General features: G+C 61.6%; 54 protein-coding genes (2 of these 54 cut by a window edge). 17 read left to right on the top strand and 37 right to left on the bottom strand.

Annotated features, from left to right (window positions below):
• The 4 genes from AB8841_RS27180 to AB8841_RS27195 form a co-directional block, all read right to left on the bottom strand.
• Positions 1–262, bottom strand: partial view of a TRAP transporter small permease subunit gene (locus AB8841_RS27180; RefSeq protein WP_370438847.1) — the 5' end (the start) only. 338 nt of this gene lie to the left of the window's left edge; only the first 262 of its 600 coding nucleotides appear in the window; the start codon lies at positions 260–262; the stop codon falls past the left edge of the window.
• 124 nt (positions 263–386) lie between these two features.
• A complete protein-coding gene (locus tag AB8841_RS27185) occupies positions 387–1,436 on the bottom strand; it encodes a TRAP transporter substrate-binding protein (protein WP_370438848.1) in 1,050 nt (349 codons plus the stop codon).
• 231 nt (positions 1,437–1,667) lie between these two features.
• Positions 1,668–2,582 carry a LysR family transcriptional regulator gene (locus AB8841_RS27190; RefSeq protein WP_370438849.1) on the bottom strand — a complete coding sequence of 305 codons (915 nt, stop codon included), beginning with the start codon at positions 2,580–2,582 and terminating at the stop codon, positions 1,668–1,670.
• 130 nt (positions 2,583–2,712) lie between these two features.
• The gene (locus tag AB8841_RS27195) at positions 2,713–3,519 is read right to left on the bottom strand and encodes a hypothetical protein (RefSeq protein ID WP_370438850.1); all 807 of its coding nucleotides are present in this window, start codon (positions 3,517–3,519) and stop codon (positions 2,713–2,715) included.
• Positions 3,520–4,136: 617 nt separating this feature from the next.
• Here AB8841_RS27195 and AB8841_RS27200 point away from each other — a divergent pair.
• The gene (locus AB8841_RS27200) at positions 4,137–5,501 is read left to right on the top strand and encodes an NAD(P)/FAD-dependent oxidoreductase (RefSeq protein ID WP_370438851.1); all 1,365 of its coding nucleotides are present in this window, start codon (positions 4,137–4,139) and stop codon (positions 5,499–5,501) included.
• On the opposite strand, the gene AB8841_RS27205 is transcribed toward AB8841_RS27200, so the two are convergent.
• Positions 5,502–5,783, bottom strand: coding sequence for a hypothetical protein (locus tag AB8841_RS27205; RefSeq protein ID WP_370438852.1), 282 nt, complete (start codon positions 5,781–5,783; stop codon positions 5,502–5,504).
• A 552-nt stretch (positions 5,784–6,335) separates the two neighbouring features.
• On the opposite strand from AB8841_RS27205, the gene AB8841_RS27210 reads away from it, so the two are divergent.
• Positions 6,336–6,638, top strand: a complete 303-nt coding sequence (locus AB8841_RS27210) for a hypothetical protein (protein WP_370438853.1) — start codon at positions 6,336–6,338, stop codon at positions 6,636–6,638.
• A gap of 189 nt (positions 6,639–6,827) precedes the next feature.
• On the opposite strand, the gene AB8841_RS27215 is transcribed toward AB8841_RS27210, so the two are convergent.
• The 4 genes from AB8841_RS27215 to AB8841_RS27230 form a co-directional block, all read right to left on the bottom strand.
• Positions 6,828–8,345, bottom strand: coding sequence for a diguanylate cyclase (locus tag AB8841_RS27215; protein WP_370438854.1), 1,518 nt, complete (start codon positions 8,343–8,345; stop codon positions 6,828–6,830).
• 293 nt (positions 8,346–8,638) lie between these two features.
• Positions 8,639–9,007, bottom strand: coding sequence for a hypothetical protein (locus AB8841_RS27220; RefSeq protein WP_370438855.1), 369 nt, complete (start codon positions 9,005–9,007; stop codon positions 8,639–8,641).
• Between the two features lie 133 nt (positions 9,008–9,140).
• The gene (locus AB8841_RS27225) at positions 9,141–9,428 is read right to left on the bottom strand and encodes a hypothetical protein (RefSeq protein WP_370438856.1); all 288 of its coding nucleotides are present in this window, start codon (positions 9,426–9,428) and stop codon (positions 9,141–9,143) included.
• Positions 9,429–9,587: 159 nt separating this feature from the next.
• A complete protein-coding gene (locus AB8841_RS27230) occupies positions 9,588–9,986 on the bottom strand; it encodes a hypothetical protein (protein ID WP_370438857.1) in 399 nt (132 codons plus the stop codon).
• Between the two features lie 429 nt (positions 9,987–10,415).
• Between AB8841_RS27230 and AB8841_RS27235 the strand changes: the two genes are divergently transcribed.
• Positions 10,416–10,724, top strand: a complete 309-nt coding sequence (locus AB8841_RS27235; RefSeq protein ID WP_370438858.1) for a hypothetical protein — start codon at positions 10,416–10,418, stop codon at positions 10,722–10,724.
• 151 nt (positions 10,725–10,875) lie between these two features.
• Here the strand turns inward: AB8841_RS27235 and AB8841_RS27240 are convergent, their stop codons facing one another.
• The 5 genes from AB8841_RS27240 to AB8841_RS27260 form a co-directional block, all read right to left on the bottom strand.
• Entirely contained in the window at positions 10,876–11,190 is a 315-nt protein-coding gene (locus tag AB8841_RS27240) for a hypothetical protein (protein ID WP_370438859.1), read from the bottom strand.
• 137 nt (positions 11,191–11,327) lie between these two features.
• Positions 11,328–11,756: a hypothetical protein gene (locus tag AB8841_RS27245; RefSeq protein ID WP_370438860.1), complete on the bottom strand. Its 429-nt coding sequence runs from the start codon at positions 11,754–11,756 to the stop codon at positions 11,328–11,330.
• Between the two features lie 339 nt (positions 11,757–12,095).
• Positions 12,096–12,926: an ABC transporter permease gene (locus AB8841_RS27250; protein ID WP_370438861.1), complete on the bottom strand. Its 831-nt coding sequence runs from the start codon at positions 12,924–12,926 to the stop codon at positions 12,096–12,098.
• Positions 12,883–13,704, bottom strand: coding sequence for an ABC transporter ATP-binding protein (locus tag AB8841_RS27255; protein WP_370438862.1), 822 nt, complete (start codon positions 13,702–13,704; stop codon positions 12,883–12,885). The genes AB8841_RS27250 and AB8841_RS27255 overlap by 44 nt, the downstream gene beginning before the upstream one ends.
• Positions 13,705–14,139: 435 nt before the next feature.
• On the bottom strand, positions 14,140–15,624 hold the full coding sequence (locus AB8841_RS27260) for a glycosyl transferase family protein (RefSeq protein WP_370438863.1): 1,485 nt from the start codon (positions 15,622–15,624) through the stop codon (positions 14,140–14,142).
• A 368-nt stretch (positions 15,625–15,992) separates the two neighbouring features.
• Between AB8841_RS27260 and AB8841_RS27265 the strand changes: the two genes are divergently transcribed.
• The 6 genes from AB8841_RS27265 (at position 15,993) to AB8841_RS27290 (ending at position 22,601) form a co-directional block, all read left to right on the top strand.
• Complete coding sequence (locus AB8841_RS27265) at positions 15,993–18,020, top strand: TonB-dependent receptor domain-containing protein (protein ID WP_370439388.1); 2,028 nt, start codon at positions 15,993–15,995, stop codon at positions 18,018–18,020.
• A gap of 60 nt (positions 18,021–18,080) precedes the next feature.
• On the top strand, positions 18,081–18,842 hold the full coding sequence (locus AB8841_RS27270) for a siderophore-interacting protein (protein ID WP_370438864.1): 762 nt from the start codon (positions 18,081–18,083) through the stop codon (positions 18,840–18,842).
• Positions 18,843–18,888: 46 nt separating this feature from the next.
• Positions 18,889–19,824, top strand: coding sequence for a siderophore ABC transporter substrate-binding protein (locus tag AB8841_RS27275; RefSeq protein ID WP_370438865.1), 936 nt, complete (start codon positions 18,889–18,891; stop codon positions 19,822–19,824).
• A gap of 107 nt (positions 19,825–19,931) precedes the next feature.
• Complete coding sequence (locus AB8841_RS27280; protein ID WP_370438866.1) at positions 19,932–20,894, top strand: ABC transporter permease; 963 nt, start codon at positions 19,932–19,934, stop codon at positions 20,892–20,894.
• 40 nt (positions 20,895–20,934) lie between these two features.
• Complete coding sequence (locus AB8841_RS27285; RefSeq protein ID WP_370439389.1) at positions 20,935–21,846, top strand: iron chelate uptake ABC transporter family permease subunit; 912 nt, start codon at positions 20,935–20,937, stop codon at positions 21,844–21,846.
• A complete protein-coding gene (locus tag AB8841_RS27290; protein ID WP_370438867.1) occupies positions 21,843–22,601 on the top strand; it encodes an ABC transporter ATP-binding protein in 759 nt (252 codons plus the stop codon). Before AB8841_RS27285 ends, AB8841_RS27290 begins: the two co-directional genes overlap by 4 nt.
• Positions 22,602–22,688: 87 nt before the next feature.
• On the opposite strand, the gene AB8841_RS27295 is transcribed toward AB8841_RS27290, so the two are convergent.
• The 3 genes from AB8841_RS27295 to AB8841_RS27305 all read right to left on the bottom strand — a co-directional run bounded on the left by AB8841_RS27295 (position 22,689) and on the right by AB8841_RS27305 (position 26,059).
• Entirely contained in the window at positions 22,689–23,765 is a 1,077-nt protein-coding gene (locus AB8841_RS27295; RefSeq protein ID WP_370438868.1) for a tartrate dehydrogenase, read from the bottom strand.
• A gap of 64 nt (positions 23,766–23,829) precedes the next feature.
• Complete coding sequence (locus AB8841_RS27300) at positions 23,830–24,912, bottom strand: tartrate dehydrogenase (protein ID WP_370438869.1); 1,083 nt, start codon at positions 24,910–24,912, stop codon at positions 23,830–23,832.
• A 109-nt stretch (positions 24,913–25,021) separates the two neighbouring features.
• Positions 25,022–26,059: a PdxA family protein gene (locus AB8841_RS27305; protein WP_370438870.1), complete on the bottom strand. Its 1,038-nt coding sequence runs from the start codon at positions 26,057–26,059 to the stop codon at positions 25,022–25,024.
• Between the two features lie 183 nt (positions 26,060–26,242).
• On the opposite strand from AB8841_RS27305, the gene AB8841_RS27310 reads away from it, so the two are divergent.
• Together AB8841_RS27310 and AB8841_RS27315 are read left to right on the top strand one after the other, a co-directional pair.
• Entirely contained in the window at positions 26,243–27,226 is a 984-nt protein-coding gene (locus AB8841_RS27310) for an alpha/beta fold hydrolase (RefSeq protein WP_370438871.1), read from the top strand.
• The gene (locus AB8841_RS27315; RefSeq protein ID WP_370439390.1) at positions 27,226–28,797 is read left to right on the top strand and encodes a rhodanese-like domain-containing protein; all 1,572 of its coding nucleotides are present in this window, start codon (positions 27,226–27,228) and stop codon (positions 28,795–28,797) included. The genes AB8841_RS27310 and AB8841_RS27315 overlap by 1 nt, the downstream gene beginning before the upstream one ends.
• A gap of 126 nt (positions 28,798–28,923) precedes the next feature.
• On the opposite strand, the gene AB8841_RS27320 is transcribed toward AB8841_RS27315, so the two are convergent.
• Positions 28,924–30,018, bottom strand: a complete 1,095-nt coding sequence (locus AB8841_RS27320; RefSeq protein WP_370438872.1) for an isocitrate/isopropylmalate dehydrogenase family protein — start codon at positions 30,016–30,018, stop codon at positions 28,924–28,926.
• A 157-nt stretch (positions 30,019–30,175) separates the two neighbouring features.
• Positions 30,176–31,594, bottom strand: coding sequence for an MmgE/PrpD family protein (locus tag AB8841_RS27325; protein WP_370438873.1), 1,419 nt, complete (start codon positions 31,592–31,594; stop codon positions 30,176–30,178).
• 145 nt (positions 31,595–31,739) lie between these two features.
• On the opposite strand from AB8841_RS27325, the gene AB8841_RS27330 reads away from it, so the two are divergent.
• The gene (locus AB8841_RS27330) at positions 31,740–32,429 is read left to right on the top strand and encodes an FCD domain-containing protein (protein ID WP_370438874.1); all 690 of its coding nucleotides are present in this window, start codon (positions 31,740–31,742) and stop codon (positions 32,427–32,429) included.
• Positions 32,430–32,569: 140 nt separating this feature from the next.
• Here the strand turns inward: AB8841_RS27330 and AB8841_RS27335 are convergent, their stop codons facing one another.
• From AB8841_RS27335 to AB8841_RS27355, 5 genes are all read right to left on the bottom strand, one after another.
• Complete coding sequence (locus AB8841_RS27335; RefSeq protein WP_370438875.1) at positions 32,570–34,291, bottom strand: ABC transporter permease; 1,722 nt, start codon at positions 34,289–34,291, stop codon at positions 32,570–32,572.
• A 46-nt stretch (positions 34,292–34,337) separates the two neighbouring features.
• On the bottom strand, positions 34,338–35,396 hold the full coding sequence (locus tag AB8841_RS27340; RefSeq protein WP_370438876.1) for an ABC transporter substrate-binding protein: 1,059 nt from the start codon (positions 35,394–35,396) through the stop codon (positions 34,338–34,340).
• Between the two features lie 12 nt (positions 35,397–35,408).
• Positions 35,409–36,473, bottom strand: coding sequence for an ABC transporter ATP-binding protein (locus AB8841_RS27345; protein WP_370438877.1), 1,065 nt, complete (start codon positions 36,471–36,473; stop codon positions 35,409–35,411).
• Positions 36,474–36,721: 248 nt separating this feature from the next.
• Complete coding sequence (locus AB8841_RS27350; protein ID WP_370438878.1) at positions 36,722–37,081, bottom strand: GntR family transcriptional regulator; 360 nt, start codon at positions 37,079–37,081, stop codon at positions 36,722–36,724.
• The gene (locus AB8841_RS27355) at positions 37,078–37,395 is read right to left on the bottom strand and encodes a GntR family transcriptional regulator (protein WP_370438879.1); all 318 of its coding nucleotides are present in this window, start codon (positions 37,393–37,395) and stop codon (positions 37,078–37,080) included. The genes AB8841_RS27350 and AB8841_RS27355 overlap by 4 nt, the downstream gene beginning before the upstream one ends.
• Positions 37,396–37,560: 165 nt before the next feature.
• Here AB8841_RS27355 and AB8841_RS27360 point away from each other — a divergent pair, with 165 nt between their 5' ends.
• The gene (locus AB8841_RS27360; RefSeq protein WP_370438880.1) at positions 37,561–38,913 is read left to right on the top strand and encodes an MmgE/PrpD family protein; all 1,353 of its coding nucleotides are present in this window, start codon (positions 37,561–37,563) and stop codon (positions 38,911–38,913) included.
• A 101-nt stretch (positions 38,914–39,014) separates the two neighbouring features.
• Here the strand turns inward: AB8841_RS27360 and AB8841_RS27365 are convergent, their stop codons facing one another.
• The 7 genes from AB8841_RS27365 to AB8841_RS27395 all read right to left on the bottom strand — a co-directional run bounded on the left by AB8841_RS27365 (position 39,015) and on the right by AB8841_RS27395 (position 47,184).
• Positions 39,015–40,406: an MmgE/PrpD family protein gene (locus tag AB8841_RS27365; protein ID WP_370438881.1), complete on the bottom strand. Its 1,392-nt coding sequence runs from the start codon at positions 40,404–40,406 to the stop codon at positions 39,015–39,017.
• 75 nt (positions 40,407–40,481) lie between these two features.
• Positions 40,482–41,996, bottom strand: a complete 1,515-nt coding sequence (locus tag AB8841_RS27370) for a tripartite tricarboxylate transporter permease (RefSeq protein ID WP_370438882.1) — start codon at positions 41,994–41,996, stop codon at positions 40,482–40,484.
• Between the two features lie 58 nt (positions 41,997–42,054).
• Positions 42,055–42,540 carry a tripartite tricarboxylate transporter TctB family protein gene (locus tag AB8841_RS27375; protein WP_370438883.1) on the bottom strand — a complete coding sequence of 162 codons (486 nt, stop codon included), beginning with the start codon at positions 42,538–42,540 and terminating at the stop codon, positions 42,055–42,057.
• Positions 42,541–42,579: 39 nt separating this feature from the next.
• Positions 42,580–43,545 carry a Bug family tripartite tricarboxylate transporter substrate binding protein gene (locus AB8841_RS27380; RefSeq protein WP_370438884.1) on the bottom strand — a complete coding sequence of 322 codons (966 nt, stop codon included), beginning with the start codon at positions 43,543–43,545 and terminating at the stop codon, positions 42,580–42,582.
• A 154-nt stretch (positions 43,546–43,699) separates the two neighbouring features.
• Positions 43,700–44,458, bottom strand: coding sequence for an SDR family NAD(P)-dependent oxidoreductase (locus AB8841_RS27385; RefSeq protein WP_370438885.1), 759 nt, complete (start codon positions 44,456–44,458; stop codon positions 43,700–43,702).
• Positions 44,459–44,719: 261 nt separating this feature from the next.
• Complete coding sequence (locus AB8841_RS27390) at positions 44,720–45,808, bottom strand: AbrB family transcriptional regulator (RefSeq protein WP_370438886.1); 1,089 nt, start codon at positions 45,806–45,808, stop codon at positions 44,720–44,722.
• On the bottom strand, positions 45,805–47,184 hold the full coding sequence (locus tag AB8841_RS27395; RefSeq protein ID WP_370438887.1) for an MmgE/PrpD family protein: 1,380 nt from the start codon (positions 47,182–47,184) through the stop codon (positions 45,805–45,807). The genes AB8841_RS27390 and AB8841_RS27395 overlap by 4 nt, the downstream gene beginning before the upstream one ends.
• A gap of 253 nt (positions 47,185–47,437) precedes the next feature.
• On the opposite strand from AB8841_RS27395, the gene AB8841_RS27400 reads away from it, so the two are divergent.
• On the top strand, positions 47,438–48,814 hold the full coding sequence (locus AB8841_RS27400; RefSeq protein WP_370438888.1) for an MmgE/PrpD family protein: 1,377 nt from the start codon (positions 47,438–47,440) through the stop codon (positions 48,812–48,814).
• Between the two features lie 228 nt (positions 48,815–49,042).
• Here the strand turns inward: AB8841_RS27400 and tcuB are convergent, their stop codons facing one another.
• The 3 genes from tcuB to AB8841_RS27415 form a co-directional block, all read right to left on the bottom strand.
• The gene (gene tcuB / locus AB8841_RS27405; protein WP_370438889.1) at positions 49,043–50,200 is read right to left on the bottom strand and encodes a tricarballylate utilization 4Fe-4S protein TcuB; all 1,158 of its coding nucleotides are present in this window, start codon (positions 50,198–50,200) and stop codon (positions 49,043–49,045) included.
• A complete protein-coding gene (tcuA, locus tag AB8841_RS27410) occupies positions 50,187–51,575 on the bottom strand; it encodes an FAD-dependent tricarballylate dehydrogenase TcuA (RefSeq protein WP_370439391.1) in 1,389 nt (462 codons plus the stop codon). The genes tcuB and tcuA overlap by 14 nt, the downstream gene beginning before the upstream one ends.
• 234 nt (positions 51,576–51,809) lie before the next feature.
• Positions 51,810–51,983: a hypothetical protein gene (locus AB8841_RS27415; RefSeq protein WP_370438890.1), complete on the bottom strand. Its 174-nt coding sequence runs from the start codon at positions 51,981–51,983 to the stop codon at positions 51,810–51,812.
• Between AB8841_RS27415 and AB8841_RS27420 the strand changes: the two genes are divergently transcribed.
• Entirely contained in the window at positions 51,982–52,662 is a 681-nt protein-coding gene (locus AB8841_RS27420) for a GntR family transcriptional regulator (RefSeq protein WP_370438891.1), read from the top strand. The genes AB8841_RS27415 and AB8841_RS27420 overlap by 2 nt on opposite strands.
• A 36-nt stretch (positions 52,663–52,698) precedes the next feature.
• On the opposite strand, the gene AB8841_RS27425 is transcribed toward AB8841_RS27420, so the two are convergent.
• Positions 52,699–54,321, bottom strand: coding sequence for an ABC-F family ATP-binding cassette domain-containing protein (locus tag AB8841_RS27425; protein ID WP_370438892.1), 1,623 nt, complete (start codon positions 54,319–54,321; stop codon positions 52,699–52,701).
• 298 nt (positions 54,322–54,619) lie between these two features.
• Between AB8841_RS27425 and AB8841_RS27430 the strand changes: the two genes are divergently transcribed.
• On the top strand, positions 54,620–56,251 hold the full coding sequence (locus AB8841_RS27430) for an alpha-D-glucose phosphate-specific phosphoglucomutase (protein ID WP_370438893.1): 1,632 nt from the start codon (positions 54,620–54,622) through the stop codon (positions 56,249–56,251).
• A 25-nt stretch (positions 56,252–56,276) separates the two neighbouring features.
• Here the strand turns inward: AB8841_RS27430 and AB8841_RS27435 are convergent, their stop codons facing one another.
• Positions 56,277–56,690, bottom strand: a complete 414-nt coding sequence (locus AB8841_RS27435) for a VOC family protein (protein ID WP_370438894.1) — start codon at positions 56,688–56,690, stop codon at positions 56,277–56,279.
• 343 nt (positions 56,691–57,033) lie between these two features.
• Here AB8841_RS27435 and AB8841_RS27440 point away from each other — a divergent pair, with 343 nt between their 5' ends.
• Complete coding sequence (locus tag AB8841_RS27440; protein WP_370438895.1) at positions 57,034–57,414, top strand: hypothetical protein; 381 nt, start codon at positions 57,034–57,036, stop codon at positions 57,412–57,414.
• Here the strand turns inward: AB8841_RS27440 and AB8841_RS27445 are convergent.
• Positions 57,354–57,671, bottom strand: the 3' end of a protein-coding gene (locus AB8841_RS27445; RefSeq protein WP_370438896.1) for a LacI family DNA-binding transcriptional regulator. It continues 801 nt past the right edge of the window; the window shows 318 of its 1,119 coding nt (coding positions 802–1,119); its start codon lies beyond the right edge, outside the window; its stop codon occupies positions 57,354–57,356. The two genes, AB8841_RS27440 and AB8841_RS27445, sit on opposite strands and share 61 nt — an antisense overlap.

Genomic DNA, 57,671 nt, shown 5'->3' on the forward strand with positions numbered 1-57,671 from the left:
GTAAATATTGGTAGATCACGTCGACGCGGACATTTGCGCGCTGGAGCGTTGCGAAGGCGAGCGCCCACGATGTGCTGATCGCGAAGGCGTAACTCGACAGCTCATCGGCGCCGCCGGTGCTGAAGCCGAATAATTTTCGGACAACGACATCGAAGGAGATCAGCAGCACGCTGCCGATCGTCAAAGCCCCACCAAACCATACAGCCCAGCGTGACATGTGCTCGGCGGCGCCGATCAGGCTGCCGAGGAAGGAAGGTCGCATTGTTGGTGCCATCAGAATATCCCTGTCGGTATGCTCACGCACCGCATTGGATCGAAGAATCGTTGGCCAGATTCATGAAAGAGGTGCGCCGGATCTGAAAACAGATCCGGCGCACCTCTTTGCGTTACTTCGAGACCGTGACGTTCAGCGTTTTGCCGATCGTGTCGTTGAAGCTCTTCACGCAATCGGCGGAGCAGCGCGCCGCCCATTTCGGCAGGATGGATTCCTGCAGTACCTTCTTCAGGAGTTCACGGTCGGCATCGGTCGGCTGAACCAGCTTCATCTTGCCCTTGACCGGGAGAGTGCATGCATCCGCGCCGGTATTGCAGTCATAGCCCTGCTGGGTCTGCTCGGCGGCAGCCTTCCAGATATCGTCAACCAAGGTCTTGATGTTGGTCTGGATGAATTCCTGAACCTTCGGATCGAGCTTGTCCCAGGCGGCCTGGTTGACCGCGTGGATCTGCTGGTTCCAGTTGACCGGCAGCGCATAGAGATGGGTCGAGACTTCATACCACTTCGCGGAATAGCCCGACAGCGATCCCGTGATCGCGCAGTCGACGACCTTGTTCTGCAGAGCCGGCACCACTTCGCCGAAGGCCATCGTCACGCTCGAGCCGCCGAAGGCTTCCACGAACTCAGCCTGGGTGCGGCTGCTCGTGCGGACCTTCTTGCCCTTGAGATCGGCCAGGCCGTTCACCTCGGCATTGCAGAACAGAACCTGCGCCGGATAGGTCGAAATGCCCAGGAGCTTCACCCGCGAACCTTCGCCATAGAACTTCGCGTAGACGGGCTCGAACGCCTCGGTCACCTCGCGCGCCGTCTTCACGTCGGGGGCAAGACCGGCGAGATCGATCGCCTCGTTGATCGGGTTGTCGCTGGCGAAATAGGAGAGCGTCGCCGTGCCGAACTGAATGACGCCCTGCGACATCAGGCGGAGAATCTCGGGCCCTTTGAGGCCCATCTCGTTGAAACCTTTGATCTCCGCCGTGACCTGACCGTTCGAGCGCTCAGGAATCGTCTTCGTCCAGAACGGCTTCTCGAAGTCATTGTAGGCGGTGAGATTGCTGAGCCCCCCGACGATCCGCAGATGGGTCTTCGGCAAATCCTGAGCCAATGCCACGCCGGACAGGCCCATCAGGGCTGCGGCGCCGACGGCACAAGCGATTCTTTTCATGATGTGTCATCCTCTGGTTCAGTATTGCTGCTGAGCGAAGACACATGCAGGTCGCCGCGAAGCGTCTCTCCCTGTTGCGGCTTTCGGAGACTTCAGGCGGACACCGAGCAATGGTGCCGCCATGGCGCGCTTCACGCTTTGTTACCTGGCTGTCGGTCTTCAGCCCCGGCGTATTGCATCGCAGGAACCTTCGCCTTGTCTATTCGTATGTTTTAATGGGGGGTATAAATGCTATTTATATCCCCTCGGAGCCCTGCCTCCGGTCCGCACGGCGACCTCTTGTGCAAGTGCGGCGATCGAGCGCATCGAGCGGCTTTCGAGGCCGTCGACCCAGCTCGCGGTAAAACTCAGATCCGGAAGCGGATCGCTTTCCACGTCGAGGATCTGCAATTCGCCGGAAGCAAGCTCCCGGTCCAGGAAGACCGGCGTGATCACGGCAGTGCCGATGCCGTCCAGGGCCATGCGAACGATCATCGACACCGGGGCACTGCCGTACATCCGCGGCGTCTTCACGCCGGCGCGCATGAGCATATCGCGCACCATCCGATAAGGACTGCTGCTCGACGGATGGGTGATGATCGGTCTTTCCGCGACGCGCTCCAGCGTCACCCGGCTGTCTCCGAGACCCAGCGTCGGGCTGGCGACCCAAGAGAGCGAATAGGTGCATAGAGGGAGGTTTTCGACACGCTCCTCGAGAACGGGGCCCATCAGGAACGCGATATCGATCGTGCGCGACATCAGATGAGAGCGCAGCACATGCGTGCTGTCGACCTCGATCTCCAGAACAAGCGCCGGATAAGCGCTGTGCACCTCCTCGATGAACGTCGACAGCCAAGTCTGCACGATCGTTTCCGCAACCCCGATCCGGATCGTGCCGCTCATCACGTTCTGGTCCTGGGCTGCCTTCAGCATGTCGCGGCGCGCCTGCATCATCCGTTCCGCGTGCGAGAGCATCTCCTGCCCTTTGGCCGTCAGCGTCACGCCGCGCGCATCGCGCTCGAACAGGCGCACGCCGAGCGCAGCCTCCAGAGACGCGATCCGCTGCGACACCGCAGGCTGCGTCGTCCCTAGCTTCTCGGAAGCCGCCCTGAGGCTGCCGAGGGCTGCCGCCCAGAAGAATGTTTCAATGTTTCGAAAATCGATCATCGGCAATTCGCTCGGCGATCATTGGCACCTTCTATCCCAAAATGCATCCGCGAAATGCATCCCGGAACAACGCCTGAACCACCGAGGGCGCCAAGTCCGAGTTTCAGACGTGCGAAGGGGCACTGCCCCGTCATCGCATGCCGGCGCGCACCGAACGGCGCCACCGCCTGAGCGCGACCAGACATGCGTTCCACCCGATGCTCACTCCCAGCGCCAGCAGCAGCGACGCGGCGGCTCCGAGCCTCACCGCACACAGGTGCAGCAGGGTCAGCGCGCCGACGAAGCCGACCATGCCCGGCACCCCATTGGCGACCACGGATGCCGCCGCGACGCCCCCCGCGCGAGGATGCAGGATCAGGGCCAGGCTCATGAGAACGACGGGTGCCAAGGCCGCGGCCGCTGCGACCGAAGGTCCCAGCGTTCTTCCCGCGACGATCGTCACACCCACCACGCTCATGACGAGCGCCGCGCGGAAGGGGATGTCCCACGGGCGTTTCGCTTGAGAAACCGGCATGGCCGCCGCCGAGAATTGTCGCGCGATGGGAATGGCGAGGGCATAAATCCCTGCGTTCAGGGCGAGGGCGCCGCCAAGGGACCACCGGATGCCGAGAACGATCCAGATCGAGACGGCCCAGATCGCCAGGGCCGAGCCGACGCTGGCGAGCACTCCCCCTCTCTGCGCGGCGGCGGCATAGACGATCATGTAGACCACCGTCGCGGCAGACACCGCCAGACCCGCCAGGGCGCTCGTTGCGACGAACTCGGAGCCGTGATCGAGTGCGAGGAACGCGTAGGCCGGGCCCGCCGAAATGGGCAAAGTCGCAATCATGGCGCCGAGGAACGGGCCGCTTCGCTCCACAACCAGCGAGGCGGCGACGACGATGGCCGCACTGGTCAGCATCTTCATGACGAGCGGCATCCAGAAAGAAACGTCCACAATCTGCGACCTTCGAATGGCTTGGACACGGAAGCCCGCGCGGCCGAACCACCGTGCCGGCGGGGCGATCAGGCTTTTTCCATGCGGGATCAAAACGGACACGATCACGCTGACCGGAAGAACGTCTTCCGTGCGCCGGAGCAGATCGCGGACGCATTAGCAACGTCACGGTGCAGAAGTCAAAAGCCGCGCTGCCGAGATTTCAGGCGAGACAAACCACCAATCGCCGCTGCGCACAACTGGATTGCGTTCGGTCTTCGCCGAAGCCGAGAACCCGCTCCCATGGATGTTGGAGGCGACGGACCTGAAGAAGGAGAAGAACGTCTTCGGAACCCGCGTCATCGACTCTCAGAGCGGGAGTACGCTCGCCCGGAAACGACAGGCGCTGCATCGGAGCCATGCGCAAGAGGCCGGGGACAGTTCCTGGCCTCCATGCCGCAACCTGTGTCATACTGGTGCGCGCGCATCGAATATCCTGATGCGGGAGCCTGTGCGGATCGGCGGGAGGTTTCTTCCTTCCAGAGCGATCTCGAGCGCTTGGGCGCTTTCCCCACGGATCGGGGAACATCGACCGCCGACACGGATTTGCATGCGTGACGAGCAAGGGCGAGAGCAGCATGACAGTCGGCACGCCTAAGGTTGTGATCGTCGGTGCAGGCTTCGGAGGGTTGACGGCGGCTCAATCCCTGGCGCGCGCGCCCGTCGACGTGACGATCATCGACCGCCACAATTACCATTACTTCCAGCCCCTGCTTTATCAGGTCGCGACGGCCGCCCTGTCTCCCGCAGACATCGCCTGGCCGATCCGCAGCATCGCCAGACGCCAGAAGAACGCGACCGTGCTGATGGCGGAGGTGACCGGCATCGATGTCGGCGCCCGGCTCGTCCATGCCGGATCCGTGACCATTCCCTACGACATTCTCGTCCTCGCGACCGGCGCCACGCATTCCTATTTCGGTCACCCGGAATGGGCTGCCGCCGCTCCGGGACTGAAGCAGATCGAGGACGCGACGAGGATTCGGCGCAAGATCCTGCAGGCCTTCGAGAAGGCGGAGCTGACCGGCGCCCCCGACGAGCAGCGGCGGCTGCTTTCCTTCGTCGTGGTCGGCGGCGGCCCCACGGGCGTCGAGATGGCCGGAGCCATCGCGGAAGTGGCGCATCATGCGCTGACCGCCGAGTTCCGCCACATCGATCCGCACGCCGCCCGCATCGTCCTGGTCGAGGCCGGGCCACGGCTGCTGCCCACCTTTCCGGAGAACCTGTCGGCCTACGCTCAACGATCCCTCCAGAGGATGGGCGTGGAGGTGATGACCTCCACCCGGGTGACGAATTGCGACGATCGCGGCGTGGACCTTGAGGGAACGCGGCTTGGGGCCGGCACCATCGTGTGGGCCGCGGGCGTGGTCGCCTCTCCGGCGGGGGCGTGGCTCGATGCCGAACGGGACCGGGCCGGACGAGTCAAGGTCGGTCCGGATCTATCGGTTCCAGGCCACCCCGAGATCTTCGTGATCGGTGACACCGCGGAGGTCATGGACGAAACCGGGCGGCTCGTGCCCGGCATAGCCCCGGCCGCCAAGCAGATGGGCCGCCATGTGGCCGATGTGATCATAGCGAGAGTTTCGGGCCGGGCGCCGCCGGGCCCGTTCCGTTATCGGCATCAGGGCGACCTTGCCACCATCGGGCGAAAGGCGGCGGTGGTGAAGCTCGACCGTGTCCACCTGAAGGGCTTTATCGGCTGGCTCTTCTGGGGCTTCGCACACATCTACTTCCTCATCGGCCTGCGCAACCGTGCCGTGGTCGCGTTCAGCTGGCTCTGGAACTACCTGACCTATCAGCGAGGAGCGCGCCTCATCGTGGGCGGCTCCGAGGCTGAGGATGCGGCCCAGGCGGAAAAGGTGCAGCCCCAGGATTCATCGGTCGAAATGAGCCGGGAGCCACCAGGCCGAAGTCAGGCAGCCTCTTCAGGGGCCGACTGGCGATAATCAGCCTCCCTTTCGCCCGGGATCCGGGTCAGCATCCAGACCATTCTCGGGCCGATGACCGCCGCGATGGACAGCATCGAAGCCACGATCCGTCAGCTCGATCGTCCCGGCATCGGGCGTGGTCACGTATCCGAGACGGGCGAGCTCTGATACGGCCACAGCGACGGCGGGATCCGTGCCGAAGCGGGCATCCAGCTTTGCCATGGTCATGCGGGCACCGGGCTTGCGGTGCGTCTCGCGAAAGAAGTCGAGGATCTCGCGCGCCGTTTCGCTGAGTTGCATGGTCCGCCTCCTCGTCTGAGCATCATCCCGTCACTTGGTGTCGGGTTCCTCGCAAGACGAGGTGCCCTTCAAGGGGCCGGACATCGAACGAGCCCAAAAACCGAATCCACCACTTGGCTCGATGCCTGGAGCATTGAACGCAACAGTGGGAACCGGATTTGCATGGAAAGATGCTCGAAACCAAAATGTTAAAGCAGCGAACGTGAGTTCGATGGCACGTCCGGGGCTTTAGAAGACAACCCGGTCCCGGCAAGCACGAGAACAACGATCTCGATTTCATACCACCAAAGAGTTAGTAGATCTGTCGGATTTCTAACAGACTTGTCGCACCAAATGCCTATATCGAACAGAACATCCAGAGCAAAACCTTAGCCATATTGTCCGAATATTGACCGACTTCCCAAGCATGACAAGCATAGTCTTCGGCAGCAATGGACGCCGACAGAATGAGGTCGTTCGGGAGCTCCCGGCCAAGCCTCGATGCCGTCAGGCGCTCGCCCCGCCACGGGGCGCATGAACCACAAGCACGCCAGCGATAAGATAGAGTGAAAGATGTCGAAACCGCAGCATGGTCCATCCGCGCTCGACCGTCTGGTCGTCGGCGCAACCAGACGATTTGATCTGAGCGCTCTTTTGCAGGAGACGATCCGCACCCTGTCCAACCTCGATTTCGAGTACCGCCACGAACTGGAGCGGCTGAGCAGCAGCAGGACGGACCCCGTCTTGAAGAAACAGATCGCCGAGAGCCTGATGATCAGGCACCGGGAGCGGCGGCAGCCCTATGTCATGCTCGTCGCCGAACTGCAGAAGCACCTTGCGAGCGCCGCGACCGGCAACCTTCGGGCGACGGGCTGACCTGAATGTTGAGTTCCTGCAGCATCGGACGTGCAGCCGACTTCACGTCCGATGCCTTAAGTCTATGTTTTGAGCATCTTTTCACGCCAATCCGGTTCCCGCTTTTGCGTCCGATGCTCTGAGTTCACCGGCTCTCTTCTGCCCCTGCGGGCCGGGACCTGGAAGCGCCCTTCGGGCGCTTCCTTTTTCTTATCGGGCATCGGCATAGGGAAAGGCGATGTCTTCGGATTCGGCCGTACCCGCGTGTGTCTCGCGGACGCAGTTTCGGCCAGCCGCTTTGGCGCCGTAAAGGGCCTGATCCGCGGCTTCGAGAAGCGCTTCTCGTGTGCTGCCCCGCAGCGGCCGAACCGCCGCCACGCCGATGCTGACCGTCACAAGACGGTAAGGGCTGTTCGCGTGAACGAGACCGAGTGTCTCGACGGCCTGGCGAATATTCTCGCCGATGCCCCGGGCTCCGGCCAGATCGGTCTCCGGGAGAATCACCGCGAACTCCTCTCCGCCATGACGGGCCGCCATGTCGCGGGGACGCCGGATATTGGCATCCACGGTGCAGGCGATTGCCCGGAGAACCTCGTCGCCTTGGTTGTGACCATACCGATCGTTGAAATCCTTGAAGAAGTCGGCATCGACGTAAAGCAGCGCCAGCGACGACTTGGTACGGACCGCATGCCGCCACTCACGCTCGAACGCCTCGCGGAAGGCGCGGCGGTTGGGCAGGCCGGTCAGGTCGTCGGTTCGGGCAAGCCGCCTCAGCTTGGTCTCGGCCGTTTTGCGGCGGTTCAACTCGCTTCGGAACAGAGCCGTCAGGCCCACGACCGCCAGGCACAGCAAGCCCGTCATGAGGCTCATGATGAGAGCCTTCCGGGTCCAGGCCGCAAAGACCTCGTCGACAGAGAGAGCGACGGTCAGGACGAGCGGCAACCCGCCGAGCTGTCCGAATGAGATGACCCGGCGAATTCCATCGATCGGCGAGACCGACTCGAAGGTGGCGGATTGTCCCTGAAGGAGTTCCTGGACATAGGGAGAGCCGCCGAAATCCTGACCGATCTGGCCTTCGTCGAAGGGCTTTCGCATCAGCAGGATTCCGTCGTCGCGGAAGAGGTTGATGGTGCCGTCCCAGCCCAGTCTCAGATCCTGGAAAAGCTGATGAATCTTGCTGAGCGACACGGCTCCCATCACCACACCGGCGAAACGGCCGTCCGGATGGGAGAGGCGCCGCGAGATCGCAATGCTCAGGTCGCCATGGCGCAGCCTGCTCCTGAAGGGGTGACTGACGTACAATCCCACATCCGGACGCTGTCGATGGACCAGGAAATAGTCACGGTCGCTGAAATTGGCGGAGCGCGAAACGATGGCTCCTGCATCCGCAACCACATCGCCGGCCTCATCCAATATCAGCAGAGATCCCAGGTAGCCGACCGTGGAAGCCCGGTCGAACAGCATGTGGTGCCGAAGTTCGGGGGGAAGATCGTGCAGCCGTCCGTCGTTCAGATCCTGCATCACGCCCCGGAGGGTCAGGTCGAGGAGCCCCATATTGCCGGCGAGGTCCCGTGCCAGTGCGGTCAGAAGGTTCTGCGAAGACTGCTCCGCCTGGCGCCACGTGTCGAGACGGTCGCTCCAGAGGGTATGGGCCGAAACCGCCAGGATGCCCAGAACGATGACGCCTGCGCTCAGTTGGAGGTAGAATTTTGCAAAGAGGCGTTTCATTCCGCGGCGCAGCACATCCTGTCTCGGACCTTAATCCTATAGACCGGCGCAGCCGAGCCAGACGATAGGAGCAGGGCCGCATCCGGAGGGGGGTGCGGGAGCACCCTGGACAAGAGCCTAGAACCTGTCGATTGCCTGAGGGTTGCCGACGCTTCCGGGACAAGTGCCGAGATTGCGATCACAGGCATCGTGCGGAGATGGTCTGCATGGGCGCGCCTCCTTCATCGAAGCGCGCCCAGGATGGCGGGCGTCCCTTCAGGATTTCCCGCCTGATGTCACACGGAGCCGAGCATTCACGGAGACGCAGGCTCGGCCGCCTCCCCGTTCGGCTTCCTGGCCCTTGCTCCGGCCTTCAGCTTCATGTTCTCGGCCCGCAGGGCTTGAAGTTTCTCGACATGCTCCCGGTTGGCGCGCGTCAGCTCCCTGATCTCGCCCTTCAGATCGGCGATCTCGGATTTCAGGTCCTCACGCTCGGCGGCAAGCCCCTCGTCGTGCCTCATCTGACCCTGGAGGTCGCGGATGTGCCGCTTCTGGTCGGCGATCCTGTCCTGCAGGTTTCTGATCGTCTGTTCGGCCTTGGCGAGCGTTCGCTGCGGGGTTTCTCCCCGCGGCACGGGCACGCCGGCGGCTGCGGGTCTGCGGGTTGATCCGGAATGAATCACGGTCTGGTTCGCCTTTCATGATCTGCCTGTTAGAGAACAAACACAGAACATAAAGGACGTCAAGGAACGGCGTCCGCATTGCCGGGATTGAGGAAGACGCTATGCGTAGGAGGCTTCATGCGATTGGGGAATGTTAAGGAAACGGCGCTTCATACTCTCCGGCGTCGATCAGTCCGGCAGCCCCGGCCCCCTTCACGAATTCATCGTAAGGAATCGTGACGAGGGGACGCAGATCCTCGCCTCTGACCTCGATCGCGATCTCGTCGTAATAGCTTGGCAGGGTGCCGCTCCAGCTGCTCAGGATTTCGCCCGCGATCCTCAGCGCCTCGCTCCGTGCGGCCGCAACGTCCGGCAGATCGGTCCCGAGTAGGTCCTCTCTTGTTCCAAAATGGCCTCGGACATCGATATAAAAGCGAGGCATTGCAGCGCCTGCATTGATGATCTGGTGACCTGCCCCCTTACGGCCCCGCCATCATATTAGCCCTCGGACCGCACTCCGGGATATATCTCTGAATCGCTGCGCCCCCTACTCCGCCTGCACCGCTTCACGCAGCATGGGCCACCGGGTCGGCGCGATGTGCTAAGCCGCCCCGAGATAAGGAGGTTCGAAGGTGCTCTTGATGGGATGCGGGTTCCAGCTCTGGTCAGGAGCGGAGATCGCACAGACCGGCATCGCCGGCCCCTTCCGGGACCACTTCAGCGTAAATTGCGCCGCCTCGTGCCGGGTCTTGAACCCGAAGAGCCCCCCGCCGCTGAGAAACAGGTGCAGGTCGTATGAAACGCCGGATTCCTCGAGCCAGCACAGGACCTCGGGCCTGAGCGCGGATTTGCCCCTGTTCCAGACATCCCAATCGTTGACCATGAGAACGAAGGGCCACAACTTGGCATAGCCGTCGATTTCGTAGCAGGCGGACGAGGCCAGCTCCTCATCGCGAACGGTCGCGACAATCACGTTCTTCATCTCGTCCAGGTCGGTCATCGTCCATACCCCAGGCCGGCGTCGCGCATCTCACGGCGGGCACGACATCCAAAGTCGCCGTCCTTTTAGCGTACCTCACAGGGGGTAAACAAGGCGTCACCCTGCAACTCCCTTTGCATGGCGCTCATGCCGCACCCGCGCGATGACCCGACCTTACGGCGAGCCGCCTATAGAGCATCGGACGCGGGAAGTGGAATCCACTTTTGGGATTCGATCCGATGCTCCCTTTTGGAAAGAGCGCATCGTTCTCGCGAAAAAGCCGGAGCCACTTTTTGGCACGATGCGCTCGTCCGCTCCGAACCTTGAACTGCGGCTCTCGATACATACCTTGGGGACGACCCCTGATCCGGGCCCCTCTGACGTAAGCCGCGCCGGCCCTTGCGTGATGTCGGATCTTCACCGATCTGACGGCCGGCGACGGAGGTGGACATGATCCACGAAATTCTGGCCTTCATCGTCAATGTGCTGATCGTCGACCCGCTGCAGGCCGAGATGGAGAAACGTCTCGCGGCAGTCCGCGCACCGCAGGCCGTCATCGCGGATGTCAGGAAATGCGCCGACGCCGCCCTTCCCGCCCTTGTCGGCCGCGCAGCGGCTGAACCGGTTTGGATCGCGAGCACGGCTCTCGATATCTGGCTGGGCAGGGCCGCTCCGGACGAGGTGCTGACGAGCGTGTCGCCGCAATGCGCCGCCCCGGTGCGGGCGGCGAAAGGCTATCTTCGGGGACAGGGCGTCTAGCGCATCGTGCGGCCCTTCGGGTCCGCTCAAACGATGCACTCTTTCCAAGAGGGAGCATCGAATTGATCCCAAAAGTGCAAATCCACTTTTGCGTTCGGTGCTCCAGGACAAGGCCGATGTGAGGCGGATGAGCGTGTTTCCGGGGCGCGCTCTATTTCAGGCTTCCTGCCGCGCGCTCGGCCAGTCTCGTCACGCGGGCATAGGAGCTCTCGTTTCTTTCGCCGGCAATATCCGGAGAGGCGGCCACTGTCGCAGAGCCCGCCCGCCGCGTGACGATACTGTGCATCCGGGCGAGCGCTTCGCGAATCTCGGGCTGCCCGGCGACATCCCGGGCCGAGAATTCGTGCCGGCATAGACGGCAGGTGAGATCGGCTCCGAATTGCAGCTTCCTCAGCCGGACTTTGAACAGCCGCCGACATTGCGGACAGGGCAGATCGATCCGTGTGCTCCCGTGATCCTCAAACAAGCGCGATCCTCCGGTTAGGGTCCCCCTGCATAGTCTGAAGCATGGCAGTAAGGCGAGAGCGAGGCACGGCATGAGACACTGACGGCAAGAAACAGGCCCGCGCCATGGCAACGGGCCTGCCTCCATCCGCTCCGCCGCTACCGGGCGCATTCCACGGGAACACGCACGTTGCTGCCCTCGACCAGGACGGTCCGGCAGGGCACGCCATTGATGATCCGGATCTCATTGGGCGCGGCGTAGGGAAAGAGCGAGTCCGGCGTTCCGGAAATCGGCCGGCCCGCGATCATTCGCCCGGCCCCTTCCTCGACGCCAATGCTCCCCGTGGCTCCCGGCTCGAAAGTCCCGGTCGCGACCCGGCCGGCGCATTCCACGGGAACACGCATGTTGCTGCCCTCGACCAGGACGGTCCGGCACGGAACGCCGTTGATGATCTGGACCTCGTTGGGCGCGGCATAAGGGAAGGCCGATCCGGGCGTGCCCTGAATGGGATTGGGTTGCGCCTGTGCGGCCGCAGGGCCTCCGGCGAGCATAAGGCCGATGCCGATCAGAACAGTTGAAGTCTTCAAGAAAGCCTCCTCTCGATGAATGGCTTTGAAGCGGCCGGTCTCCCGGCCCGCGCGAGACCGCCGTGACGATCCGGCCGGATCGTCACGCAGGCAGCATTCTAGAGATGCGAAAGCGGTGCGCTTGATCAGAGAGGACAGCCGCTTGACAGAAACGGACATGGAGGGCCGAGGCGAGGACGAGCCCTAGAGCATCGGACGCGGGAAGTGGGCCCACTTTTGGGATCTGATCCGATGCTCCCTTCCTGAAAAGAGCGCATCGTGCGAAAAACCGGGTCCACTTTTTCGCACGATGCGCCAGGAGCCCCCTTCGAATGGGCGTCTCTTTTCGCGGTCAGGCGGTCAGGCGGTCAGGCGGGGATACATGCGCGCGGCAACGGCAACGAGCAGCGCCGTGACCGTTGTCAGCACGGCGAAGTCAAAGCCAAGTCCGTACCGGCTCGTTCCGTCGGCCAGCATGAGGGCGCGAAGGGCGTCGACCTCATAGGTCAGCGGATTCGCGGATGACACGGCCTTGAGCCATTCCGGCATGAGTTCGATCGGATAGATCGCATTGCTGGCGAAGAAGATCGGCATGGTCAGCACCTGGCCGATGCCCATGAAGCGCTCGCGGGTCTTCACGATGCACGCGATGATCAGGGAAAAGGTCGAGAACAGAGCCGATCCGATCGCGATGAAGAGCGCCACGCCGAGGAGATGGAGCGGCGCGAACGACACGCTGATTCCGATCAGGACCGAGAGGGCGTAGACGATGACCGCCTGGGATATGCCCCGCATGGCCGATGACGCGGCTTTGCCGAGAACGAGCGCACTGCGGGGCGCAGGGCTGACCATGTAGCGATGCAGCACGCCGAGGTCGCGCTCCCAGATCGCGGCGATGCCGTAGAAGATGGCTGCGAACAGAACGCTCTGAGCAAGGATGCCGGGCGCCAGGAAATCGAGATAGCGCTCCCCGTTCGTGATGCCCCGCACCTGCGCCATGACCTGGCCGAACAGCAGCAGCCAGATGGCTGGCTGAAGCGCCCGTGTCAGAAGCTCGCTCGGATCGTGCATGAGCTTGCGGATTTCGGCGTCCGCCACGGCATGAATCTGGGTCAGGTAGCCAGCAATCAGGGCCGGCCTCGAAAGCTCACGAGCGGGCGCGAGCGCTGGCGCGGGTCTGCCTGATGTCACGATAGGATCCTCCGGCGGCCATCTTTGTGCCGGTGATGGAAGCGAATACGTCGTCCAGGGTCGCCTCCGGGCCGATCTGCGCTTTCAGGTCCTTGGGTGAACCAACCTTCTGGAGCCTGCCCGCATGGAGCACGCCGATGCGGTCGCATAATTCGTCGGCCTCCTCCATCAGATGCGTCGTAATCAGGATTGTGGTGCCGAGTCTTGCCCGCAAGTCCCGGACGTGGTTCCAGACGGTCCGGCGCGCCACCGGATCGAGCCCCACCGTCGGCTCGTCCATGAACAGCACATCGGGTTCATGAATCATACTCTGGGCGATTTCGAGCCGCCGGATCATGCCGCCCGAGAAGCCCGCGACGATACGATGGGCGGCGTCCTTCAGATCCATCAGTTCGAGAGCCGAGGCGATGCGCGCCTGCCGCTCTTGTCCGGGCACGCGATAGAGGCGAGCCGAGAGGAGCAGATTTTCATAGGCTGTCAGCGCCCCGTCCGCAGAAAGGAGCTGGGGCACGTAGCCGATATGCGCGCGCACCTTGGCGGGCTGGCGAATCATGTCGAAGCCCGCCACCGAGGCAGAGCCGGAACTTGGCGGCAAAAGCGTCGTCAGCATCTTGATGAGCGTGGACTTTCCGGCGCCGTTCGGGCCGATCAGGCCGAAAATCTCTCCCGGCCGCACGTTCAGAGACACGCCATCGACCGCGAGCAGTTCCCCGAAGCGTCTCGTCAGAGCGCGTGTGTCGATGATGCCGGGATCGTCCGGCCCGCCTGGAGATTCCAAGACCGCCACCTTCCCTCCCGCGACCTGTGAGGCAACCTTGATCCCGAGCGGCCCGGTGCGCATGGGCTGAAGTCGGGCAAGTTCCTCCCCGCGACGGACCGGCAATCCGGGGCCGGAGCAACCAACCCGTCCACATTCGCGTCGCGCGAAATCCCCCGCAGGCTGCTCCGGAGCCGTCTGGGCCGGCGAGACGGAGGGAAACATCTCAACAGCCCGTTCGGTTTCATCACTCGTACGAGCGGCGGGCGCCACGACGCCTGTCCACTGCCAGAGCATCGCTTGCTGAGAAAAACCGGGGTTACCCTCTCACACGATGCATCAGGCCTACGACAGGCGACTCGCGGGGGCGGTTTCGATCCACGCAACAGGCGATGGGTCCCTCACGGTGACGCCCTTCATCGATATCCCGGATGAGACCGGTGGAAGCCTCCGGGTTCAGCGTACAGGCGTTTTCGCGCCAGGATGGGGCCTCTCGGGAAGATCCTTCCGCCGCCGCTCCCAAAGGGTCTTTGCCGCGATCAGGCACTCATCGAGACGATCTGCGCCTGCGCCGCTCAGGGTGAGGAGCGCGATCGCCGCGGTGGAATTGATGATCGTTGTGGCGCGCTCGTCGTCCACGGTCCCGTCCCAGACCCCGCGCCAGTATTCGATGCTCGTCATTCCCGTCGGCGGATAAGCCATCGGCTCCGGCGAGGCGGGCAGAAAGAGTGTCTCCGTCTGTCCGTTGGCACGCCGGAGGAGCGTGGTCGAACGGAATGGCGTGGCCTCGGCAGTGTCGCGGCTCCCTCCCATGACGGTCAGGTACTCGTAGCCCAGGAGAGCTCCCGCGTCGCGGTGCAATTCACGATAGGCCGGACGTACGACCCCCATGAGGATGGCGCGCGCCGCGAGAGGGTTGAGCAGCGGCATCAGCGAATTCACGGGCGAGCGCGTCTCGAAGAGGCCATACAGCATGTGCAGGCGATGGAGCTGGGAGGACATGGCGGCCACCGGCAGATAGGCAATCCCCTGCCTGGCGATCGTCTCGGTGGCGGACGCCGTGGTCGCGCTGACCGGAATACCAATGGCGGTTGCGGCGGATACGAGCTTGGCCCTCGTGCCGCCTCCCCCATCGAGGCCGTGAAGGAGAATCCTATGTCCCGCCTGCGCCAGCAGCAATGCCGCCTGCAGGAACCAGGGCATTCTGCGGGATTTCGGTGAAATATAGGCGGGCCAGTCCAGATCGACGGACATTGCGCCCGGGCGCGTCGCTTGCAGGTGAGTGCGGGCCGCACGGACCAAGCCGGTCAGTTCGGCCGCGGTCTCGCCCCTGAAATTCATGACGGACAGGAGCGCTCCGATCTGCACGGGATCGGCTTCTCCGTCGAGAATGATCGAGAAGGCATCCTCCGCCTCGTCGGCGGTGAGAGGGCGGCTATGCCCGATGCCCGCTCCGAGCGTCGCGATGTGCTTGGCAAGCCGCTTGCGCGTGTCCTCCGAGGTCCCGAGCGACGCGAGCTTGCGCGCGAAGGCTTCGGGAGACGGTTCGCCTTCGAGCAGGATGCTCGGTCGGGCGGCCAGCGGAGCCGCTTCGACCACGGGAGGCCGAGCCCAATCGGCCGGATCCATGGCGGCGCCGACCATGGCCTTCTCCCGCTCCTGCGGCCGGGACAGCGCCTCGGCTTCTGCCGCCAGGGCGCGCAGCCGCTGGCGCATGGATTCTGCAAAGGGGGTCGGGATCAGACGGCGAGAGGAGCGAATGAAGATCGGATCGTCATAGACGTCCCGGATCTGGCCAAGGAGCCTGCTCATCGCGGGAGCGCTCATTCCGAGCCGTTCGGCGGCGCGGTTGACGCTGCCCTCCACGAGCAATGCGTCGAGAGCCAGAAGAAGGCGAAGACGCCCAAGCTTCAGGCCAGGTTCCCGTAATGCAGAATCCAAAACAACCCTGTTTCAAAGCCGGGCCATGGGCACCGGATAGTCATTCGTCATATTCTCGAGTTCCGCTGCCTATTTCTCATTTCCGCACATCTTTCAAGCCGCGCAGGAACACTTTAGAGACATTACAAATTGCGATTTCCTGAACTCAGAACGACTCTCAAACATAGCCGTTGACCCTCCACTTCCGCAGAACCTAGTAGCTCCCATCACTTGGTTTTTTCATGAGTTTGGGGCGGATAATGGGGTTTGACGCGGCGGTTCGGAAGGATATCGGCACCGGTTTCGGCAGTTATGAAAGAGCGGCCCGTCGTCTCGCTCTTCTTGCTTCCTGCAGTCTGTCGGCCGCGCTCCTCGTCACCTCGTCCGCGATGGCTCAGACGGCCGACATGCCCGTGGACGCTGCCGAGGACAACGTCATCTCTCTCGATCAGATCGTCGTGACGGCATCCGGCTTCGAGCAAAGCGTCAAGGATGCTCCGGCGAGCATTTCGGTCATTACCCGCGAGGAACTCGCGAAGGGCGACTTTCGCGATCTGACGGACGCCTTGAAGGAAGTTCAGGGCGTCGCGGTGACCGGCGTCGCCAACGAGAAGGATATCTTCATCCGCGGTCTTCCGGGCACCTACACGCTGATCCTCATCGACGGAAAGCGCCAGAATACCCGGGATTCCCGGACCAACGGCAGCGCGGGATTCGAGCAGAGCTTCATCCCGCCAATGTCAGCCATCGACCGCATCGAAGTCGTCCGCGGCCCCATGTCGTCGCTCTACGGTTCCGACGCCATGGGCGGCGTGATCAACATCATCACGCGCAAGGTGTCCGACACATGGAGCGGCACGGTGACGACCGAAGGATCGCTCCAGCAGCACGATGAATTCGGCAATTCGGCTCAGGGCACCTTCTATACGAGCGGCCCGCTGATCCACCGGATGCTGGGGCTTCAGCTGTGGGGCCGGGGCTTCGGCCGGGGCGAGGACGACCTGCTCAGCGGCATCACCGGCGCGCGCGAAGGCAATCTCGGCGGGCGCCTGACCTTCACGCCCGACGAGAGGCAGGACGTGATGCTGGAGAGCGGCTTCACGCGAATCCGCAGGGACGCCTCGAAACGGGGCACGCTCGAGGCCACCGACAGCGATACGTACAATCTCAACGACCGCAAATACTGGTCGCTGAGCCATGAGGGCCGCTGGGGGCCCACGACCTCCAACGTCTCGATCCTGCAGGAATGGGCGGAGCGCAGGAATTACAAGGAGAATCCCGCAACCTCCCTCTTCGACAAGAACCCCCGCTCGCCCGAGATCAGGAACACGATCGTCGACGGCAAGTTCACGACGCCCTTCGAGTTCTTCGGCGCCCATACCCTGGTGACGGGCGGCCAATGGTCCAATGCGATGCTGACGGATCAGAACCCCGGCCGCCGCACCAATGTCGAGGAGACGTTCACGATCAACCAATGGGCCCTCTTCGCCGAAGACGAGTGGCGCCTGTCCGATGCCTTCTCGATCACGAACGGCCTGCGCATGGATCAGCACGAGATCTACGGCGCCCATTTCAGCCCACGCAGCTATGCGGTCTGGCACGCCACCGAGAACCTGACGGTCAAAGGCGGCGTTTCGACGGGATTTCGCGCCCCGGAGATCCGCCAGATCGCACCGGGCTACGCCTACACGACCGGCGGCGCAGGCTGCTCCTACGGCCCGAACGGGACTTGCGGCGTCATCATTGCCGATGAGAACCTGCAGGCGGAAACCAGCACCAGCTACGAGATCGGAGCGGTGTGGGACAACCTGAATGGCTTTACCGCCAGCGCCACTTATTTCTATACCGATTTCAGGGACAAGATCAGCAATGCCCTGGTGCTGGACGATGCCGGCAACCCCGTGCGCTGGTCGGAAGATCCGAATTACCGTCTCTGGTACAACTACAACATCGACGACGCGGTGATCCAAGGCGTCGAGCTGGCCGCCACCTGGCGGGCCACCGATACGCTTTCGTTCCGCGGCAGCTACACCTTCACGGATTCCGAGCAGCGGACAGGCGAATATGCAGGCTTCCCGCTCGCCCGCACCCCCAAGCATATGGCCAATGCGCGCGTGGATTGGGTCACACCGATTGCCGGTCTGGCGACATGGGCCGTCGTGAACTACCACGGCTCCGAGATCATCGGCGGCGCCCGCATCGGTACGAACGGCACTCCCGTGTTCATCAACGGCATGGCGGGACGCAAATACGACGCCTATGCGACGATGGATGTCGGTCTGACCTACGACCTCACGGAGCAGCTGACCCTGAATGCGGCGGTCTACAACGTCTTCGACAAGGAAGTCCAACCTACCGACTACAACACGGTCATCGAGGGGCGTCGCCTCTGGGTGAGCATGTCGGCCACCTTCTGAACCTATGGGCGCTCTTTTCCCCTCTCACTGTCGATCGCAGTCGCAGAAACAGGAACAAGCATGATGGACGACAATAAACCAGGCACCCGCGAACAGGTGCACCAGAGGCCCCCGCTGCGGAGCTGGAGTTTCCGAGTCGTCGACAGCTACAACGTAGATCCTGATATGCGCCGCGTGGTTCTGACGGCAGACGACATCGCCGCGTTCGCCTATAAGCCGGGGCAAGCCATCATCATGATGGTTCCTCTTCCGGAAGGAGGGACTGGACGGAGGGACTACACGATCCGCAATCTGGATCGTGCTGCGGGAACGATCAGCGTCGATTTCTACCTCCATGGCGATACGCCGGCCCCGGCTTGGGCCCGACAGGCGAAGACCGGAGATACGATCGAGGTGAAAGGCCCGCGAGGGGGAACCGTACTTCACTCAGACGCGGATTGGCACCTCCTGACCGGCGATGAAACCTGCATCCCGGCCATCGCCCATATCCTTGAAGGCATGCCGCAAGGCACCCGGGCTTTTGCCTTCATCGAGACGAACGACAAGCGCGGTGAGATCGCTCTTCAGACCAAGGCGGATGCCGTCGTTCGTTGGATCCACCGCAATGGTGCCCCTGCCGGCCCGAGCGAACTGATGAACGGCGTGATCCAGGACTTCCTTCTGCCCTCGGGCAAGGGCCATGCCTATATCATCGGAGAGACGAGCAATGTCCGGCGCCAGCGACACACCCTGATCGCCCGAGGGCTATCCCGCGATCAGATCTCGGCGGAAGGCTACTGGCGCCCCGGCCGTGTCGGCGGCCACGATCATGTGAACGACTGAACATCCCGCCCATCGGTCCCTGAGCCTATTCCTGGAGAACAGCGCCATGACGCATATTCCTGCCCGCCTTACTCGTACCGTGACTGCAATGGTTGCAGGCGCCTTCGCACTCGGCATCCTGACGGCAGGCGCCCATGCGGAGGATATCAAGGTCCAGCACGCCAAGGGCGAGACGACGGTTCCTTTGAAGCCGAAGAAGGTTCTCGCCTTCGATCTTGCTTCGCTCGACATATTGAGCGCGCTCGGCATCGAGGTGAGCGGCGTTCCGACGGCCCGGTTTCCCGAATATCTCGCAAAGTATGGCTCGGACAAATACGAGAAGGTCGGCACGCTGTTCGAACCGGATTACGAAGCAGTGAATTCAGCCGAACCTGATCTGATCATCGTCGGAGGACGCTCCAGCGCCAAATACGAAGCTCTGGCGAAGATCGCTCCTACGATCGACATGACAATCGACCCTAAGGATTATGTTGGCAGCGTCGTACGGAATGCTCAGCTTCTGGCAAGGATCTTCGACAGGCAGCCCGAGGCGGCATCACAGATCGCCCGGCTCGAGCAATCGATCGCTTCCCTTAAACAGGACGCATCGAAGGCGGGCAAAGGTCTCCTTGTCCTCACCACCGGCGGCAAGATGAGCGCCTACGGACCCGGCTCACGCTTCGGGGTGCTGCACACTGATTTCGGGGTCGTACCAGCCGTCGAAGGACTGGCGACGACGAACCACGGCCAAGCGATCAACGCGGAGTTTATCCTCAAGACGAATCCCGACTGGCTCTTCGTGATCGACCGCGATGCGGCGACGGGTCGAGGCAACGGTGCAGCCAAGAAGGTTCTGGACAACGACCTCGTTGCCCAGACCAAGGCCTGGAAGAACAATCAGGTCGTTTACCTGGATCCTGTCAATTGGTATCTGGTCGGCGGTGGATTGACCGCCCTTCAGACCAGCGTGGACCAGATCCGGAAGGCGGTCACCAAGCCATAGCCCTGAACCGACCAGCTCATCAAGGTATGCCACGATTGCGGATCACCCACGGGTGATCTGAAATCCTCCCAATTGGATCTGCTCGGCGCGAGCGCTCCGGAATCATTGTGAAACGCCTCGTCCTCGCTACGGCCATGCTTATTGTCCTGGGGCTGATCAGCCTGCTGATCGGCGTCGGCGATGTATCGCTGTCCGCACTTTTCTCACCGCAGGAGGGGCAACAAGCCGCCCAGATCCTGCTGATCTCCCGAATCCCCAGGACCCTGGCTCTCATCCTGGCCGGGACGGCCATGGCGGTGGCCGGGACGATCATGCAGATGCTGACCCGCAACAGGTTCGTTGAACCATCCACTGCAGGGACGGTCGAGTCCGCAAGTCTCGGCCTCCTCGTCGTCACTCTGTTCGCACCGGAAGCGCCGGTCCTTGTGAAGATGCTGGTCGCTTCCGGATTTGCGCTTGCAGGGACAGCTCTGTTCCTGCGCATCCTCAAACGTGTGCCCCTCCGCTCCGTAATGACCGTACCGCTCGTCGGCATCATGTTGGGCGGAATCGTCGGCGCGATCACCACGTTCTTCGCCTACAGGTTCGATCTGCTGCAATCGGTGAATGCCTGGACCACCGGCGACTTCTCCGGCGTTCTGCGTGGTCGGTACGAGCTGCTCTGGGTTGCGTCCGCCTTGACGATCTTCGCCTATCTCGCTGCCGACCGATTGACACTGGCCGGGATGGGGCGGGACTTCGCCACCAATCTGGGCTTGCGCTACCGCAGCATCGTATCGCTGGGCCTCGTCATCGTCGCAATGGTGACGGCCACTATCGTCGTGACCGTCGGCATGCTGCCGTTCCTCGGCCTGATCGTTCCGAATATCGTCAGTCTGGTGATCGGAGACAACATGCGGCGCTCGCTGCCCTGGGTCGCCCTCTTGGGAGCGGGCCTCGTCCTGATCTGCGACATTGTCGGGCGATTGGCATACTACCCTTACGAGATTCCGATCGGAACCGTCATGGGCATCGTCGGCAGCGGCTTGTTCCTGTTTCTCTTGCTTCGGGGGCGCGAACGCCTTGCGTGAACAAAGAAAGCCTGCCCGCATTTGCCTGATCCTCGCCGCGATGGCGATCGGCGTGATCGTGCTGTTCATGACACTGAATGCGAAAGGGCGCTGGGACTTCATCCTGGCTTTTCGCGGCATGAAGGTCGTAGCGATGATTCTGGTCGCCTACGCCATTGCAGTCTCGACCGTTCTCTTTCAGACGGTGAGCCACAACCGGATCCTGACGCCTTCCATCATGGGTTTCGATGCGCTTTATGTCCTCATCCAGACAAGCCTGATCTTCACGATCGGCTCCGCTCATGTGGCGGCCTTGGACCCTCGCCTGCTCTTCGTATGCGAAGTCGCCGCAATGGTGGCGTTCTCAAGCCTTCTCTATCGCTGGCTCTTTTCGGGCAGCAGTCGCAGCCTTCATCTGCTGGTACTGGTGGGGATCGTCTTCGGCGTTCTGTTTCGCAGTCTCTCCGGCTTCATGCAACGGATCATCGATCCCAACGAATTCGTGCTTCTCCAGGACCGCCTGTTTGCGAACTTCAATAATGTCGAGAGCAATCTTCTCGGCGTGTCGGCCGCTGCAGTTCTTATCGTATCAATCATCGGATGGCGACTCATCCCCGTCTATGACGTATTGGCCCTTGGCCGTGAGGCTGCCATCAACCTGGGTGTCGATCACAACCGAGGGACGACGGTCGTCCTTGTTCTTGTGGCGGTCCTCGTTTCGGTATCGACCGCCCTGGTGGGACCTGTGACCTTCTTCGGGCTTCTGGTCGCCAATCTCGCCTATCCTCTGGCGGGAACGTACAGACATCGGTTCGTGCTGCCGATCGCAGCACTGCTCGCTGTGATCGTTCTCGTCGGTGGTCAGCTCATCCTTGAGCGGGTCTTCGCGTTTGATACTGCCTTGAGCATCGTTATCGAATTTCTGGGCGGGATCGCCTTCCTGGCCCTCCTGATCAGAGGATCTTCCCGTTGATCGAGATCTCCAACATCCGAAAGAGCTACGGCGACTCCATCGTCGTGCGGGACGTATCGCTGCAGATCCCGCGCCGCGGCATCACGTCTATTATCGGTCCGAACGGTGCCGGCAAGTCCACGCTCCTGTCGATGATCAGCCGGCTTGCGCCTATGACATCCGGAACGGTCCGGGTTGATGGTCTCGACGTGACCAAGACCCCTTCGGATGTCTTGGCGAAGCGTCTGTCCATCCTCAGGCAGGACAATCGCGTCGGCTCGCGGCTGACGGTCCAGGACTTGGTCGAGTTCGGCCGCTATCCCTATTCGAAGGGCCGCCTGACGGCCGAAGACCGCGCTCATGTGGACAAGGCGATCGGCTTTCTTGGGCTAGAAGGTCTCGCCGGCCGTTTCCTGGACGAATTGTCGGGCGGACAGCGCCAGCGCGCCTATGTGGCCATGGTGCTCTGCCAGGACACGGACTACGTTCTCTTCGACGAGCCCCTGAACAATCTCGACATGAAGCATGCGGTCGGAATGATGAAGCTTCTGCGTCAAGCGGCCGACATCCTCAGCAAGACCATCGTGCTCGTTCTTCACGACATCAACTTCGCCTCCTGCTACTCGGACTACATCGTGGCCATGCGCGATGGATCCGTCATCCGGCACGGCTCACCCCGCGAGATCATGACAAGCGAAGCAATCCGCGAGATCTATGAGATGGATGTCGAAGTGCAGGAGGTTCAGGGGCGCAGGATCTCGATCTACTATACCTGATAGCAGGAAGTTTCCGACTTCATCACGACACCATGCCTCGTCGATGGGATGCGGAAGAGGTTTACTCTTTGAAAGGCACACCTCGCTTCATTCATTATCGGCGAGAATGGCAGCGATTACGGCATCCGTGACCTGACGTGTCGTCGCGGCTCCTCCAAGATCGGGCGTATGGAGACCCTGATCTGCCGTGACCCGCTCGATGGCTCTCATGAGGCGGTCGGCGGCGGCCTTTTCTCCAAGATGCTCCAGCATCATGGTCGCCGACCAGAACGTCCCGATCGGATTGGCAATCCCTTTCCCCGTGATATCGAACGCAGAGCCATGGATCGGCTCGAACATCGATGGGAATCTCCGCTCGGGGTTGAGATTTGCCGTCGGCGCAATGCCGAGCGAGCCCGCGAGAGCGGCCGCGAGGTCGGACAGGATGTCGGCCTGCAGATTGGTCGCCACGATGGTATCGAGGGTCCAGGGTTTGAGCGTCATGCGCATCGTCATGGCGTCGACGAGCATCTTGTCCCAGGTCACATCAGGATAATCCGCCGCAACCTCGGCGGCAATTTCATCCCACATGACCATGCCATGCCGCTGTGCATTCGACTTCGTGACGACCGTCAGGAGCTTGCGCGGACGGGAACGGGCCAGCTCGAACGCAAATCGCATGATCCGCGTAACGCCGGCCCGCGTGAAGATCGTCACCTCCGTAGCGACCTCTTCCGGCAATCCTCGGTGTGACCGCCCGCCCTGACCAGCGTACTCACCCTCCGAATTCTCGCGGACGATAACCCAGTCGAGATCCTTTGATCCGACATTCCGCAATGGTCCTTCGATGCCCGGCAGAATTCGGGTCGGGCGCACATTTGCGTACTGGTCGAAGGGCTGGCAGATCGCAAGGCGCAACCCCCAGAGCGTAATATGATCGGGCACGTCGGGAGCGCCGACAGCACCGAAATAGATTGCATCGAATGGCTTCAGAGTTTCCAGGCCATCCTCCGGCATCATGATCCCATGCCGCTTGTAATAGTCCGATCCCCAGTCGAAGGCTTCGAAACTGAGCCGGAACGTCCCTTCCCGCTCGGCAAGCGCATGGAGAACCTCAACGCCTGCGGAAATAACCTCCTTGCCGATTCCATCGCCCGGAATGCTTGCGATTCTATAGTCCTTCACGATCATCTCCCGCATGGGTTGGCCTCAGCCACCCAGCCCAACGTTTCTTCTTTGCACCGCATCTTCAGCTGAGCGCCTCAGCAACGGCCTTTCCGGTCGTCTCGGTATCCGCGTTTCCTCCGAGGTCACGCGTCCGGAGCGTCCGTTCGCTCAGGGTGCTCTCGATGGCTCTCACAATGGCAGCAGCAGCTTCGCTTTCTCCAAGATGCTCAAGCATCATCGCACCTGCCCAGATCTGGCCGATGGGGTTTGCGATCCCCTGCCCTGCAATATCCGGGGCCGATCCGTGAACGGGCTCGAAGAGAGATGGAAAATGACCAGGAGGATTGATGTTGCCCGAGGGTGCAATGCCGATCGTTCCGGTACAGGCAGGCCCGAGATCGGACAGAATATCGCCAAAGAGGTTGGAAGCGACAACGACGTCGAACCAGTCAGGATGCAGAACGAAATGGGCGGTCAGAATATCGATATGATATTTGTCCCATTTGACATCCGGGTAGTTCCTGGCCATGGCCTCGACGCGATCGTCCCAGTACGGCATGGTGATCGAGATGCCATTCGATTTCGTAGCCGACGTCAAATGCTTCTTGGGCCGCTTCTGGGCCAGGTCGAACGCGAATTGCAGGACCCGGTCGACGCCGATGCGCGTCATGACGGTCTCCTGGATGACCACTTCACGCTCCGTGCCCGGGAACATTTTTCCCCCGATAGAGGAATACTCGCCCTCCGTATTCTCGCGGACGACCCAGAAGTCGATGTCGCCGGGCTTGCGATTTGCAAGCGGCGTAGGAACGCCAGGCATCAGGCGCACGGGGCGCAGGTTGATATACTGGTCGAACTCGCGCCGGAACTGAAGCAGCGAGCCCCAGAGCGAGATGTGATCCGGGATCTTGTCCGGCCAACCGACGGCCCCGAAGAAGATGGCGTCGTGATTGCCGATCTGCTCCTTCCAATCCTCCGGCAGCATGTGACCATGCTTGGCGTAGTAATCGTAGGATGAGAAATCGAAGTGATCGAGTTGCAGGTCGAATCCGAACTTCGACGCTGCGACCTCCAGCACGCGCACGCCTTCCGGGACGACCTCCTTGCCGATGCCGTCTCCCGGAATGACGGCCAACCGGTACTTCCTCTTCTGTTCCAGAGACATCGCTGACACCTGTGAAGCGCTTAATACTTTGCTTTTCGGGCACTCGACCAAAGCATGACGATCCTGCCGAGGCCCGTTCGATCAGGCCGCCATCATCAGGCCGCCATCATCAGGCCGCCATCTTGGCCTTTTCGGCTCCCGCCAGCCTTGCAGCAAGGCGCACGGCATTCTCCAATGCGCCGGTGGAGGCAATGCCCTTGCCGACGATGTCGAACGCGGTTCCATGTGCCGGGGTCGTGAAGACCGCCCCAAGCCCGGCCGTGACCGTGACGCCCCGGTTGAAACCGCGCAGCTTCGTCGCGATCTGCCCCTGATCGTGGTACATGGCGACAACTCCATCATACTCGCCCGCAAACGCCTTCAGGTAAACCGTGTCGGCGGGAAACGGACCCCGGCAGTCGATTCCGCTCTGCGCGGCGGCGGCTACCGCGGGAGCGATGATCTCGATCTCCTCGGTTCCGAACAGTCCTCCCTCCCCGGCATGCGGATTGAGCGCCGCGACAGCCAAGCGCGGCTTCGCGATGCCCGCCCGCCTCATGGTACGGTCGGCCAGTTGGATGGCGTCCGTGATGCTCTGGGCGTTGATCTGCTCGATGGCCTGCCGCAGAGAGACATGGGATGTCACCCGCGACATCCATTGATCGTCGAGGACATTCATCTCGGAGAAATATCCACGGTGATCGAGAAGGTGGGCGAACATCTTGTGCTCGTCCGGAAAGTGCCACCCTCCGGCGTGGAGAGCCGCCTTGTTGAGCGGCGCGAAGGTGATAGCGTCCACCTCACCCCGTTGTGACATCGCAATGGCATACGCCAAGGTGTCCCCTGTCAGGCGGCCCGACTCGGCCGAGACGACACCGCGGGGCAAGCTCGTCGGATCGATGTTCTTGAGATCAACGACAGGGACATCCGGGCAGCTCCAGTCGATTTCGGAAACCGATGAAACGGCACGCCAGGACAATGATGCTCCCGCATCTCGCATGCCCTGCTCCAGAACCCGCACGTCTCCGACCACCATGAGGCGAGCTGCATCGTTCAGGCGTCCATCCGACAGGACGCGAGCGCACTGCTCCGGCCCGATTCCCGTGTAGTCGCCGAGCAGGAGCGCGATTCGGGGCAGTGCCTGCCCTTCAGTGCTTGATACCGCCACGTTCAGAGTTCCCCTTACCGATGAGTGCCGCTCAGGGTGAAGCCAATGGAATTCTCGCCCGCCTGGCCACCTGAGGCATGTACCGGAAGCATGGCAACTCACAGAAAATAGTCAATGGAAGATTGTTGACAATTTACGAAATTGGCTCGACGTTTGCGCTGTGTCCAACCTGGATGATCAGTGATGAACAGACCTTTGTTCGAGCGGAACGCTTCCATGCCGCCCCTGAGCGCTCATGGCAGCTCGTTGATGGAAGGCTTCACCTACAAGACCATCGAGACGTCGGGTGCTAAAATCCGCGTTGCCGTCGCGGGAAATGGTCCGCCCCTTCTTCTTCTTCACGGCAATCCGCTGACACATGTGAGCTGGCACAAGATCGCTCCAAGCCTCGCGAAGAGTTTCACCGTGGTAGCGCCTGATCTACGCGGCTATGGCGACAGTTCCAAGCCTGACGGCGGCTCGGAGCATGAGGCGTATACGTTCCGAGCCATGGGGCAGGACAACTTTGAGGTCATGACCGCCCTGGGCTTCGAGCGTTTTGCCGTTGCCGGCCATGACCGTGGGGCGCGCGTCGCCTTCCGCATGGCTCTGGACGCTCCGGACAGGATCGAGCGCATCGCCGCCTTGGACATCGTGCCGACGCACCATGTGCTGACCAATGTTACGCTTGGATGGGGTCTTGAGGCGTATCACTGGTTCTTCATGGCGCAAAAGGCCCCTTTTCCCGAGAAGCTGATCTGCGCCGATCTTGATTATTACATCCACTACAAACTCAATAAGAAAGGCGTCGGCCTCGAGATCTTCTCGCCCGAAGCCATGGCCGAGTATGTGCGCTGCACGACGCCTGAACAGATCCATGCGGTTTGTGAGGATTACCGTGCGACCGTCACGCTCGACCTCGCCATGGACCAGGCGGATTTCGGCGTGAAGAGCATCTCTTGCCCGGTCCTGGTCCTCTGGGGATCGAACAGTCATTGCGGCCGCCACTTCAAGCCTCTGGAAGCCTGGGAGCCCTGGGCTCCGGATCTGAGGGGCTGGGCCATTCCCACGGGCCACTACCCTGCAGAGCACAGACCGGATCTTGTCTATTCCGCATTCTGGACTTTCTTCACGGGAGGCGAGCCGGCACCGTTCAGCGGGCACGTCGAGGAAACTGCGGCGCCGTGATGAGAGACATCGACGCCGCTACAGCGAAGGATCTTGTCCACGCGCCTGCCGAAGTCGCCTTTCTGGACGTGCGTGAACACGGTCCCTATGGAGAAGGCCATCCGCTTCTCGCCGTATGGTGCCCGTACAGCCGGCTCGAGCTCTTGGCCCTCTCCCTCGTTCCCAACTTCCGTGTGCCGGTCGTCCTGATCGATGCCGGAGATGGTGTCGCCGAGAAGGCAGCAAGCCGCCTGGAACGCCTCGGCTATCAGGACATCAGGGTCGTGACGGGAGGGGTCCAGGCATGGATCGAGGCGGGCTATACCCTCTTCGAAGGAGAATACGTTCCAAGCAAAACCCTGGGGGAACTTGCCGAACACGTCTTTCATCCCGACGTGATTGACCCGGAGACGTTGGCCGAATGGCAGAGAGAGCACCGTCCACATTTCCTCGTCGACGTACGCCCGCCGACGGAACACCATAAGATGACCATTCCGGGAGCGCGCTGCCTGCCGAACGGCGAGCTCCCACACCGTTTTCCTGCGGTCGTTTCCGACACATCGATTCCGCTCGTGCTCACATGCGCCGGACGCACCAGAAGTCTGATCGGCGCCATCAGCCTGAAACTGCTCGGGCTCGATAACCCTGTTTATGGGCTCCGGAATGGGACGCAGGGGTGGACCCTCGCAGGACTTGATCTCAATCGCGGTCAGGTCCCTGCCGAGGCCCCTTCGTTATCCCATGGGGAACTGGCGGCGAGTCGACTTCGAGCGCAGAATTTTGCCCAACGAGCCGGCATACCGATGGTCGACGCAGGCATGCTGGGCACTTTCGCCGCGGACCGAAGCCGAACGCTGTATCTGCTCGATGTCCGTAGCGGAGAGGAGTACGCGGCCGCGCATCTGCAGGGGGCAATCCATGCACCCTGTGTGCAGATTGTCCAGGCCACGGATCGTTGGCTCGGCGTGCGCCGCGCGCGCGTCGTCCTTGCTGATGACACGGGATTGCGGGCTTCTCTTGCAGCCTATTGGCTCAGGCAAATCGGCTACGAGACCTATGTGCTGACGGACACGGACACGACCCTCGCTCACGACGGGTGGCGGCCTTTCCAGGCCTCGCCTGTCATTCCTGCTCCGGGTCTGCAGCATATTGCACCGCGGGAAGCCGCAGAGGCTGCTGCGGGCGGCAAAGTCCTTCTCCTGGATCTTCGCTTGTCCATCGAATACCGCCGGGAGCATCCTGCAGGAAGCCGCTGGACGATCCGTCCTGAACTGAAGACAACCCTTGGCGACTGGCAGGGCAGTCTTTGCCTGATCGCGGACGAGTCAATCGCCCGTCTCGCGGCTCTCGACCTCAGGGAGATCGGATATGAGGATGTGCGAATTGTGAGTGGCGGCCTCGATGCCTGGAAGTCCGCGGGCCTGGCGACGGAGACGGGTTGGCCGGAATCAACAGCATGTCCGATCGATTTCCTGTCCTTCGTTCACGACAGGCATGACGGCAATCTCGATGCAGCCCGACAATATCTCGCATGGGAGACGGGTCTCTTAGACCGGCTCGATGCTCAGGAGCGGGCCACGTTTCTGCTTTGACAGAATGACGAGGCCCGGACACGGCTGCCTGTTTCCGGACTGCCGGGTCCACTACAGCATCGTGCGGAAAAGTGGACCCGGTTTTCGCTGCCGGGTCCGCGCGATGCGCTCGTTCGCAATCGCGAGTTAGGCGACTGCGCGCGTGTCTTCCTCGATGTTCCGGACGATAGCGCGGGTCATGTCTCCAGTCCGCCCGGTCCCACGGATATCGCCGGTGCGGCTTGCGGGATCCATCAGTGTCCGGGTCATTGCCCGTTCCATGGACGCGGCGGCGGCAATCGCTTCTGGGACCTCGCGAGCATGGCCAAGCCAATCGAAGAGCATGCGGGTCGACTCGATCATGGCATACGGGTTCGCAATTCCCTTCCCGGCGATATCTGGCGCCGAGCCATGGGTCGCCTGCGCCATGGCAATGTTGCCCTCGCCGATGCAGAGACCGGGCGCCATGCCGAGCCCCCCGACGAGACCCGCAGCCTCATCGGACAGGATGTCCCCGAACATGTTCGTGGTCACGACAACGTCGAAGCTCTGCGGATCCCTGACGAGGCGCATCGCGAACGTGTCTACGATGACATCGTCGACGACCACATCAGGATACTCCTGCGCGGCGCGCTTGCACTCCTCGACGAACATGCCGCATCCGAGCTTGAAGACGGTGTCCTTGTGAACGAAGGTCAGGTGCTTGCGCCGGTGCCGAGCAAGCTCGAGGGCCGCCTTGGCGACACGATAGCTGCCCGCACGCGTGATGACGCGGACGGAGATCGTCACGTCCTCGGTTGGACGGAATTCGCCCGAACCCGCAACGACGTTCCGATCCGGCTGGAACCCCTCATTGTTCTCGCGCACGATGATGAGATCAACATCGTCATGGAGGCAGCCGATATCCGGATAGGACCGTGTCGGCCGCACATTCGCGAAGAGATTGAAGTGCTTGCGCAGGATCGGGTGAGGATTAATCGCACCCGGACCGCGCGGATAGGCCCGATGCCCAATCGGCCCGAGAATCCAGCCGTCCAGCGCCGTCAGCGTTTCAAGTGTCCTGTCGGGCATTGTCGAACCATGAGTATCAAGAGCCCGTCGACCAATCGGCACGGAAATCCAATCGATCGACAGATTATGGCGACGTGCCGCCGCTCTGGCCACTTCGACGGCTGCCGGAACCACCTCATGGCCGATATCGTCACCCTCCAAAATTCCGATCTTGAGAGTCTTACTGCTCACTGTTCTTTCTCCGCTTCTGAGACCAGCGATGTCGGCCAATCCGGTCAGTGGATCGTAGGCCGTCGCAACAAAATGAAAGCGCCGGGCCCCGCAGGGCCACAGCGCCATGGGGAGGGTTCGTCATGCCGAACCCTCGTGCCGAATGCGGCAGTGGCGCTCAGTCCTTGAGGCGCAACCGGCTCATCAGCTGATCGATCGACTTGAGGGTCTCGAGATCCCGCACCATGGCCACGACATCTTCGGCTTGCTGACGCGGGAAGCGGGCAAACTCCGCGCATTCACGGAATTTGTTGGAGACCTCCTCATAGGTCATGGGATTCGACGGGCTTCCTTTACCGAAATCGGCGCGCCCGGAAACCTTTCGGCCATCGGCAAGCTCAATGTCGATGATCGTCGTCATCTTATGGTAACCGGCGTTCTCCGCCTCCTCGTCCACCACGAAATCGATCTTCTCGATCATCGCCCGCACATCCGGACGCAGCACCACCTCGTCGGTGAACTCGTTAAGACCGGCCCGTCCCTCCAGCAGGAGGATCGCCATGCAGAACTCCATCGAGAATTTAGCCTGGAGTTCATTCGTCGGACGGTGGTGAATGAGGGCGTTCGGCATATTGGAATTGGTTCCGACGCGAACCCGTTTGACGTCTCCGGCGCGAATGCCGTTTTCACGAATCAGCCTTAGCATCTCGGTCATGCCCGGATGCGTCAGAGAGCCTGACGGATGCGGTTTGATCGAGACGCCCGGATCGGCGAACGTCCATGGCGCACCGAGCTTGCCCACAATCGCATTGGGATCGAAGCCTCCGCCAGCGGCACGGAAGAAGCCGCGAGGCGCCTCTAGAATTTTATCCGTTGCCGTCCATCCGTAATTTGCGAACTGGGCGGCCGCGACACCGCTTTCGGATGAGCGCCCCGCATGGAACGGCTTCGTCATCGTGCCGAAATTCTCGCGGAGCCCCGCGGACTGACTTCCCGCGATCGATAGGGCTCTGTTCGTTGTTTCCGGATTCAGGCCCATCAGGCGCGATGTCGCGGCTGCGGCAGCGAAAGTCCCGCAGGTCGCGGTGGCGTGGAATCCGGTCTGGTAATGGCGTGGGTTGATCGCCTCGGCGATCTTGCACTCGACTTCGACGCCGAGATGATAGGCAAGCATGACGGAGCGGCCATCGGCGCCGACCATCTCACCGATGGCAAGAGCCGCCGGCAGCGCGGGTGCGGTGGGATGGGTGAGAAGCCCATAGACACGATCAGCCGCGACCGCGAGCTGAGTGTCGTCATAGTCGTCGGCATGGATTCCCACGCCATTGGCGAAGGCGGCGAAGCGAGGAGCAACACGCAGCGCTGTGCCGATGACGGTCGATGGACCAGCACTCAGTCCAAGATCGGCGAGATGACGTTGAACATATTCGCCCGACTTCGCAACCGACCCTGAAATCGCAAGCCCAAGCCCGTCGAGAATAGATTTCTTTCCGAGTTCGACGACGTTCTGCGGAAGGTCCGCCTCGCCTGTGTTGCAGATGAAGTCGGCGACGTACCACGTGAGCGCGCTGTCTCCGGTTTCGACCTTCGTGTCCATACTCTTCCTTCCCTGGTGCTACCCTGATGGGCCTATTGGTATTCTGAGCATTTGATATTCATTGTTTATTGTCAACAATCTTTTGCATACTGGCCTCGGAACGCGGTATCATTTAAAGGAAGCCAAACATGTTGATGGTGGCACTATGGACACGACTTTAGATCCAGGATTGGGTCTCCGGATCCGGCGAACGGAATCCCTGACCTCTCTCATTCGGCGTGAGCTTGAACGGATGATCGAAGTGGGAGAGCTCAAGGCCGGTGACCGACTCAACGAGAACTCGCTTGCGGCCAAGCTCGGCGTGAGCCGTGGCCCGGTACGGGAAGCCTGCCGCGGGCTTGAGCAGAGCGGCCTCGTGCACGTTATCGTCAATCGCGGGGTATTCGTCAGGGAGATCAGCAACCGTGAGGCTGCGGAACTCTATGACATTCGCGCTTCGCTCTACGCGCTCGCGGGCCGGCTTCTCGCCCCGAAGATCACCAAGAAGCAGGTGACCGAACTGCGCCGCATGATCAGGCAGATGGACGATGCCGCCGATAAGGGCGAGCTCAACATCTTCTATCCGCTCAACGTGCGTTTTCACGAGGCGATCGTGGAGTTTAGCGGCAACGGGCGTCTCCTCAGCATGTGCGCGTCCGTTCATCGCGAGATGCACCTCTTCCGTCGCCGAACGCTCGATATGCCGGGCCGTATGAAAATCTCGAATGCGGAACACACCGCCATCGTCGACGCGCTCGAGACCAAGGACAGCGAGAAGGCGGCCCAGGTGATGGCGGAGCATGTTCTGACCAGTCGCACGCTTCTTTTCGGCCCGATCGGTACGCCGGCCGGCTGAGCCTGACGGGTCAGCCGACCATTCCAGAGTTTTCTTAGAGCATCGGCCCCAAAAGTGGCATCCACTTTTGGGGCCGATCCCTTCTTGGAGGGAACGCATCGTTCTTGCGAAAAACCGGGGCCACTTTTTCGCACGATGCGCTAGCGAGCGGTCGGCAGGCGCTGGCCGCCCAGCACGGGAAGTCGGTTCGCGATGATAACCACCGCGAAGGAGATCACGAGGAGCATGATCCCGAGCACCGAGATCGCGCCGAGATCGCCACTCTCGTTCAGATCGTAGATGATGACCGAAACCAGTTTCGTATCTGCCGTCGTCAACAGGATCGTCGCCGAGAGTTCCCGGATCGTGCCGATGAACACGAAGCACCAGGTTGCGATCACGTTCGAGCGCAGGAGAGGCGCCGTAATCAGCCGCAGTGTCGTCATCCGGTTGCCGCCCAGGATGCGGCTTGCTTCCTCAAGTTCGGGATGCACGCTCTTGAATGCGGAGGACAGCTGCTGATAGCCTGCGGGCATCTCGATCGTCAGGAAGGCGATGAGAAGGATCCAGAGGGTTCCATACAGCATCAGGACCGGGTTGGAGTAGCTCAGGAAGAGCCCCACGCCGAGGACGATGCCCGGGATCGCGACGGGCGCCGTCGCGAGATAGCCGAGTATCTGGCTCCCCGGGACTGATCGCCGGGTCACGAGATAGGCGATCACAAGTGCGATGGCCGTACCGATGGTCGCCGTCAGGAAGCCCAGCAGGAAGGTGTTGCGCAAGGCAAGCTTTGTCGCCGAGAACTCGAAAAACACGAAATTCACATGGTGAAGGGTGAAGCTGCTCCAGGTGAGTGGTTCCGCAACCGTTCGCGTCAAGGCCGTCTTCAGCAGAGCCGCATAAGGCAGAATCACCGTCAGCAGAAGAACGGTGACAACAAAGGCGATAGCCAGCCACCGCCACCGGCCAAGCTTCGCAATGCGAGGGTCGCTGTTCTTGCCGCCGAGGGTCGTATAGCCTCGACGTCCCAGGATTCGAGCCTGCCCCCACAGCAGCATCACTGTCACGATGAGCAGCGGCAAGGCGGCAGCCGCAGCAAGGCCCGGCTTCGGTGGATATTGGAAGAGGCTCCAGATCTTCGTCGTGATCACGTGGAACCCGGCCGGGAGCGCGAGAATGGCAGGCGAGCCGAACATGGTGAGCGCCTGCAGAATGGCGATCATCGTGCCGGCGAGAATCGCAGGAAGCACAAGAGGAATCGTCACCCGGCGCAAGGTTACCGAGAGACGCCCGCCGAGCATGGAGGACGCATCTTCGAGATCAGACGGAACGCGCTCCAGCGCATTCACGACCAGGGTGAAGATGTAGGGGAACGTGTAGCACGCAATGGCGAAGACGAGCCCTTCGAACGTGTAGATGTCGACAAGATACTCGTACGGCTCCAGCCCGAAGATACGGCGATAAGCGACGTTGATGAGGCCGCTGTTGGGGGCGGCCAGAATTTCCCACGCGATGGCTCCCAGGAACGGCGGCGTGACGAACGAAGCCGTGACGAGCGCCCTGATGGCCGAGCGCCCGGGGAGGTCGGACCGAGCGACAAGCCACGCGAGCGGCGTCGCGATGATACAGGCAACCACCCCGACGCCGAGCGCCATCCCGAGCGCCGTCAGAAAGGGACGACGCAAGGTCGGGTCGGTCACAAGTGCGGAAAAATTGGCCAGCGTGAACTGGCCGTTCTGATCCAGGAAACTGTAGTAGCCGAGCCAGAACAGGGGCAGGACGACAAGAAGGCCCAGCACCAGCACCAGCATGACGAAGATCGGTCGCGACAAGTCGAGACGTCCGCGCCGTGCCGGCATCGGAAGAGAAATCGAGACGTTCATTCACTGCTCCGAAAATCTAACCCGCGCTACTACAGATGACCGTCGATCAGGTACCGAAGGTCAGCTCGTACTTTTTCTTGATGTCCTCGATCATCGGCTCGAGCTTGTTCGGATCGGAATAGAGAATCTTGATCTGGGAGAGCGGCGTGCGCCCTTCCTTCTCCTTCACTTGCGGATGGAACGAACGCAAGCCACCCGCGTCGCTGATCAGTTGCTGTGTCTCCTGTGTGAACATGAACGCATAGAAGAGCTTAGCTGCGTTGGGATGAGCCGGATTCTTCAGGATACCCGCATGCCCGATGGCGATCGGAGTGCCCTCGGTCGCGTAGACGACCTCGACGGGAACGCCCGTCTCTTTGAGCATGAACATGTTGTACTCGTTGCCGTCTGCCATGACGGAGCGCTCGCCCTGAGCCAGCTTCTTCGGCGGTTCGGTGGACGATTGCACCTGCATGACGCGCTGCTTGGCGAGTTTCTCGAAATAGTCCCATCCGAGAGCCTCGCTGAGCGCGTGCGTTCCCGTCATGATCGTGCCGCTGTAACCCGGATGAGCCTTGACGATTCGATTGCGCCACTTCGGATCGAGCAGATCCGCATGGCTCTTGGGCGCCTCGTCCTTCTTCACCTGGTTCGTGTTGTAACCGATGACGGAAAGATGCGCGCGGTAGGCAGCGAAGAAACCATCGGGATCCTTCGTCTCTGCAGGCCAGGATTTCGCGACGTCGGCCGGAACCGCCGGCTGCAGCCAACCCTGCCGCTTGAACAGGATGAAGTGAACGGCGTCGGAGGTTTCAACCACGTCCGCTTTATGAATTCCTGCGCCGTATTCCTGACTGATGCGCTGGAAGACGCGCTCGGCGCCGGAACGTTCGACCTGCACCTTGATGCCTGGGTACTTTGCCTCGAAGGCGCTGCCGACCTTTTCCGCAACTTGAACGTCGGTAGCCGTATACCAGACGACAACCCCTTCCTTTTTGGCCGCGTCGATCATCTCCTGGTTGGGCTCATAGGGTGCCGGAGCCTGAGCCCACGCGAGACTTCCGGCACTGCAGAGCGCAAGGCTGCTGACCAGTGCCCCGCTCAGAACTGTTCTACGATTGATCATGTCTTTCCTCCCTTAATGTGCGAGCGCACGGCAGTGCTCCAGCGGAAGATGGAGCCAAACCGGTTGCCCTTGGGGGACAGCGACATCCGCCGGAGTGACCGCACGGATCGTGTCCCCGTTACTCAGCGTGACCAGATAGTCGCGGTGAGATCCGAGATAGACCTGACGGGTGACCGTTCCAGGCACCCAATTCGTTTCGCCAAGAGGCGGGGCAGTCGTGGCGAAGTTGATGTCGTGATGCCGGATGGCCACCGAGGTTTGGCCTTGAGCGGCAAAGTCGCCTCCACCGCACCGCAGCACGACCCCGCCGATATCGACTGCATCGCCCGGCAGGCGATCACCCTTCAGGATGTTGGCGCCACCGATGAACCTCGCGACGAATTCCGAGCGCGGTCTCTTGTAGATGTCTTCAGGGGAACCGGCCTGCTCGATACGCCCCTGGTTCATCACGACGATCAGATCGGCGGTCGTCATCGCCTCCGATTGATCGTGAGTGACATAGACAGTGGTATATCGGTACTCGTCGTGCAGGCGCCGGATCTCAAAACGCATCTCTTCGCGGAGATTGGCATCCAGATTGGACAAGGGTTCATCGAGAAGCAGCGTCTCGGGCTCGACCACGAGAGCGCGCGCCAGAGACACACGCTGCTGCTGACCACCCGACAGCTCGCCCGGGTAGCGGCCGGCGAGGGGCTTCAGCTTAGCGACGTCCAGAATGGTCTCGACCCGCCGGGTGACCTCCTCACGGGGCATTTTACGGAGCCGCAGTCCATAGGCGACGTTCTCGAAAACGGTCATATGCGGCCAGAGCGCGTAGCTCTGGAAGATCATGGACATGTTACGCCGCTCAGGCGGCTCGCTACGCCCCGGGGACGAGACCGTTCGCCCACCCACCCGGATCTCCCCCTCGCTCGGTTCGACGAAACCGGCGACGAGGCGCAACGTGGTGGTTTTTCCGCAGCCAGATGGCCCCAGCAGACAAACCAGAAGTCCTTTTGCGATCGCGAGGTTGACGTCGTTGACCGCAAAATGCGCGCCATACTTCTTGGAAAGACGCGTAAGCTCGACGTAGCTCATCTCACCTCCCTGTTGTGCCGGTAACCGGCCAGCACCTCTATGGGTACCCTAGGGTGAGCTTCAGCGACTGAACCCGGATTGTCAACAATCTACTTTTAGCAAATCTGCATTAATTTAGGTCATAATACTGGTGACTGCTCAGATGTGCCGACCGGACCAGGACAGGAATCGAGTGTTCCCGGCGTGGAAGCCTGTCGCGAGCAGGCCATCCGGAAGCGGCATTTTGAACCCGAGACGCCTCCGAGACCTTACCCGACAGGGACTTCGACGACACTGAGAAGGCGATCACGCGCCGCAGTCACATGCTGGGAATGCGCGTCGTGTGCCCAACTGGGATCACGAGCCGCAATGGCAGACAACATCTCACGATGCTCCTTGTTCGAGATCGAAAGTCCTCCGCCCTGCACAAGACTGCGCGCGCGAAACAGATGAAGCTTCTTGACGAACATCCGATACTGCTGCGCAAGCAGCGCATTGCCGGCGGAATCGACGATGAACTCATGAAACGCCAGGTTCAAGGGATAGTACATTTCGAAATTGCGCAACTTGGATGCCTCCTCCATCTCAACCACCAACTGGGTCAAGCGTCGGATCTGATCGTTCGTCACGCGTTCGGCAAGCAGCCTTCCGGCAAGGCCGAACGTATCTCATAGACCTCCCTCACTTCCCGCACCGACAGTTGGCGGATGAAGGAGCCGCGATTTCGGAGGGAGACGATCAATCCTTTGCCCTCCAAGGCCCGTATCGCCTCGCGGATGGGCCCACGGCTCGTTCCCAGTTCCGAGGCCAATCTGTTCTCGTTGATCCGCTCACCGGGAGCGTAGCTACCATCGAGGATAAGCCGCTCGACCTCGCGCTCGATCGCGGTAGCAAGGGAGGACGTGCGGAGGATGCCCAATTCATCGGAAGGAGACGTTTTCATAAAACAGAGTACCTCGAGTCAGCCGGGCCGAATGCTCCGACTGTACAGCACATTTTCGTTAACTGTTGACAATTTTCGGGGAACCATCCATTCACACAATGGTGCCCTTCGAGGGCTGCAAACGTCCCGGCTTATTTTTGGAGAACAGTACAAATGGATTCTGCAGTGATTGACCGATCAAAGGTCACGCAAGTTCTTGCGAACTTCGTTGTCAGCTCCAAGCCAGGGGATATCGCCGAGGACGTTTACACGGAAGCGACCCGCTCATTCCTGAACTGGGCGGGGTGTGCTGTCGGTGGCTCGATTCACGAGACGCTCGACCGCACGCTCGCGGCGATCCGTCCATTCGCAGGCGAAGGTCAGGCGACGGTTCTCGGCCGGGGCGAGAAGCTGGATCTGCTCCACGCAGCGCTGCTGAACGGGATTTCCTCGCACGTCTTCGATTTTGACGATACACATCTCAAGACGATCATCCATCCTGCCGGTCCTATCGCATCGGCCCTTCTGGCCCTGGCTGAAACCCGCCCCATGAGCGGCCGTGAGTTCCTTCACGCGTTCGTCCTCGGTGTCGAGGTCGAATGCCGGATCGGCAACTCCGTCTATCCCGAGCATTACGACCGTGGCTGGCACATCACGGGAACCGCGGGCGTCTTCGGTGCTGCTGCGGCCGCCGGAAAGGTCCTCGGCCTGGACCCGCAGCAGATGACGTGGGCACTTGGTATTGCAGCGACCCAATCCTCGGGTCTGCGCGAAATGTTCGGCACGATGTGCAAGCCGTTGCATCCCGGACGCGCAGCGCAGAATGGCCTGCTTGCCGCTCATCTGGCCGCTCAGAATTTCACCAGCTCCGATCGCGGCATCGAGGCTCCCCGCGGTTTCGCTCACGTGCTGTCGACGAAGTTCGATCCCAAGGAAATCACGGAGAATCTGGGTAAAACCTGGGAAGTCTCGCTGAATACCTACAAGCCCTTCGCCTGTGGCATTGTCATCCACCCGGCGCTCGACGGCTGCATCCAGCTCAGGAATGCTCATGACCTGAAAGCCGATGACATCGCGTCCATCGAGCTGAAAGTGCACCCTCTCGTCCTCGAACTGACCGGCAAGGCAGAACCCAGAACCGGACTTGAAGGCAAGTTCTCCGTCTATCACTCCTGTGCGGCTGCCATCGTTTACGGCCGCTGCGGCGAGCATGAATATGCCGATGAGGTGGTTGCAGATCCCAAGATCGTCAACCTGCGCCGTAAGGTGAGGGCAGAGGCAGAGAAAGGCATCCACGAAGATCAGGTGAAGGTGACGATCACCACGGCTGACGGAAAAGTGTACGAACTGTTCGTCGAGCATGCCATCGGCAGCCTCGGCCGCCCGATGAGCAACGAAGAGCTCGACCAGAAGGTGCGCGATCTCTGCGTGCCTGTCCTGGGCCCCACCGGAACGGAGCGTTTCATCGGCCTGTGCCGTGATGTTGTGAACGCCTCGTCCCTTGCGGAGATCATCAAGGCAGGCGTTCCGGCTCGGTAAGATCAAGCGGAAAGGGCAGCTCCTCAATCAGGATCCTGCCCTTCCTCCGGGACCAGATGATCAAGAAGAGCGCGGGCGATCCACCCGCGCTCTTCACGCATTCAGCCGCGAAACCTCTCGATTCCGTCGAGGCTCGGAGCGTCGAACAGGCGAGCGCACCATTGCGCAAGGGCATCCGCCTGGGCGTCCGCCCAGCCTCCAAACAGAACGTTCGCCCGGAACTTCGCGAGGATCTCGTCACGCGAGAGAGGCTCTCTAGCACCACCACGCATGTGGGGCTGATGCGCATGATGGACGCTACCATCGCGGAGCGTTGCAATCACAGTACCGGTATAGTTTCTCGGATATTCGTCGTTCGGATCGATCTCGTATCGAACCTTTTGCGCAAGGGCCAGGATGTCCCCATTCTGGATCTTCTGCTCGCTGAATTGTCCAAGTCCCGCGGCCTTGTCGACGAAACCGACAGCGACACCGAAAGGCACGCTGAACTTCGCTGAATACGGCGTCGATGGGCGACGCTTTTCGGCGAGAGGCTCCCACAATCTGTGAACGGTGCCTTCACCGACCCTGCAGAGAACGTCCTCGATCTGCTCAGCCCCGATTCCCTCCCGCGCGAGGCGGATGGCGCAATCGATGAAAGGTTGAACCATCGTGCCGCAGGCATATGGCTTGAAGGCTATGCGGGCAGCCTTCCAGTCGCGCCCGAGGTCGGTCGTGATGCGGGAATGGTCGGCGGCAATATCCGGAACACCGAAAGAATAGAAAAAGCCGTGTTCTCCTTCGAATACCGTCCTTGGTCCTTTGAAACCTGCGCGGCCGAGGGCTGCGGCACGCAATCCCGCCTGTGCGGCCCAGCCTGGATGAATGCGCTTCGTCCAGGTGCCCTCGGCGAGGTATTCGATGATGCCGGACGCGAAGCTGGCCGCGATTCCCAAAGCGTCGACGAATTGAACTGGGGACAGGCGCAGAGCCGTACTGACGCCGGCGGCCGCGCCGAGCGCACCGATGATGGCCGTCGGATGGAAGCCTGCCCTGTGCTGAGCCGTCGGGGCGACGATCGCCATCCGGCACATGAGCTCCGCGCCGACGGCGATGCCCCGCAGCGCATCCGCGCCCGTTCGTCCATGACGTTCGCAGGCCGCGAGAACGGCGGGCACGATGACGGCGCTCGTATGCACCGGCGTACCCTCGAAGGTGTCGTCATAATCCTCGCCGTGAGAGGCCGTTCCATTGATCAGCGCAGCACCCGCTGCATCATAGCCGCGCGCGTGACCGAATGCCGTGCAGGGTCCCTCGCCTTCCCAGGAGGACACGATGGCCCGAACGTATTCCTCATGGCGGGCAGAGACGGTCAAACCGGCATGGTCGATGAGTGCAGACGTCAGGGTATCCTTGAGATCCTGTGGCAAAGCGGCATCGTCAAGGGACGAGGCCCAGCCCGCAAACTGCTCCGCAAGGGCTTGCCCAGGCGGCGGTGTGTTTTCCTTCGCCATTCCTACTCTCCATATGGTGGTCTCAAATGAAAACGGCGCCTTCCCGATCGGAGAAGGCGCCGTGCATGTGGTCCGTCAGTGAGCGGGAGCTTCCTCCAGCTTGATTGGGTTTCTCATTCGGCGAATTTCGCGCATGGCCGACAGGCCGACAATGAGAGCCGCACAGGCAAGAAGACCGAGGCTCACGCCGTCCTGCAGGAATACGATGTGATCGCCGTTGGTGATCAGCAGCGCGCGACGATAGTTGGACTCGATCATGTAGCCGAGAACGAGACCGAGGATCAGCGGGAGCGTCGGAAAGCCGAACTTACGCATGATGAAGCCGACGACGCCAGCCACGAGAACGATCGTCAGGTCGAAGAGGCTGTGATCGATCGCATAGACACCGGAGACCACGAGCCCGAAAATGGCGGCCATCAGGTAAGGCTTAGGCCGGCTCACCAACCAAATGCACGGTGTCAAGATCACAGCGCCAATCAGAAACATCAAGATATTGGCCGTAAACAGACCACCGAAGAGGCCATAGACGATCTCGGGATTGGTGGTGAACAGCAATGGCCCAGGCTGCAGGCCATGGATCAGGAAGCCGCCAAGGAGAATCGCCGTCGAGTTGGAGCCGGGAATGCCGAAACTCAAGGTTGGAACGATCGCCGTTGCGGATACGACGTTGTTGGCCGTTTCGGGAGCAATAACCCCTTCCTCGGAACCCTTGCCGAATTTCTCCGGCTCCTTCGACCAGCGGCGAGCCTCGTTGTAGGAGAGAAATGCAGCGACCGAGCCGCCGCCTCCCGGGATTGCTCCTTCAATGGCGCCCAGAACGCACCCGATGCCCTGCGCCCTGCGCAGACGCCACAGGGTCGCGAGGCTCGGGAGCCTCAAGCGCGTTGTGCCGGTCTTAGGCTTCGTACCTTCCGTCCAGCGCTCCTCGCCCGCCTGCGCCATGAGTTCCGCCACGGCAAAGATTCCAAGCATGACGAGGATGAAGTGAATGCCTTCGAGCAGATCCGGATTTCCGAATGTGAATCGGCTCACACCGGAAATCGGATCCGTGCCAACTGTTGCGATCATCAAGCCGAGCACGCCAGCGATGAGCCCCTTGAGAAGCGCCCCCTCGGAGAGGGATCCGATGATGCTGATGCCCAGGATGCCAAGCGCGAAATAGGCTGGCGGCGTAAAGACCAGCGCGAGGCTTGCCAGCGGCCCCGTCAACGTGGAGAGCAGAATCAATCCGAACAATCCGCCGATGGTGCCCCCGACGAGGGACAGGCCGAGCGCTTCACCGCCCCGGCCCTGGCGGTGCATCTCGTAGCCGTCGATCACAGTCGCGGCAGCGGAATTCGTGCCGGGCGTGCGGATCAGGATTGCCGGAATGGAGCCGCCATATTCGGCGCCCACATAAACCGACGCAAGGAGAACCACCGCGACGAGCGGCGGGAGATTATAGGTGAAGGGCAGCAGAAGGGCCATCGCGATAGACGGCGAGATCCCTGGGAGCGCCCCTCCCAATATACCCCAGGTAACGCCGCCGATCGCGGCAAGCAGAACGGGCATCGACGTGACAGCCTGCCAGCCGTAGTAGAGGCCTTCCATCTGTACGCTCCCTTGATGTGATGAGGAAAAGACGCGCGTTCCCGGCGCGCGTCCGTGGTCAGCCGATCAGCCGTGGCCAAAACCCTGCCGGTAGAGGCACGTCCAGAACCCGCACGAAGAGCAGGTAGAAGAAGACGGAGCCGACGATCGCGAATACAAGGAGCCCTGCTGTGGGGCGTTTGCCATTGTAGATTGCGACCGCGAGCAGCAACAGGGCAATGGTCAGCATGTAGCCCAGATAGGGCACCAGCACGAGATAGGCGGCACCGATCACGATCATGCCGAAGCCCCTCAGATAGACTGATATGGGCTCGCCTGTCGCCTTTGATCCTGCATTGGCGGTGACCTGCGCTGCCCGCATCATCAGAAGGTTCTGGACGATGAGGCCTGCCGAGAGAACGCCGAGCGCAATTGCCAATATCTTTGGAAGGCCATCGGCGCCGACGCTCCCGCCGAGACGGCTTTTCGGGATCGCATCCGCACCGAACCAGAAGACCACCGAAAAGATCAGAAGAAGGGTGCCCGTGATCAGATTTGAGCGCATGATATGTTTCCCGAAAAGCGCGAGATATCTGTCGGACGATCACTCGGCCGTGATGCCATACTTCGTGAAGAAGGCCTTCTGCTCCTGCGCGAAGCCAGCAAGAAACTTCCCGTACTGTTCCTGATTCAGATAGGACGGGATGAGGGCATCCTTCTCGTAGACCGCTTTGAACTTCGGGTCCTGAAGCACCTTCTGCGCCGCGTCTTCCCAAGCTGCGACGATGTCGCGTGGCAGCCCCTTCGGACCGGCAAGGCCGCGGAATTTCCGCACGACCAGATTGATGCCCTGCTCCTTCGCTGTCGGGACATCTGCAAACTGCGGGAGGCGTTCATCGGTGTAGGTGGTGATGAGACGGATCTTCTTCGCGTCGAGCTGGCCGCGCAGTTCGCCAATTTCGCCGATGCCGACGGTCGACGTGCCGTTGAGCACGCTCAGCATGACGTCGCCACCGCCGTCATGCGTAATGATGGTCACTTCGGTACCGGTCTCGGCTTTGAGCTGCTCCATGACCTGGCGGTCGAGAGAGCCAGGGGTGCTGACACCGACACGCACCTGGTTCGGGCGCTTCTTGGCGTCTTCGACGACATCCTTCAGCGATTTGTAGGGACTGTCGGCGCGGACGAATACGATCTGCGGGTCCTGGAACAGGTTCACGACGGGATCGAGGTCCTCGTACGTCTTATCAGGTTTGCTGAGCAGCGACGTATTGATGTAGCTCGGCGTCGTTCCGTAGAACACGCTGCCATCCGCCGGCGAGCCTGCGAGATACGCGATGGCCTTGGCTCCAGCGCCGCCGCGAACGTTCTCGACCACGTAAGTCACGCCCGTAATCGGCGTGAGATGCTTGATCAGCTCACGCAGGAAGACGTCCGTTCCGCCGCCGGGACTGGAATGGGTGACGAGCTTCACGGTTTTGTGCGGATAGTTCGCCGCAAGAGCAGGTTGGGCCAGGAAGCCGGCGGTCGTCAAGCCCACCAAGAGTGCAGTCTTGATCTTGGAAATCATCGTGAGTTCCTCCTTGGTTCATGGAAGCCGCCTTCCCGGCGGTCTGTTGGTTGGTCGAATTTGCCAACTGTCGACAATTTACAGAATACATACTACTCCCTTACGAAACGCAAGGGCCATGCCATATTTTGCTACTGATGCAACTTGGTTTCGATCACGGCATGAAGAGCCCACCATTCACGTGAATGGTCTGTCCTGTGATGAAACCACCGGTTGGGAGGCACAGAGTGCGAACAACCTCCGCAACATCCTCTGAAGCACCATCGTGACCGACGAGGGGCTGCCCCCCGCCTGGAAGAGACACACTGTGCCCCGACGTTGCCGAGCGTTTCCCGCCGATCTTACCCGGAGCAACGCAGTTCACCGTGATCCCGTGCTCCGCGAACTCGACAGCGAGCGCGCGGGTCAGTCCCGTCAAGCCACTTTTCGCCGCTGCCACATGGGCGCGATTATAGGCGCCCGTATGGGCACTGACGCCGCCGATATTGATGATCCGCCCATGTCTCGAACGGACCATATGCGGGAGAACCTCGCGGGAGCACAGGAATGGGGCTTCGAGAATGACGCCTGTAATCTCACGCCATTCCGAAAGGGACATTTCCGTAAACGGGACCTCCCGACGGATCGCCGCATTGTTCACCAGGATATCGATGCGCCCGAAAGTCCCCATCGTCGCGGAAACGAGACCAGCGACGGCCTCCTCGTCCGTGACATCGGCCAGATGAACGATGGCACGTCCGCCAGCGACCTCGATCTCGTGGGCAGCGGACTCGGCCTCCTCGCGGGATGATTTCGCATTGATGACGATGGCAGCGCCTTCCTTTGCCAACGATAAGGCGATTGCCTTGCCAATACGGCGCACACCGCCCGTGACGATGGCGACCTGTCCTTCAAGAAGTTTCCCTTCGGCCAAGACTTCCTCCCCATTCCGCCCTGCTGAGCGGCAAGCTGTTTTTTGATCCCTACGGAGTGGCTAGCGCAGTGGTCATCCTGCAGACTCAGCGACTGGGTCCCAAACCCGGGATCCAGCCCTTCATCATGGCCTTGGTTTCAGCAGCCATTTTATTGTATACATAAGTACGCACAAGAAATCGGAGGGGTCAAGCCTATCCTTTGGCAAGAAACTGAAACGTGCCGAACCAGTGAGTGACTGGAACTCCCGGTCCGGCATGGCTCAACGCGACAAGCGCCGTCCCATGAGAAGAGCGATTCCGGAAAAAAGCCCTATCTTGTTGAAAATCCTATAGAAGTACAATGAAAACCCATTCACGAAGAAGGCGCGAATGACCTGAAAGGCGATCACGAGCGCCACATTGAGATGGAGGACTTGCGCCGTCAGCGCCATTTCCGCCATTCCACCCGGAGAGGAACCAAGGGCAACGCTCGCAAGATCAAGGCCTGTTATGGCGGTCAAAGCCCCGGCATAGGCAAAGAGCAGTGCCGCCAGGGCGATCGTGAACAAGGCACTGACGAGGAAAACCCGTGGGAGCCGGACCAGGCTTTCGCGTCGGAAGCGGGCCCCGATCGATACCCCGATGAGGAATTGCGCTGCGGCAAACAAGATCCCGGGAATTCGTCCGCTCAGCAGTCCCAGAGCGGCAATGAATCCTGTGCCGAGAATGGCCCCGACGGTCCAAGGATTGTTGAAGCGGAGCAGCCATGTGACCGTGACCCCGGCCAGTCCGGCCGCGAGCGCCGCCGTGACCTGAAACCAGGAAAGCTCGATCCGAGCAGCCTGATTCATCAACCCGCCATCAATCCCCAATGCAATGATGAGAGGTGGCATGAGGCAGACCAGCAAAGCGACGCGGATCGCCTGTGAGACTGCGATCGGTTCGGCCTCGGCTCCCACGGAAACGCCGATATTCGCCATTTCGGAGAGACCGCCCGGAGTGAGGGAGAAATAGGCTGTCTTATGATCGATCTTGCCCGCGATGGACATCGGCACGGACAGCACTGCGGCCAGGACGATTCCGACAAGCGCCGTCACGACCATCCATGGGGCCCACATGACGATGGTGTCGAGAGCAGCTGCGGTGATGTTGAGGCCAATGCTCGTGCCGACGACGGCCTGCCCGAAACGCCTTCCGAGAGCAGGCGCGACGACCGGATATCCCGTAACGGACACCAATGCTGTCACGATCATGGGGCCGAGGACCCATGCAAGTGGCATATGAACATACGATGCGAGCCATCCGAGCCCCGCAGCCAGGGCAAGGCCCGGAATGGCACGCCAGAATGGGACGGGAGAGGCCGGTATCATGCGCATTGCACCAGCAGGCTACCGACATCCTCGATCTGTTCAAGCCGCCAGACCGAATCGCGAATGCGGGATGCCCTCTCGTCTCCGATCAGCGGCACCGCGTTCGCCAGGAACTTCCCTTCAAGGGCAGCATCCGACATCGGGTTGTCGACGGTGCCGCTCGCATGGGTGACTTGGTATTCGTATCGCTCGCCGGTTCGCAAGGCGACGCAAGCCCATGCCTGATCCCGTCCGAGGCCCTCATCGGTCCTGACGCTGACGATCTCTCGCAAAGCGACGACCTCGGGCGCGCGGGCACGCTCGTCAGTGTACTGGGCGATGCCGGCTGCCCGATCCAGAAATGCGACAGCCGCAGTGTGGGTCAGGCTGAACTTCGATTTGAGACCCGTCCCAGGATCGGCCACACCCGTGATGGAGACGGCCAGAGGATTGACCCGCAACTCGATTGCAGACACCTGGTCCGGTGCGGATACCTTGGCCCGGAGGGCGATCATGGCATCGATCGTCGGATGCAGAACCACGCCGCAGGCATAGGGTTTGTGGCCATTGCGGGCGATCTCCCAGCGCCGCCCCAGCCGGTCGAGAATGAGATCCGTCTTCGCGACACTGCTGTAGATCCGGCAGAAACCACGCTTTCCCTCGAGGATCTCGTCCGAACTGTCGAAACCGCTCTGTGCGAGCAGGGCAGCGAGAAGCCCGCTCGAGGCCGCCTTGCCGGCGTGAAGCGACTTGCACATCGTTCCCCGGTTCTGCTGCATGCCGGCCGCCTGCGTCGCCGCAATGCCCAGGGCGTGTACCAGTTGCTGAGAATCCAGCCCAAGGAGCTTTCCAGCGGCGGCGCCCGCGGCGATCGAGCCCAGCGTCCCGGTCAGGTGCCATCCCCCTGCGTGATGAGCAGGGGCCCCCTGTCCCGTGCGGACGCCCGCCTCGAAACCGGCCGCGTAAGCCAGAAGGAAATCCTTGCCGGTGACCGGATTTCTCTCCGACAGGGCGAAGAGCGCAGCCAGAATCGGTGAGCTCGCATGGAGAACGACACCGCCCATGTGAGTGTCGTCGAAATCAAGCACATGGCCCATCTGGCCGTTGGCAATCGGGGCCTCAAGCAGCCCGAGCCTCATGTCGCGCCCGAGCACGGTCGCCCGTGGAGCGCTTCCTACCGCCTCCAGCACCGAAAGGAGCTTGGAAATCGTCGGGTGCCGGCTCCCGGCGAGAGCGCAGCCGATCCAATCGAGAACGCCGCGACGACCTGCGTGGACGGCCGCTTCGGGCATGCTCTCGAAAGTGGCTGCGGCCATGAATGCGCACAGATCCTTGGTGACGTTCAGATCGAGGGCCGCAGCCCCATAATCGGATTGGGATGCCGGCTGGCCGTTCATGGACATGCTCCCTAGGGGCGCCGTTCGGCAGAGGCCTTCAATGCGCCTTGTCTTCGTTTGGATACATTAGTATTCATTAGATACATTCACGATCCAGGTAAATCCCAAAACGATCTCAGGTCCGAGCGGATATGCAGCCCCGATCGTGGCTGCATATCCGACCGCACGCGAAGGAGGTCGGATCGCCGGCATCATCTGGTCCGTTCGAACGCGCACCATCGATTGAAACATACTGAAACGAGAGGACAGTCTCATGCATGACTCATCGAAGCCCGAGGTCCCGCACGAAAGTGCGATCCTCTCGGACTACATCGCGGGCGCTCACAGGCACGAATTGCCGGCCGATGTCAGCCTCAAAACGAAGCATCACATTCTGGATACGCTCGCGGCGATCCTGTCGGGATCACGTCTCAGGGCGGGCCGTCTCGGCGCCGCCTACGTCGCCCAAACCGGCGGGAAACCCGAAGCGACGGTGATCGGAACCTCGCTCGTCGTGCCCGCCGTCAGCGCAGCTCTGGCGAACGGCATGGCAGGCCATGCGGACGAGACGGACGATTCCCATCTCGTGGGACGATTCCACCCCGGTTGCGGTATCGTTCCCGCAGCTCTCGCCATTGCCGAGCAGCAGGATCGCAGTGGACAGGATCTGCTGCGCGCCGTTGCTCTCGGCTATGATATCGGTGCCCGTACAACCATGTCCCTCGGCTTCAGCCGACCCGATACGGCCCGTCACAGCACCCATAGCCTGGGCCCGGCCTTCGGCGCGGCAGCGGCAGCGGCAGCGCTCCTGCGCTTCGATTCGACCCGCGTCCGCCATGTCCTGTCCTATTCGGCCCAGCAGGCCTCAGGCATTCCGTTCTGGCAGCGGGACAAGGAGCACGTCGAGAAGGCTTTCGACTTCGGCGGCATGGGCGCCCGCAACGGAGTGGCGGCCGCGACCATGGTGGCGGCCGGCTTCTCAGCCGTGGACGATCCGTTCTCAGGCAAGCACAACCTGTTCACGGCATTCGGCGAGAACCCCGTTCCCGCCCGTCTGATCGAAGACCTGGGGTCCCGGTTCGAGATTATGCGCGCCTCGATCAAGAAATGGTGTGTGGGGTCGCCGATCCAAGCCGTCCTGGATGCGACGGTGACCCTGATCGAAACGCACGGCATCAAAGCCGACGATGTCAGGCGCGTCTTGATCACGATGCCGGATGATCGCATCCATATCGTCGACAGCCGGACAATGCCTGATGTCTGCGTACAGCATCTTGCCGCCTTGGCGCTGGTCGATGGTACAGTCACATTCGAGAGCTGCCATGATCAGGATCGGATGAACGATCCTGCCATTCTGGCGATCCGCAGATTGATCGAACTCGTTCCAAGCGCCGAACTGACGATTGCAACCCCGGCAAGACAGGCCATCGTAGAGATCGAGACCACCGGCGGACGCCACCTCCGTCATCATGCGAAAGCCGTTCGCGGCACTCCCGAGAATCCGATGGACGGCAGCGAAATCGAAGCAAAGGCCCTCGATCTTGTGGTCCCGATTATCGGCGAGGAGAGAGGTCGCACGCTCGTCGAGACCGTGCTGCGACTGGACCAACTCCCTAAAGTGAGCGGCCTTCGGCCTTTGCTGTCCGCCTAGCGCAGCGTGCGAAGAAGTGGGAACCGATCCTTCACGAAGAACGAGGCTTCATCAAAGATGATAGAGCATCGGATGTGGGGTCGATATCCTATCCGATGCTGTAAAGGTCACACGCCAAGACGCTTGGTATCTCCAGGACGCTTGGCATCTCGGTGCCCTGTCATTGAGCGATGGGGGTACCGAGCATTCTGAAAGACGGTGCGGGGCGTGATCGGCCCCTCACCTTTTTCAAGCCCCCGCCTTGGCGCCGGGAATCCCGAGCGCCTTCGCTTTCGACGGGGTCGGCTCGTGAAGCGCGCGGCGCTCCTTGGCGTAGCGAACGAGGGCGCCGAAGCGGTAGATGCCGTGGACGAACTTGCCGTAGGGCATGGTGATGAAGAAGCCGAACACGAAGCCCATATGAAGGGCGAGCATCGTGCCCATCGCCGGGGTCGCCCGCAGCACCAGGAGCATGAGGCCTGTCAGGCTCACCAGGAACAGCATGACGATGAACGCCATCTCCATGCCGCGCCCGTTCTCGTCGCGTAGGGCCGGATCGCGCTTGAATTTCGCCCGCATGAGGCCGGCAGGTCCGATGACGAGCCCGATCCCGCCAAGCGTCCCGAGCACCACCGGCAGGTCGTACCAGGGATAAGGCGCCTCCAGGCCGAGAAGATAGTGATAGAGGGTCGCCGTGCTGGTCGCACCAAGGCACAGGAAGAATCCGTAGAATGTCAGGTGATGGTAGAGGCGGCGACGGTCGTTCGGCCGCTCGCCCTCGTTGAAGCAGCCGGGGCCACCGCCGTCGAGATAACGCAGCGCCATGGTGTCCTTCATGGCCTGCCAGACCGAGATGCCGCTGGTCAGCGTCTCCCGCGTCTCGCCGATGTCTCGCCAGAACATGCGAAAGCCCATGATCAGCGCCGCAATCGCATAGAAGAACGCAGCCCCGAACACGCCCGCCATCGCGTTGTGCGACATGATCCGGTAGAACGCGCCGGGGCCCGTCTGCACGCCGAACATGACGGCCGGATCGTTGATCGCCATCAGGCCGAAGAAGAAGGTGCCGACACTGAGCGCCGCGATGAGGCTGATCGCCAACCCGTTACGCTCGAACAACGGCGCCAGCGCCCGCGGCCAGACGTAGACCTTGTACGAGTCGTTGCGTACCTTCGCGAGCGTCTGCGGGACGTTGACGTTGAACTCGTGCGGCGGCGAGAACTGGCAGTCGGTGTAGCAGGCCCCGCAGCTGTGGCAGAGATTGGCCAGATAGTTGAGATCGCCGTCCGAGAAGGCGCGCCGCATTTCCATAGCGGGAAAAACCGCACAGAGTCCTTCGCAGTAGCGGCAGGAGTTGCAGACCGTCATGAGACGATCGGCTTCCTTGAGTGCTTCAGTCGCGTGCATTCTTCGCAGCCTCCCGTCCGGCAATCCGCCCGAAGACGCTGCCGATTGTCATTCCGATGCCGGCGGCATATCCCTTGCCGAGGACGTTTCCGGCCATGATTTCCCCGGCCGCGAACATGTTGGCTGAAGGAGAGCCGTCGGCCATGAGCATCCGGGCCTCCTTGTTCACGCGTGTGCCCAGATAGGTGAACGTGATGCCCGGGCGGACCGGGTAGGCATAGAACGGAGCCGTCCCGATCCGCTTGGCCCAATGGGTCTTTGCCGGCGTCAGCCCTTCGGTCCGGCAGTCATCCAGGATCGTGTGGTCGAACGTGCCGGGGCGGACGGCCTGGTTGAAGGTTGCGACCGTGGTCTCAAGTGCCTGCGGGTCGAGCCCCAGCTTATCCGCGAGCTCACCGATGCTGTCCGCCTTCAGGGGCGGATAGAGCGACGGCATGAAGAGTTCGAGCGAGGGTCCATCAAAGATGATGTAGGCGATCTGATCGGGTTGGGCAGCGACGAGCCGCCCCCAGATGGCGTAGCGCTTCGGCCAGATGTCCTCGCCCTCGTCGTAGAAGCGCTCGGCGTTCTTGTTCACCACGATACCAAAGACGACGCAGTCGAGCCGGGTGATGATGCCGCCGTCGAATTTCGGCGCCCGAGCGTCGATCGCCACCGCATGACACTGGGTGGGATCGCCGATCTCCTGCACGCCCTTGTCCAGCAGCATCTTAAGGACCGAGCCGCGGTTGTAGGGCGTGCCGCGGATGAGAAAGTTTTCGGCGATGTCGCCCCAATACTGCTTCAGCCATGCGATATTGGCCTCGAAGCCGCCTGCAGCTGCCACAAGGCTCGACGCATGCACTTGGTGCCGCTGCCCGCCATACGCGACTGTGGCCGACTGGAACTTGCCGCCCTGAATATCGAGGTCGACGACTTCCGCGTCGTAGAGCACGTCGACGCCGAGGTCCTCCGCCGTGCGGTAGAGTGCGTTGAGCATCGCCCGCCCTCCCCCGAGGAAGAATGAGTTCGTGCGCCCAAGGCTGAGCGTTCCGCCGAGAGACGGCTGCCATCGCACGCCCTGCTGGACGATCCAGTGCAGGATCTCCTTGGACTCATGGATCATGAAACGGGCGAGCTCCTCGTCGGTCTGGCCGCCCGTCACGCGCAGAAGATCGTCCCAGAATTCCGCCTCGGTATAGGGACCAGTCAGGATCTCGGTCGCCGTATCGTGGGCGCAGCGCATGTTGCGCGTGTGGCGGGTGTTGCCGCCGCGGTAGAACTTGGGAGCGGCCTCGAGCACGAGCACGGAGGCCCCCGATCGGCGAGCGCTGATGGCCGCGCAGAGTGCCGCGTTGCCGCCGCCGATCACGAGCACATCGTAATGGCGCATCAATTCGACCGGAATATTGCGCGAACCAGCGCCTGCCGATGCGGGTTCGAGCTGTGCCGTCGATGGCAGCTCTCGCGCTAGAGCATCGGGCCCAAAAGTGGCCTCCACTTTTGGGGTCGATTCGATGCTCCCACGATAGGACAGCGCATCGTTTGCTGCGAAAAACCGGGTCCACTTTTTCGCACGGTGCGCTAGTGCAACTCCACCTGTCATCTGCCCCAACCTCCTGCAGGCGTATCAGTGTAACCCCCGCCAGAGCCTTCGCTCGGCCGGAATCCTCATGCGTTCGGCAGCAAAGCTTGGCTTGAGCTTTTGCGCACGTTTGTATACAAAAATATCCAAATGAGTGCCCTGGTCAAGTATGATCTTCTTTGCTTCATAGACCAGAATATCGACCACAGGAGCGTGCATGTCGGATCACGTCCATAACGACCTGAAGTTGGTCGACCGGGACACCGGAATTCCTCTCAGCGAGGCCGTCTTTCGCTCGCTCTGCCAAGCCTTGCGCGCAGGTATCTACCGCCCGGGAGACCGGTTGCGGGAAGAGGAAGTCGCACAACGGCTCAAAGTCAGCCGCACTCCCGTTCGGGAGGCGTTGGGGCGACTGATGGCGAAGGGATTGGTGGAGCCCGCAGGCGGCCGCGGTCTCATCGTTCGCAGTCTCGGCACGGCCGAAGTGCTGGAACTCTACGCCATGCGGGAGATTCTCGAGGGTGCGGCAGCTCGCCTGGCGGCGCAGCATGCATCGCAACCCGAGATCGATGCCCTCAGGGATCTCGAGGAAGCCTTCGAGACGCACCTCGAGGATTCCGTCGAGATGGCGCGCCTCAACCGGGCGTTTCACGAGACGATCTTCCGTGCCGCCCGAAACCGTTACCTCGACAGCGCCCTTCAGGAGCTTCAGGACGGAATTTCCCTTCTCGGCCCCACGACCTTCAGCGTCGGAGGCCGGCCCACGACAGCGGCCGAGGAGCACCGGGCTCTCATCGAGGCCATCGCAGCCCGCGACCCCGATCTGGCCGAGAGGCTCGCGAGGGCGCATATCCAAGAGGCCCTGCGCTCCCGACTGAAGCTGATCCAAGCCCGGTGAGCCGCGCCCGACAAGGGGCCCGGCTCCGAGCCTCTCTCAATGCCGCAGGCCTGGAGCTTCCTGGCCCGTGTGAGCGACATATTCCGTATAGCCGCCGCCATACTGATGGATGCCGTCGGATGTGAGCTCAAGGACGCGGTTGGACAGGGCGGCCAGAAAGTGGCGGTCGTGCGAGACGAAGAGCATGGTGCCCTCGTAGCGCGACAGCGCCTCGATCAGCATTTCCTTGGTGGCCATGTCGAGGTGGTTCGTGGGCTCGTCCAGCACCAGCAGATTCGGCGGATCGTAAAGCATCTTGGCCATCACGAGACGCGCCTTTTCGCCCCCTGAAAGCACGCGGCACTTCTTTTCGGCATCGTCGCCCGAGAACCCGAAGCACCCCGCGAGCGTGCGCAGCGATCCTTGTCCGGCTTGCGGAAATGAATCCTCGAGAAACTCGAACACCGTGCGGTCCCCCTCGAGCACCTCCATGGCATGCTGGGCGAAGTAGCCCATCTTCACACTGGCGCCGATCGTGACAGTGCCTCCATCGGGCTCTGCGGCGCCGGCGACCAGCTTCAGCAGCGTGGACTTTCCGGCGCCGTTGACGCCCATGACGCACCAGCGTTCCTTACGTCGCACGGCGAAATCCAAGCCTTCGTAGATGGTGCGGCTGCCATAGCTCTTATGCACGTTCTTGAGGCTGATGACATCGTCCCCCGAGCGCGGGGCGGGAAGGAATTCGAACGCCACGGATTGGCGGCGTTTAGGCGGCTCGACCCGTTCGATCTTCTCCAGCTTCTTCACGCGGCTCTGAACCTGGGCCGCATGGGAGGCGCGAGCCTTGAAGCGCTCGATGAACTTGATCTCCTTGGCGAGCATCGCCTGCTGGCGCTCGAACTGGGCCTGTTGCTGCTTCTCGTTCAGCGCGCGCTGCTGCTCATAAAACTCGTAGTCGCCCGAATAGGTGGTGAGCGAACCGCCGTCGATCTCGATGATCTTGTTGACGATGCGGTTCATGAAGGCCCGGTCGTGCGAGGTCATGAGCAGCGCCCCCTCGTAGCCCTTGAGGAATTCCTCCAGCCAGATGAGGCTCTCGAGATCGAGGTGGTTGCTCGGCTCGTCCAGGAGCATGGCGTCAGGGCGCATCAGGAGAATGCGCGCCAGCGCCACGCGCATCTTCCAGCCGCCAGAGAGGGCACCGACGTCGCCGTCCATCATCTCCTGGCTGAAACCGAGGCCGGCGAGAACCTCGCGAGCCCGGCCCTCGAGGGAATAGCCATCGAGCTCCTCGTAGCGCGCCTGCACCTCGCCGTACCGCGCGATGATTTCGTCGAAATTTCCTGCTTGGTCAGGGTCTGCCATCGCGGCTTCGAGCTCCTTGAGCTCGGCCGCCACTTCGCTGACGGGCCCCGCCCCGTTCATGACCTCGGCCGCGGCGCTATGGCCTGCCATTTCGCCGACATCCTGGCTGAAATAGCCGATCGTCACGCCCCGATCGACGGAGACCTGGCCCTCGTCCGGCTGCTCCTGCTTGGTGATCATCCTGAAAAGAGTCGTCTTGCCTGCGCCGTTGGGACCGACCAGTCCAACCTTTTCGCCCCTCTGAAGGGACGCAGAAGCCTCGATGAAGAGAATCCGGTGGCTGTTTTGTTTGCTGACGTTCTCGACGCGAATCATGGACCTTGGCCTAAAGCAGTTACGGGCGGCCTTATGGCATGACGCGCGCCTGGGGACGAGAGTCCCGCAAAGGGCAAATTGTCAGGGGCATGAAGAAGGAAGTTCGCCGCCATTAACCACATTTCCGGAGCGCGCGGGGCCGCCGCGGCTCAGCCATAGGATCTTCATCTTACCTTCATCTCGGCAGTGGCATCTCACCTGTGCGACCCTAGAATGGCTTCCTGATGGGTTTCTTCTGGGCCGTGAGGACTTCAAAAACAGGCCGCCCAGAACCGAATTGAGGAAGTGGCAAGCACCGATGGCGATTACCCGCATTCCGACAACTCCATTTTCCGATCAGCGCCCCGGCACGTCGGGCCTGCGCAAGAAGGTGAAAGTCTTTCAGCAGCCGCGCTATGTGGAGAATTTCATCCAGGCGATCTTCGACAATGTGGAAGGCTCGGAAGGTTCGACCCTGATCATCGGCGGCGATGGTCGCTTCTTCAATGAAGCGGTGGTGCAGATCGCGATCAAGATGGCGGCCGCCAACGGGTTCGGGCGGATCCTCGTCGGGCAGAAGGGATTGCTGTCGACCCCTGCCGCGTCCTGCGTGATCCGCAAGCACAAGGCCATCGGCGGCCTGGTGCTCTCGGCCAGCCACAATCCCGGCGGGCCCGACGGCGATTTCGGCATCAAGTTCAACATGTCCCACGGCGGTCCCGCACCGGAATCCTTTACCGATGCCGTGTTCAAACGGGCGAGCGCGATGACCGAATACAGAATCATCGAGCAGCCCGACATCGATCTCGCCCGCATCGGCGAGACCAAGGTCGACGACACCGTCGTCCAAGTGATCGACCCAGTGGCGGATTACGTGGAGCTGATGGAACAACTCATCGACTTCGATGCCGTCGGCGAACTGTTCCGCTCCGGCTTCCGCATGCGCTTCGATGCGCTGAACGCCATCACCGGACCTTACGCGAAGGCGATTTTGGAAGGCCGCCTCGGCGCACCGGCCGGCACCGTGGTCAATGGCGAGCCCAAGCCCGATTTCGGCGGACATCATCCGGACCCGAACCCGGTCCACGCCCATGACCTGATGGACTTGATGATGGGCCCGGATGCGCCCGACTTCGGTGCGGCTTCCGATGGAGACGGCGACCGCAACATGATCGTGGCGCGCGGACTCTTCGTGACGCCCAGCGACAGCCTTGCCATCCTCACGAGCCACGCCCATCTGGCGCCGGGCTATGCGAAGGGCCTGTCCGGTGTGGCGCGCTCCATGCCGACGAGCCGCGCCGCCGACCGCGTGGCGAAGAAGCTCGGCATCAACTTCTTCGAGACCCCCACCGGCTGGAAGTTCTTCGCGAATCTTCTCGATGCGGGCTTGATCACGATCTGCGGCGAGGAGAGTGCGGGCACGGGCTCGAACCACATTCGCGAGAAGGATGGCCTCTGGGCCGTGCTGCTATGGCTCAACATCCTGGCCGTCACGAAGAAGCCGGCGGGCGAGATCGTGCGCGAGCATTGGGCCACTTACGGGCGCGACTATTACACCCGGCACGATTACGAGGAACTCGAAACCGCACCGGCAAACGAGCTGATGGATTCCCTGCGGGCCAAGCTCGCAAGCCTGCCCGGCCAGCGTTTCGGGGACCTGACGGTGCAGGAATGCGACGACTTCGCCTATACGGACCCGGTCGATCACTCCGTCACGCCGAAACAGGGTATCCGCATCCTGTTCAAGGAGGATGCCCGGGCCGTGTTCCGCCTGTCCGGGACCGGAACGTCGGGCGCGACCTTGCGGGTCTATCTCGAACGTTTCGAGCCGAATCCCGACCGCCATGATCTGCCGACCGCGGAGGTGCTGGCTGCCGTGATCGAGGCGGCGAACGCCATCGCCGAGATCGCGGCCCGGACGGGACGAAACGAGCCGAGCGTCATTACCTGAGTCTGGCTGCCCGGGCTTCGAGCGATCAATAGGTTGCCCAAAGCCCGGGCGTCGCCAGCTCCAGCACGTGCCCGTCTGGATCGTGGAAATAGACACTCGCGCCGCCTTGCGACCAAGTGACCTTGCTGATGATCGGGATCTGCCGTTCCCGCAGTCTCGCCTCCCACGCGGTCAGCTCTTCGTGCGAGATGGCAAAGGCCATATGAAGCGGCCCATGCCCATCGTGCCCGGGGATCGTTCCTCCCGGAGTCGCCATGTCCTGCGCCGAAGCCCCGCGCTGGAACAGGAGCAGGACGCTGCTTCCTCCAACATCGAGGGCGCACATGCGCTGGTTTTCGAGCAGGAGCGGCAATTCGAGATCGTCGCGATAGAATGCTCTGGATCGCGCCAGATCGTCCACATACAGGGCGGTTTCAAGAACGGAGTTCAGCTTCGGCATCGCGCCCTCGCGCATTCGTGTTGCATCGACCTTGATCGGACCATTTTAGAGAGGCCCGGCCCCTCCCGACAGCCTCAGCCTCTCTGGAAGCCGAAAAATTGGGCAGCCATGCTGACCTTTTGATCTTGTGGAATGCCGGCACAGATCCTAACTATCGCAATGCAGCACGGCGATTGGCGTCGCAGTGCTGCTGCCCTTCTTGGGCGTTTCCTCCCTAAACTTCGGGCCGCTGGTGACAGCGGCCTTTTTTCTTGTCCTGTAAGGGGTTGGCCCGATCGTGGGCTTTGAGGAACCTCGCGCATTCCCGATGGTTTCCCCTGTCGTGGAGCCCGGGAAAGTTTCGATGTCCACCCGTTCAGACAACCCCAACCCAACCGATATCCCGCCCGCATACACCATCGAGCCGATGGATGCTCCACCCAGGAATGCGGGCTCCACCTCAGCACAGCTGAAAGGAGACATCGACAGCGGACGGACAGGCGACAAGAACGACGCGTTCGACCCCGGGTTGTCTCCACTCGGCACGGATGATGAAGCTGCCGGTACGCCGCCGAGCCCGGATCAGGTGGATCTCGCCCGACATCATGAAAGGTCCTCGCGCTGGCAGAACGGCAATGACAGGGACAGTTACGCCCACCGGGATTCCCGCAAGGCCCTTTACGCCTATGTGGGCTTTATTGCCCTGGTTCTCGTGGTCTTCGCAGGCGCTTTCTCCATTTTCTGAAGCGGCGCCACGCTGTCCCGGAGGATGAGTTCCGTTTCGAGACGAATCCGCAGGGGTGACGGCCGCCCCTGCAGGAGATCGATGAGGACGGCGGCGGCCGTCTGGCCCAGTTCCCGTCGGGGCTGGCGAATCGTGGTCAGGGCCGGCTCCGCGACGGCGGCGAACTCGATATCGTCGAACCCCGCGACCGAGATGTCGCCCGGCACCTTGAGTCCGGCCGACAACAGCGTCCGCATCAACCCGATCGCCATTTCGTC

Source organism: Microvirga sp. TS319 (assembly GCF_041276405.1).
Lineage (GTDB): Bacteria > Pseudomonadota > Alphaproteobacteria > Rhizobiales > Beijerinckiaceae > Microvirga.

Coding starts and splice junctions, on each gene's coding strand:
- AB8841_RS27420 (WP_370438891.1), top strand. CDS start 51,982: ATGTCGGATCACGTCCATAACGACCTGAAGTTGGTCGACCGGGACACC.
- AB8841_RS27400 (WP_370438888.1), top strand. CDS start 47,438: ATGCATGACTCATCGAAGCCCGAGGTCCCGCACGAAAGTGCGATCCTC.
- AB8841_RS27390 (WP_370438886.1), bottom strand. CDS start 45,808: ATGATACCGGCCTCTCCCGTCCCATTCTGGCGTGCCATTCCGGGCCTT.
- AB8841_RS27185 (WP_370438848.1), bottom strand. CDS start 1,436: ATGAAAAGAATCGCTTGTGCCGTCGGCGCCGCAGCCCTGATGGGCCTG.
- AB8841_RS27265 (WP_370439388.1), top strand. CDS start 15,993: ATGGCTCAGACGGCCGACATGCCCGTGGACGCTGCCGAGGACAACGTC.
- AB8841_RS27315 (WP_370439390.1), top strand. CDS start 27,226: ATGAGAGACATCGACGCCGCTACAGCGAAGGATCTTGTCCACGCGCCT.
- AB8841_RS27285 (WP_370439389.1), top strand. CDS start 20,935: ATGGCGATCGGCGTGATCGTGCTGTTCATGACACTGAATGCGAAAGGG.
- AB8841_RS27230 (WP_370438857.1), bottom strand. CDS start 9,986: ATGACCGACCTGGACGAGATGAAGAACGTGATTGTCGCGACCGTTCGC.
- AB8841_RS27215 (WP_370438854.1), bottom strand. CDS start 8,345: ATGAAACGCCTCTTTGCAAAATTCTACCTCCAACTGAGCGCAGGCGTC.
- AB8841_RS27355 (WP_370438879.1), bottom strand. CDS start 37,395: ATGAAAACGTCTCCTTCCGATGAATTGGGCATCCTCCGCACGTCCTCC.
- AB8841_RS27275 (WP_370438865.1), top strand. CDS start 18,889: ATGACGCATATTCCTGCCCGCCTTACTCGTACCGTGACTGCAATGGTT.
- AB8841_RS27330 (WP_370438874.1), top strand. CDS start 31,740: ATGGACACGACTTTAGATCCAGGATTGGGTCTCCGGATCCGGCGAACG.
- AB8841_RS27345 (WP_370438877.1), bottom strand. CDS start 36,473: ATGAGCTACGTCGAGCTTACGCGTCTTTCCAAGAAGTATGGCGCGCAT.
- AB8841_RS27380 (WP_370438884.1), bottom strand. CDS start 43,545: ATGATTTCCAAGATCAAGACTGCACTCTTGGTGGGCTTGACGACCGCC.
- AB8841_RS27325 (WP_370438873.1), bottom strand. CDS start 31,594: ATGGACACGAAGGTCGAAACCGGAGACAGCGCGCTCACGTGGTACGTC.
- AB8841_RS27435 (WP_370438894.1), bottom strand. CDS start 56,690: ATGCCGAAGCTGAACTCCGTTCTTGAAACCGCCCTGTATGTGGACGAT.
- AB8841_RS27440 (WP_370438895.1), top strand. CDS start 57,034: ATGTCCACCCGTTCAGACAACCCCAACCCAACCGATATCCCGCCCGCA.
- AB8841_RS27190 (WP_370438849.1), bottom strand. CDS start 2,582: ATGATCGATTTTCGAAACATTGAAACATTCTTCTGGGCGGCAGCCCTC.
- AB8841_RS27210 (WP_370438853.1), top strand. CDS start 6,336: ATGTCGAAACCGCAGCATGGTCCATCCGCGCTCGACCGTCTGGTCGTC.
- AB8841_RS27375 (WP_370438883.1), bottom strand. CDS start 42,540: ATGCGCTCAAATCTGATCACGGGCACCCTTCTTCTGATCTTTTCGGTG.
- AB8841_RS27310 (WP_370438871.1), top strand. CDS start 26,243: ATGAACAGACCTTTGTTCGAGCGGAACGCTTCCATGCCGCCCCTGAGC.
- AB8841_RS27200 (WP_370438851.1), top strand. CDS start 4,137: ATGACAGTCGGCACGCCTAAGGTTGTGATCGTCGGTGCAGGCTTCGGA.
- AB8841_RS27425 (WP_370438892.1), bottom strand. CDS start 54,321: ATGATTCGCGTCGAGAACGTCAGCAAACAAAACAGCCACCGGATTCTC.
- AB8841_RS27335 (WP_370438875.1), bottom strand. CDS start 34,291: ATGAACGTCTCGATTTCTCTTCCGATGCCGGCACGGCGCGGACGTCTC.
- AB8841_RS27205 (WP_370438852.1), bottom strand. CDS start 5,783: ATGCAACTCAGCGAAACGGCGCGCGAGATCCTCGACTTCTTTCGCGAG.
- AB8841_RS27365 (WP_370438881.1), bottom strand. CDS start 40,406: ATGGCGAAGGAAAACACACCGCCGCCTGGGCAAGCCCTTGCGGAGCAG.
- AB8841_RS27225 (WP_370438856.1), bottom strand. CDS start 9,428: ATGCCTCGCTTTTATATCGATGTCCGAGGCCATTTTGGAACAAGAGAG.
- AB8841_RS27430 (WP_370438893.1), top strand. CDS start 54,620: ATGGCGATTACCCGCATTCCGACAACTCCATTTTCCGATCAGCGCCCC.
- AB8841_RS27340 (WP_370438876.1), bottom strand. CDS start 35,396: ATGATCAATCGTAGAACAGTTCTGAGCGGGGCACTGGTCAGCAGCCTT.
- AB8841_RS27415 (WP_370438890.1), bottom strand. CDS start 51,983: ATGCACGCTCCTGTGGTCGATATTCTGGTCTATGAAGCAAAGAAGATC.
- AB8841_RS27270 (WP_370438864.1), top strand. CDS start 18,081: ATGATGGACGACAATAAACCAGGCACCCGCGAACAGGTGCACCAGAGG.
- AB8841_RS27300 (WP_370438869.1), bottom strand. CDS start 24,912: ATGTCTCTGGAACAGAAGAGGAAGTACCGGTTGGCCGTCATTCCGGGA.
- AB8841_RS27370 (WP_370438882.1), bottom strand. CDS start 41,996: ATGGAAGGCCTCTACTACGGCTGGCAGGCTGTCACGTCGATGCCCGTT.
- AB8841_RS27235 (WP_370438858.1), top strand. CDS start 10,416: ATGATCCACGAAATTCTGGCCTTCATCGTCAATGTGCTGATCGTCGAC.
- AB8841_RS27395 (WP_370438887.1), bottom strand. CDS start 47,184: ATGAACGGCCAGCCGGCATCCCAATCCGATTATGGGGCTGCGGCCCTC.
- tcuB (WP_370438889.1), bottom strand. CDS start 50,200: ATGCACGCGACTGAAGCACTCAAGGAAGCCGATCGTCTCATGACGGTC.